Below are 57,671 nucleotides of genomic sequence, written 5' to 3' on the forward strand. Positions count from 1 at the left end.
GATCGTTAGCCATGGTGCAATTTTACGCAGTAGCCTTAGAAGACTACTTCCAGAACTGGACGGCACAGTATTATTGAACAATACGTCAATTACGCGAATAACAAAATCCGAATCGGATGGCTCCTGGAACTGCGAGTTATATAATTGTGCGCGGCATTTGGAGAAAGAGTAAGTGTTCAGATAATGTTCAGAGCTTTTTTATATATTGGTATCGCAGTACAGTAAGCTAATTATTTGTAGTTCAGAAGGATGTGCGAATTAAAGGTGGTAGAGGTTCAGATTTATTTACAAACGTTAATGTCCATTATCATCGCAGGGGTTGTAGGTTATTTAGTATTGAGATTTTACCGGGATGTTGCTAGTAAGGAACCAAAACAAAGAGCGGTTTATACGGGCCTTTCCATTATAACTATCGTCGTTGGATTGTGGGCAATGCATCAGCTAGGCAAAAAAACCTTAGAAGAAACTATAGAGGTCAATGGGGGGATTTTCACTCCGTTATTGATATACGCGCTTACGATAGCTGTTTTAATGTTTTTGCTTACACGGCTGAACCTTGTTTTGGCGGAAAGAGAGCAGCTTAAGGAACTTGCCTATAAGGATGGCTTGACGGGGCTCTTAAACAAGAATGGAATGGATCACTTTTGGGATCGCTGCAAAGTAAATGAGCAACTAGCCGTATTGTTTATGGATTTGAACCGGTTCAAATCAATCAATGACAGCTTAGGACATCATGTGGGCGATTTACTGCTGCAAGAGGTGGGAGGAAGGTTAAGTCAATTCTCCAGCAAAAGAAAACGCCATATTTTCCGCATAGGCGGCGATGAATTTGTGATTGTAGCTAAAGGCTGCAATCAGAAGGAAGCGGAGCAGTTAGCGGTGCAGATTCTGGAGAAGACGACCAGACATTATCAGCTGGGAGAGCATAACCTCTTTGTATCTGCGAGCATAGGCATCAGCATTAGTCATGGCAAGGTGGATCATTTCAGGCTGCTGCACGAAGCAGATACAGCGATGTACACCGCCAAACAGCTGGGTACAGGTCGTTATTCAGTTTATAAAAATTAGTTTGTTAAGTATAAAATATAAGCGTCAGCCTTGGACATAAATGGATGTCTAAGGCTGACGCTTTTTTTTAGGCTCCCGGTGTGTGAAACTTGTGGGGGACTTGCTTGCGTCCCTTCATCAAGAAGAGGCAGAGCAGGGCAACCGCCATACTAATCGCTGCTACATAAAACAGGATGGAGTAATCAAAAATATCAATCATTAGCCCCAGCAAAGGTGGCGAGCTGATCGCTGCCAGTGAAGAGACCAAATAATACATCCCTGTTCGAGTACCGATACTCTCCTCAGTTCCCGTTGCAACAACATAAGGATAAGAGTTGATGTTGATACAAGCCCAGAAGATTCCTCCTGTCAGGAGTAACGCTCGAAGCACCAGCAGGTCCTGTGCAAACCCAACAAGCGCAAAGACCGTCATCAGGCCACATACGCCGACGATAATGATCTTCTTTTTCCCGAATCGCCCACCCAGCCAACCGCTCGGAATAGCGAACAGCACAAAGGCAAGGGAGAAGAAGGTAAGGGAGAAGGAGGCTGCTTGTTCACTGAGGCCCAGATGGTTTTTGCCATACAAGGTAAACAAGGTTTCGACCCCTTGATAAGCTACAAACCAGAAGAAAATCGCTGCCAGTAGAAAGACTGTAGTACGATCCAGCTGGCCGCGAAAGGAGACTCTGGAAGGCTTAACTATCGTCGTATAAGGGCTCCCCGCTGTATCGGATAGAAGCGTAGGGCTTATATTCACACCATCCCGTTTTTCTTTGATGAAGCGCGATACGATAAACAGACATAACAGGGTAATCAGTCCAGCAACGAGAAATGGCAGCGCAGGATTTGATTTATAGAGGATCGAACCCACGCCGAAAGCCAGAATTGATCCGAATCCACCCATGAAATTAATTAATCCGTTAGCCTTTGTACGCTGCTCTTCAGGTGTTATGTCGGGCATGAGAGCGACGGTAGGGGAACGGTATAAACTCATGGCTAAATTCATCAGCATCATAAATAAAAGCAGTGTAAATAGTCCGGTATGAAACGGAATCAGCATAGTCAGCACGGCAGCGAAGGGCATACCGATCATAAGATAAGGCATTCTGCGTCCAAAACGCGAGGTCGTGCGGTCACTCCGATTGCCGATCCAAGGCTGCAAGAATAAGGCGAAGTAATTATCAATCGTCATCATGAAGCTGATTAGGGCCACGCTATGTACATATTTTTCGAGGAAAAAAGGTACAAATGCGTTATACAGACTCCATGTAATGCTGATGCTGAAAAAGCCGAATCCGAGCAGCCAGACTTTTTTCACACCATCACACTCCCTTGTCAGCCAGAAGTCCAGCGAGTAGGTCTGGATGATCGGTAATAATGCCTGATACACCAGCTTCAATTAAATATTTCATCCGCTCGGGATCGTTAACGGTCCAAGGATGGTAGGCGACGCCATGCTTCGCCGCTTCTTCGACGAATTCAGGCAGTACCGCAAAATGATACGCATGCAACGCAGTCGCTCCAAGTGTAGCTGCATAGTCCCAAGGACGATACAAGCCTTCCCCGTATAGAATTCCTGTTCTGATCTCCGGTGCCAGCGACTGACAGTAAGCTAGTGAATAATGGTTGAAGCTCGAAAAAATGACGCGATCGCTCATCTTGAAATCACGTACGGCCGCGATCACTTTTTCCTCCATACCCGGATATAAAAAAGTGCCATTTTTAAGCTCGATATTTAGGATGGTATCTCTACCTTGCAGCAGATCTAATAAATCTTCCAGCAATGGAAGGCGCTCATCTTTGAATTCAGGTCCGAACCATGAGCCTGCGTCCACTTCCAGTAGTTCTGCGAGTGTATGATCCTTCACATAGCCGGTTCCGCTTGTTGTGCGGTTTAGAGTTTCATCATGAATGAGGACTAGGCCGCCATCCTTGGTCATTTGTACATCAGTTTCTATTCCGGTTGCACCCAGCTCAAGACCTTTGCGAAATGCTGCCATAGTATTTTCTGGACACACTGCCGACGCTCCACGATGCGCAAAATTAATGATGTTGTTCATAAGTTATTGTCCCTCCAACTTTAGTGTTTGCTATGCCCCTATAGATGGGGGCTACTTGTCATATTCCACAGAGAGTAAAGAAACCCTGTCTGGAATTTTAAATCAGTTATTCATAGCGCCATACGGGATTCGTTCCAAAAGTCCAGCTTCATAGATGCTCCGCAGCTTCAGCTCGGGCATATGAATATAACCGATATAACAATCGCATACCTTCATTCGGCAGCTTCTAACCGCAGAGAGACCCTCTAGCCCATCACGGTAAAGATTGCCTATGACCCCTCTGTCCTTATAGCAGCGTTTCACAAGCCCAGCGCCCTGTACGTAAAAAACATCTTTTCCTGCATTGCAGGCTTGGCCAAGGCTTTCATAATCCATAGCATTCACAGAAAAATGTGGATCAATCTCGCTAAGGAAGACAAAATCCTCAGCTGTATAATAATCAGGTTTATCTTTGTAAGCATTGACCCATAAGTACACGTTCTCTGGTAACGCAGAACGAAGTGAAGCTATAGCTGAAAAAGCGCTGCGTATTCCAACGCTTCCCACACTAAATGGAACGTCGTTCTCATATAAAGTCAAACATTGCGCCAGAAATTTATCCTCCCGCACTTGTCCGGGGTGGTAGGTGGCCCAAAAGGCCACTTTTTTACGATTCAGCTGGGAGATGAAATCCAGGTTGGCAGATAGGTTGGTCTGAATCGCTACCTTCTCTACATGGTCCATATTGGAGAGGGCAATCATTGCTTCTTTGTACCAGCGATGAATTAGCCCTTCGCCATAGGGATTAAAAAATATAGAAAGCCGATGACCTGCCGCACCTTGCTCAGAGGCCCACGCCACAAAGGCTTCCAGCCCCTGGCGGTCCTTGGCGAGCGTAGCTGCGCTGTCTCTTGTTTTGCCAAAAGGACAATAGGGGCAATCATAGTTGCAGGACGTGAGGGAACCGCGGTAGTAGAGGACCGCATTCATGGCAATACGAACCTTTCCATCTGCTCTCGGATCTCCCCAGAAATAAACCAATCCCCAATCGAATCAGAGTAACCCATCCCTTCGGTGGTAAGGCGCAGGATGCCATCTTCCTCCTGCCCAAGACCGGAATGAAGCAGGTTGGACAGCTCAGGATAATCGCTCCAGAGCGATTGACCGAAACGCTGGCTGTAATCTTCAAGCTTCAGCCCTTCGCTATGTAGAATCGCCTTCAGAATAAAGCGGCGTTTCTGTTCTTCAAGACTCAGCACAATCCCGTAATCCGCAGTATCGTAACGATCCGTCGCAACGTAATCAGCAATAATGCTCTCGGTTGCTTTACGGCTTACCCCATAACGGGAAGCGTAATGCACATGGCGGGTGTAGGATCTTGCTCCGCAGCCCAATCCGACCATTCCTTCTTCTTGGCAGCTATAATCGAGAATGGGTTTAGCTGTTCCTGCGTCTTCCTTGGCGAAACGACGCATGGAGTATTGGCGATATCCTCTCGCTCTAAGCAGCTGCCCAGCGGCTTTGTAGCAATCTAGGCGAATATCGTCCTGACGCTGGATATCACCAGGCTTCACAATCGTATGCTCACGGGTGTAGAGCGGATAGATGAAAATTTCCTCTGGCTCAAAGCTGATCGCTTGATTGAGCGAATATAGCCAAGAGTCGACCGTCTGCCCCGGAAGCCCGTAGATCAGATCTAAATTCAGTATGGGAAAATCATATTTCCCCAGCAGCTCTAGTGCCCGATATACCTCATCCGGATTTTGTGGGCGATAGATGGCCGCCGATTCAGCAGCGACAAAACTTTGGATGCCCATGCTGACCCGATCCACCGTATACTCTTTTAGAATATTCAGCTTCTCTTCGGTAATCGTCTCCGGTGAAGTTTCCACTGAGATGGAGGCTGTATTTGTGTCCAGTCCCATCGTATCAACGGCAATGTGGAACAAGCGGCGGAGCTGATCTGCTGCCAGCAGGGTGGGAGTTCCACCGCCGATCGCAAAACGCGCATAAGGTTTATGTCTGGTGAATTCCGCCCATTGCTTTGCTTGGCGTTCCAGGGCATCCACGTATGTGGCATGAACATTTGCGCGTTTATCAGGCAGGGTAAATAGGTTGCAGAATCCGCAGCGTGCGCCACAAAACGGAATATGCATATATAGAAAGAAAGATTCCGCAGGCTCATCACGCCAGAGTGTTTCTAGCGGCATCGGAGGCTGCAAATCCCTGTAAGCCGTTTTATGTGGATAGGAATACAGATAAGAACGGTAAGGGTGAGCAGTAATGCTGTCTTTCCACTTGTGAAGCTCTTCTAAAGAGAAGGACGATAACGTCATATCAGTTCTCCATCCTTTCCTTGTTATAAATATTATAAAATAAACTCCCGATAAGGGACGTTCCATACCGTCTCGTGGGCAAGGCGATGCCCCTGATAGCCATCTTCCCCATAAGCGGTTCCATGATCTGAAAAAGCCAGGCAGAAGACAGGATTGCCGCGTTCCCGGAACGCATCGAACAACCGGCCCAGTTCACCGTCCACATAACGAAGAGCGGCGCGCTGGCTGTCTACGGAGTCTTTTTTAGCACCAGGTACAAAATAATGATTTGGTCCGTGAATGGCAGAGACGTTGAGGAACATAAACAATCTTTGCTCGCTAGGAGTATCCTTTAGCAGCTTCAAGGCATGGTTCACCTGATGCTCTGTGGAACGCGGATTGGTCACACCGAAGGTCATCCGCCAGTAGCTTTGCTGGAAATAGCTTGGCAACACACGAGCGAGTGGATTTTTTTTGGTGAAAAAAATAACACCTCCAATACAAACCGTGCGATAGCCCTCGGCAGCAAGTCCTGACACGATATCCGGCGTATCGAACAGCCATGTATGAGGATGCGTCTTCATTCCGGTATTTCGGGAATGGAACATACGGATATGCTCAGTCTTATCCGTTGTAGCTGGAGTAGGCAAGAAGCCGCCGAAAAAAGCGTGATGGGCCGCATAAGTAAAGCTGCCGGGAGTATGTCTTTTCTCCCAGGATCCCGTTCCGCACAGGTTCGGGCAGTTCGCTTCCTCCATAGTAGCTGCATCGTATCGAAGGGTATCAAGCGTGATCATTAGAATGTCATGGGTGCCAACGATAGTGTTCATATCCATTAAGAGGATCCTTCCTTTATAAGCGGTGTTGAGGGATGAGTAATATAGTCTCTGGCGGTCAATACCTTCATTTCCCATTCGTAGGTGCTGCAGCCACGGTATTTTACATCGTACAGCAAATCGCCAAATGGATTAACGTCGGCGACAAAACACTGTTGCGATCCTCCAGATATCAGCACGTCTATCCCGGCAACTCCAGAACGGGGAAATGCCGCCAGCGCTTGCAACGCGGTATTTCGTACCTGCTCCTGTATGAATTCTGATAAACCGGCTTCTGAAGGAGACATCCGCTGGCTACGTAAATGCAGATTCGTAATTGGGGTGGAACTTACACGAGCAATTGCATGACAGGCCTCGCGGAGAACCACGAGCTGGCGGATATCGAAGGCTTTGCCGTTATGGCCGATCTTAGGGATCCATTGCTCGGCATAACCACCATGCCGATAAATCCAGTTAATAATGCCGGAGATCGTGGCGGTATCTGTGTATCGCCGCAGTTTACCGGAATTATAGTAAATGGGCGGTCGGGTGATGTAATTCTCGACCCCCACTGTAGTTAAGGCAACTTCGGCACCTGTAACGGGATGGAGCTGATAGGCGATCACCCCGGAAGCGGCAGAGCCGAAGGCTAGCTTAATGAATACCCGGTGCATTCGCCGGGAGATCATCATCTCACGGAGAGAGGCATAGTCGGTAGGCTGTTGTTCCTCGCCTAATGGACGAGGAATAGTGATGCCTGCCTCACTCAGAATCTGTTGTGCCCGCCGTTTATCGGTCATGGCCGCAATGTCAGCGGGGTCATTTAACCATAGCGAGCCTGGACAAACCTCTTTGGCTTCGCGCTGTAGTCTAGCCAGCATGCGGCAATAACCGCGGAACCATTGCGAAGGATGATGCAGGACACCCTGCATCTCCTTCAATTGATGGGCTACCTTCACACGGAGTGGGCGCGGATCAGGTCTTTCAGCGTAGGGATGCAACGAATCGTCAACATCAACGGCATCAGGTGCGCCAAGAGCGATTAAGGCACGTTCTACTTCAAAGCTGCTGCCAGGCGATTCCAATCTCAGCAGCGGGGGAGCCGCACTGAGATCTATTCCGTTATAAACAGCCGGCTGGCTGGATAACTGCTGCTTCTGCACTTCCAGCAGATCACCTAACGATTGGCCTTGCAGAAATTCAGCGTACGATAAAATGATGGCAGGTGGCATTCCGAGATCGGAACGTGCTTGCTGAATGCCGCTAGTCCGTTTATCCCCAGGAATACCGATAACGATCATCGGCCGCATAGGGGGCTCACTCTGTGATGGAAGGATAACGCCAGTCTTCCTCATCATCGCTTTCCTGTTTGTCGCTGACATCGACAGGTAATCCACTCTGCTGCCACCGGCTGATCATCTCGTCGGACATAAAATGATGGCTTAGATTCAATGCTTTTAGTCCCTTGATTCTCTCGCTGGCAAGAAGCAATTCAGCACCTTCGTCGCTGAGGGTACCCAGAGATAGATCTAGCGTATCCAGCTGATCTAAGATAGGCGCATTTGCTACTGCACCGGCGATTTCATCTTGTATTTCGCTATTTTTTAATCCCAGATAGGTAAGTTTAGGGAACTTTCCTACTTCTATAAGAGGTAGAATATCTGCGAGGCTTCCGTCAAAGCCGTAGTTATCTACGCCAAGATATAGTTCCAGCTTGCGTAAATTCGGCAATTGGCTGGCTGCAATATTTTCAAGTACGGCTTTACTTAAGCCGCCGCTAATAATTATCAGTTCCTCCAGCTTGTCATGCTTTAGCTCTGAGAGGCTCAGCTCATTCCCGCCTTGAATCGTGAGTGATTGTAATTCTGGAAAAGCAGGGAGCAGCGGTGATAGATCGCTTTGGGTAATCCATGAAATCTCGCATTCCTCATAGCCCATCTCACCAATAAAAAGCTTGCGTAAAGCAGGGAAGCTGGCGCTATGCGTAACCAGTGCCTCTACAACCTCTTCCGAGCTATTCTCGTAGGCTTGCCCCCAATCACCGATAATTAGGCTGGTCAGCGACGCACCTTCAGGGCTGCTGCTTAACTTCTCAATTGCTTCGCCAATTCTTTGACCTTCTTCGAATTCGTCGTATCCAATACTAAGCTTTACTTCCGTCATGGGTGTTCCCTCCCGGAAAAATTTAACTTCGAAAATACCCTATCATCTGTAGCCGAGGGAGTCAAATAGCTGAATATAACTATAGTTAAACTCTCCATATTATTGAGGTGAAATTTTGTGGTAGGTTTATACTAGAGGCAATTTTATTTTTTTGGAAGGAGTTATTCGTATGAAGAATAAACTTCAGGAATGGATTATTGAGACGGATATAATTAAAATGCAAGAGGCTCTGGAAGCAGGTTTAATTACCTCAGAGGATATAGTTCAAGTATATTTGGAGCGGATCCATAAATACGATATAGACATAAACTCTATTTTAGAAATAAATCCAGAGGTTATACAAATCGCGCGAGCACTCGATAAAGAACGAGCAGAAAAAGGGAGCCGCGGGAGCCTGCACGGTATTCCTATTGTATTGAAGGATAATATAGACACCGCGGATAAGATGCATACGAGTGCCGGTTCTGTAGCTTTAGCTGGATCAATTGCGGCAAAAGATTCATTTGTAGCGGCCAAGCTTCGATTGGCGGGGGCTATTTTACTTGGGAAGGCGAATATGTCGGAGTGGTCTAATTTTATGTCTAGTACAATGCCTGCGGGATATAGCTCGCGGGGCGGGCTTGTACTGAATTCGTATGGACCTGGGACGGTATTTGTCAGTGGTTCCAGCTCTGGGCCTGCGGCAGCCGTAGCAGCGAATCTGGCAGCAGCAGCGATCGGAACGGAAACCGCAGGATCTATTGTCGGTCCAGCCAGCCAACATGCTCTTGTCGGAATCAAACCTACGGTGGGATTAGTGAGCCGTTCTGGAGTCATTCCCATTTCAGTAAGCCAGGATACCCCTGGGCCTATAGCTAGAACGGTTACAGATGCGGCAATTATTTTAGGGGCGTTAACCGGAGTGGACGCCAACGATTCAGCAACATTTTCAAGCGAAAAATACGCTTATACAGACTATACTTCAAGTTTAGATAAAAGCTTTATACGACAAGCAAGAATAGGTATTCCACGGCATTATTATAAGCATTTAGACGCTGAGAGGCTTGCAATTATGGAAGCAGCTATCTTGACCTTGAAGAATGAAGGGGCTACCCTTATAGATCCTGTCACAGTACATGTTGAACAACAGAATTGGAATAATGATGTGATTTGTTATGAATTTAAAAAAGGGCTCAACCAGTATTTAGCACAAGTAGATGATTCCGTTCCGATTCACTCTTTGCAAGAATTGATAGCCTATAATGAAAGACATGCTGAGATTGCTTTGCAATATGGGCAAGACACCCTGACAAGATCAGAAGAAGTAACATTAACTGAAGAGGCCTATGAAGAGAAGAGACAAGAATACAAGGAATTAGCGCTTGAGCAAGGAATAGATTATGTGTTGGAGCAATATAGTTTAGACGCGTTATTGCTGCCTGGTGATGTAGATGGCATGTATATTGCGGCACGCTTAGGTTATCCATTAGTTACCGTTCCGGCGGGATATGTATCTCAAGGCATTATTGATGCGGATGGGGATTCGACCAGGGGACCTTTTGGTGTTGTTTTTTCCGGAAAAGCTTATAGCGAGCCTACGCTCATAGCCTTAGCATACGGGTTTGAACAAGCTACGTATCACCGGATTCCACCTCAATTGGAGTAGAATTAGGCTAACTTAGAATAGAAGGAAGCGATCAGTTTGAAGTATTGCCTGGAATGTGGGACAGAGTTAGTAATGAAAGAAAGTGAAGGGGAAGGGCAGGTACCTTATTGTAATGCGTGTGAAATGTTCCGATTCCCTATTTTCAGCACGGCGATTAGTACAGCAGTATTAAACAGGGAGAAAAACAAGATTTTATTAATTCAGCAATATAATCGGCCAGACTACATATTACTCGCAGGATACGTGAACAAAGGTGAAGATGCGGAAACGACTCTCGTACGTGAGGTAAAAGAAGAGGTAGGACTTGATATTGTCGCTTATGAATATATGCGCAGCTTGTACTTCGCACCATCCAATACGCTAATGCTGAATTTTATAGGTGTTGCAGATTCGGAGGACTTGAGCCAGGTGAGTACTGAGGTTGATCATGCTGAATGGTTTACTTTGGAAGAAGCCGCCAGAGCGATTAAAAAGAACAGCCTAGCCGAAACCTTCTTACTGGCGATTATTGAGAAATTGAACGCGGGACAGGTACAGGTCAATCCGGTAGCTGTTGGAGGAAAGTAAAAAGGAGCCGTGAGGCTCCTTTTTATTGTTTCATGTAGGGGGTCTAGTTTATTTAAGCTTATACACACGAGCTTCATAAGGACGAAGCTGAATTGTGTTTAGTTCTTCTTCTGGATTTACTTCGTAATTGGCAATAAGCAATGCCTTCGCTTGGAACTTCACAGTAGAAGGAAGTTCGAAGGTCGCAGGCTCTCCGAAGAAATTCAATACAACCAGTAGCTGTTCTTCTCCAAGAGTACGCAGATAAGCATATACCTGTTCATTCTCCTCAGCCAGAATTGTATAATTTCCGTATACGATAATTTCATGCTGCTTGCGCAGCTCAATAAGTCTCTTATAATAGTAAAAAATAGAATCAGGATCAGCCAGCGCCTGCTCCACATTAATTTCCTTGTAATTAGGATTTACGGCTAGCCAAGGAGAGCCCGTCGTGAAGCCTGCCTGCGGCTCGGCGTTCCATTGCATCGGCGTACGGCCATTGTCCCGGCCTTTAATGTAAATGGAGTTCATGATTGCTTCTTCCGAATGTCCGGCAGCCAAGTATTCTTTATACATATTCAAGATTTCAATGTCTTTGTAATCGTTGATGGAATCAAACTGTACATTCGTCATGCCGATTTCTTCGCCTTGATAGATGTAAGGTGTGCCTTGGAGCGTGTGCAGCAGTGTTGCCAGCATCTTGGCAGACTCTTTCGGATATAACTTATCATCTCCGAAGCGGGATAACATACGCGGCTGATCGTGGTTGTTCATATACAGACTGTTCCAACCTTTACCGTCCAGCGCGATTTGCCATTTGGAAATGATGGACTTGATGTCCGCCAGCTTCCAAGGCTGCACATTCCATTTGCCTCCAGGTCCGGAATCGACGTCCATGAGCTCGAAATGGAATACCATGTTCAGCTCGTTGCGATCCTCGGAAACGTACAACGAAGCCTCCTCGGGAGTGACATTAACGGCTTCGCCCACTGTCATGATATCGTACTTGGACAGGACCTCACGGTTCATTTCCTGCATATACTCATGTACGCGTGGTCCGTTAACGAAATAGTCTCCTCCGAAGTGGTACGTAGGCTGTTCTCCGTTATTTTCTGGGGCAACGCTAGGTAATTCCGGTACTTTGGAGATCAAGTTGATTACATCCATACGGAATCCGTCAATGCCCTTGTCCAGCCACCAGGTCATCATATCGTAGACTTCCTGGCGCAGCTTAGGATTATCCCAATTCAGATCGGGTTGCTTTCTCGAGAAGAGATGGAGGTAATATTCCTCCGACTTCTCATCGAATTCCCAAGCCGAACCGCTGAAGAAGGAACCCCAGTCGTTAGGCTTCTGTCCGTCCTGGCCCGGCCGCCAGATATAATAATCACGATAAGGATTATCCTGCGATTTGCGGGACTCCACGAACCAAGCGTGCTCATCAGAGGAGTGGTTGACCACAAGATCCATAATCAGCTTCATGCCGCGGCTGTGAAGTCCAGCTAGCAGTTCCTCCCAATCAGAGAGTGTTCCGAAATCATCCATAATACTTTGATAGTTACTGATATCATAGCCGTTATCGTCGTTTGGCGACTCGTATACCGGGCATAACCAGACTACGTCGACGCCAAGCTGATTTAAATAATCGAGTTTCGAGATAATGCCCTGCAGATCACCGATGCCGTCCCCGTTACTGTCTTTGAAGCTGCGGGGGTAGATTTGATAAACTACGCTTTCTTTCCACCATTTCTTATCCATGTATAACTCTCCTATCTCTCTATATAAATCTTAGTTATTTAATGGACCCTGATGTTAGTCCACTGATAATCCATTTTTGCGCGAACAAATAAACCACGAGCATCGGGGATAAAGCAAGCAGATACGAAGCAAAGGCTAAGTTGAAATCTGTGCTGAATTGACCTTGGAAGACATACTGTACAAGCGGAAGTGTGTATGAATCCTGATCACCTAGCAGAATCAACGGCAGCATAAAGTCATTCCAAGTCGACAGACAGGAGAGGATACCAATTGTTGCACTGACCGGAGCAAGAAGTGGGAAAATAATCTTCCAGAACGTTCCGAATGTCGTTGCACCATCTACTGTGGCAGCTTCCTCTAGCTCATAAGGAATAGAGCGGATATAACCAGTGTATACAAACACGTTAAAAGCCAAGCCATAAACAATGTATAGAATAATAAGACCCAGAATGTTGTTCATATGCAGATCCGTTGTCACTTTGACCACAGGCAGCATAATAATCTGGAAAGGAATAAACATTGCGCTGATAAAATAAAAGTAGAGCGCTTTGAAGAATTTTCGGTTCATATTGCGGGCAATCGCGTAGGCTACCATGGAGTTGGTAAGCAAGATGAACACTACTGATGTTATTGTGATCGTGGCGCTATTTCCTAAGGCGTTGAAGAAATTGGTTGCCTTAATGGCATTGGCGAAGTTCTCAAAATGCAGGCCAGTCGGCAGTGAAAAGATGGATTGAGCCATTTCCTCTGGATTCTTTAGCGCGATAGCAATAGTCATGTACAGCGGAAAAAGGATCAGTAGTGAGCCTAGCGCGATAAGAATCGTTGCAGGCCAGTTGCTTGATTTTTTGATCATAAGTCCATCTCCCGTTTCTGCAGAAATTTAAGCTGAAGGGCGGAGATCACAACGATCACGATAAAATAAATCACGGCGTTCGCCGATTGATAGGCAAATTCTCCGCCTTGGAAGCCGCCTGTATAGATTAAGTGGGCAATGGATTGTGTTGAACGTCCAGGTCCCCCACCTGTCAAGGCTACGATTTGGTCGAATACCATTAAGCCGCCCTTCATCGCCAGCACCATGTTGATCGTGAAGAAGGAAGCAAGCATTGGAAAAGTAATACTCCAGAATTCTCTCCAGCGGCTAGCGCCGTCCAGATTGGAGGCTTCGTAAAGATCTTGCGGAATCGTCTGTAGACCTGCCAGATAGAGAATCGTGTTATAAGCAATTCCCTGCCAAACGGCTACAATGACGATACCGATCCAGGCCCAATCGGAGTTGCCGAGAATGTTCTGCGAAAGGAATTCGCTGCCAAGCTTCTCGCCCCAGATAGGGAATACATTTGCGAACAAATAGTTGAAAATAAAGCCGACAATCAGCACGCTGAGGATATTTGGCAGGAAATATACACCGCGGAAAAAGTTTTTGGCTTTAATCTTGGCGTTAAGCCCAAGCGCAATCAACAAACTGATGATGTTGATGAGAATAGTCGTTAAGATGGCATATTTAAAAGTGAACACATATGAATTCAGCACATTTTCATCTTGAAAAATGTTAATGAAGTTCTTAAATCCTACGTAATCAAAGCTGTCACTGAAGCCGTCCCAGTTAGTGAACGAATAATAAATACCCTGCAGTGCAGGAAAGGTGTGAAAGGCAAAGAAAAGAAGCAATGCCGGTATAGTCATTAGATAAAAGGCGACTCGGCGTTTGGCCATCATGTAATCCTCCTTGGAAAAGAGAAAGAGAAGGGGGAGTCCCGTTCTCTTTCTCGGCTCTTATTTGTCAGGTCTCGTTATTTCCGGTCAGCTACCTTATCCCATTCTTTATCAAGCTGTTTCAGGTACGCATCAACATCTTTCTTTTGCAGGAAGGCTTGATTGATGGTATCCACTTTCATTGCACTTGGGATGTAGTGGTCCGCAAAGTCGGCCAAGTTACCTGAGGTAAATGCTGCTTTGAAGCCGTCCATTGTTGGATCATCTTGAGTTACACCTTGCACAGCTGGGAATGCTTTTTGCTCGTTAATGTAGAGGCTGACATTCTCAGGCTGGAGCAGGAATTCAACGAATTTTTTAGCTTCTTCTTTATGTTTAGTGCTCTTAGAGATAGTCAACAATGTGTCTACGCCAGAAATGACCTTATTGTTAGCAGCATCATTTGTCGCTGGGAAAGGGAATACACCAAGCTCAATGGATGGATTAGCCTTCACGATTTCTGGGATCGCCCATACCCCTTGCAGATACATTGCAGATTCACCTTTAGCGAAAGCTGTGTTGCCGTCATTGTAGCCTTTTCCAAAAATATCTTTTTGACCGAATTCCGTCAGCTTAAGCAGCTTTTCAGCAATTTCGGTGAAGCTGTCTGCGAAAGTCACAGTACCTTCAGTACGTTGCTTGAAGAAATCATTGCCTTTAATGATTGTAGAGAGGGAGTTGAACGGCGTAAGGGTTGTCCAGGAATCCTTAAGGGTCAGGTAAAAAGCATTTTTACCGCTGTCCTTGAACTTTTGAGCGACGGCAATGAACTCATCCCAAGTGGTTGGCACGGTAACGCCGGCTTCAGTGAACATCGCTTTATTGTAAATGACACCACTTGCGTTCGAAGAGAATGGAAGACCATTCAGCTCGCTCGAACCTGTCAGGTCTTTCAGCATTTGAACATAAGCAGGCTGGATATTTTCAGCAAGTGGATCACTTGAGAAGTCTTCAAACAGACCACTTCCGGATAATGTTTTGTAGGTGTCAGTGGCTCCTATACCCACTACGTCAGGGATGTCTTTTTTAGCTGCACGAGTCTTCAGCACTGTTTCGGCATCCGGTGGGTTCACTTGAGTGACTACGATGTTCGGATTGGCTTCATTAAATTTCGCAACCAGCTTGTCGAAGGTGGCTTTGGCTTCGGTCTTATTTTGGAAAAACTCGATTTTTACCTTGTCACCGGAGGAGTTCCCGCCGCTAGATGTGTTGTCAGCCGCATTGTTACCACTATTGCTACCGCAGGCGCTAAGCACGGACATAGCCAGTAGACTAACCATTACGGGTTTAATTGTTTTTTTCATGATAAATCCTCCTAATAATGTGTTGGTATTATGGTGAATTTGATAAGAGTAAACGTTTACGTTGACGGCAAACTTAAATGATGTTCGTGTTCTTCTAAGCGACGGGTATGCAATAGTGAACAGTAAACGTTTACGTAATATTGATAAAAAGACTTAGGTAAGCGATCTTACCGTTTGTCTTTCCACAATTGTGTGATCGACAATCTGGCTGTTGACAGACTCGCCTGTTTCAATCATCTGAATGAGCTTCTCCACGGCGATCTTTCCAATATCGTACAGCGGTTGGCGTACTGTTGTTAAAGGCGGAATAACCATTTTGGCTAATCCAAGATCGTCATATCCCATAATGGAGATATCCTCGGGCACGCTTAGACCATTTTTGATAACGGTGGAGAGGGCACCAATCGCCATTTCATCACTAGCAGCAAAAACGGCAGTCACATCAGGCGCTTGCTCCAAAAGAGTCTCCATAGCTATACTTCCGCTCTCATACAAAAAATCTCCGTAAGCAAGATAGCGGCTGTCAAAAGGAATACCATTTGCTTCAAGCGCATGCTTATAACCTTCTGCTCTTGGCGCACCAGCGATAAGATCGCTAGGGTTTCCACTAATCATGGCTATTTTGCGGTGACCTTTTGAAATTAAGTAGAGGATAGCGTCAAAAGCTGCTCGATAATCATCTACTTTCACATAAGGGACCTTGGCGAATTCTGTTTGGGAAGAGACCAATACAACGGGGATCCTCATGGTTTCGAGCACATCGTAATATTCTTTCTTAAGGACTTCACTAGAAAAAATAATGCCATCAACCTGTTTCTCTCTCAGGAGCTGTAAGTACTTCAACGTTCTTTTACCGTCCTGATCGGTATTGCATACCATCACACTGTAGTTCCGGTCATTGGCCAATTCTTCAATACCTTTGAGCAGATCGGAAGAGAAAGCACCAGAAACACTAGGGAACATAACACCAATGGTTTGTGTACGCTTATTGATTAGACCCCGGGCAATCGCATTGGGTTGATAACCAATTTCTTTGATCGCCTCATTTACCTTTTGTTTCGTTTTGTCCGAATACCCACTTAAATTGTTTAGCACGCGAGAGACTGTGGCAATGGAAACGTTCGCTTTCTGTGCAACATCTTTAATCGTTGGGTTCATTCCTATGAGCTCCTTAAACTACGGTTATCCTTGAATTAAACGCTTACGCTGATGAGAGTAAGTTATGAAAGAAGAGAACGTAAACGCTTACCCCGAATATAAATGCTGGTAGGCGCTTTTGTCAACTGTACCTAAAAAATAAAAAAATGATCAAAACTACGCAAGAGCAGTAATCTTTAAATAGGAATGAAACCAATGAATATACCAAAAATTTACTTAGAAATATCGGAATTGACAAAAGAATATTGGAGGTCTAACATTTAGAGAGTAAACGCTTACGTAAAATTTTAAAATATGGCATGCAAGCCCTGGTTATAATGATTTACTCGGATAAGGAGTTGCATTTATGAATATTTATCTCGAGATTCCGGATGTGGATAAGCACTTTCCTTACCGCAGTTTACTCTGCAATGGTGATACGTTGTGTTATCCGCATTGGCATAAAGAAATTGAAATTATCTATGTTACCAAAGGAAGCCTGAATCTGGGAATTAATGATACCCCTATTCACATGGAACAGGGCGAGGTTCAGTTTATCAATGGTGGGGATGTGCATTATTTTCTCTCTTCACCTGAGAGTGAACGGGTAGTGATTCAATTTGACCTGAATTTGTTTCAAGAAGTAGCCGCTTTGAACGGTAATGACTACTCACTTCGTGAGGTCTTTACGCTTATGGAGTATTCCAGTTCTAGATGGCCCGTGGCAACTGCCGCGAAGGTCAAAGGGCTGATTGAGAGTATTTACGAGGAAGATGTACAGCGAAGAGAAGGATATGTTTTTCTAATCAAGGCTAGATTGTTTGAACTGCTGACCGTTATTCTACGGGAGGTACCGAAGAGTCCGATCAAGAAACAGCCTAAGTTCTCGGAAGATACACTGAATCAATCCAGAGAAACACTGGAGAGACTAGAGCGGATTTTTATCTATGTGGAGCAGCATTACCAGGAGGCTATTACGCTGAATGAGGTAGCTAATTATATGGGGTTTAGTCCTTATTATTTTACCAAATTGTTCAAGAAAAACACGGGCATGACCTTTATCGCGTTCTTAAACGAATACCGGCTTAACAAAGCCAAATGGATCTTGATCAATGAAGATCTGCCGATGTCTGCCGTGGCGGAGGCAGCCGGGTTTGGCAGCGTGAAGACCTTCCATCATTTTTTCAAGGAAGCAACGGGGATATCCCCGCTGAAATACCACAAGACAATATTCGGGAATAATACAGCAAGATTACAGGAAGAAAGCCCTTCCTCAGCTTTGTATGATAGAGATATCAAAACAGGAATAAGTGGAGGTTAGACCAGAATGACTTTAACAGTAGGAATTATCGGCTGCGGAGGTATTGCGAACGGCAAGCACATGCCCGCGTTAAAAAAAGTAGAAGGTGCGCGTATGGTTGCTTTTTGTGATATCGTCGCTGAACGTGCCGAGAAGGCAAAAGCGGAGTTTGGAGATGAGCAGTCCGTAGTTTACACAGATTATAAAGAGCTTCTTAACGATGCAAGTATAGATGTGATACATGTATGTACGCCGAATATTTCCCATGCGGAGATTTCCATTGCGGCTATGGAAGCAGGCAAACACGTAATGTGTGAGAAGCCGATGGCTAAAACCACGGCAGAAGCACAAGCGATGATCGAGGCCTCAGAGCGAACTGGGAAAAAGCTGACCATCGGTTATCAGAACCGTTTCAGACCAGATTCAGCTTATCTGCATGCGGTATGTGAGAATAATGAGCTTGGTGAGATCTATTACGCCAGAGCTAAGGCTATCCGTCGTCGCGCGGTCCCAACTTGGGGTGTGTTTTTGGATGAAGAAGCGCAAGGCGGCGGTCCGTTGATTGATATCGGCACCCATGCGCTCGATTTGACCCTGTGGATGATGGATAATTACAAACCTAAATATGTCGTGGGCAACGCTTATCATAAGCTGTCCGGTCGTAAAAATGCTGCAAATGCTTGGGGCCCGTGGGATCCTGAGAAGTTTACAGTGGAGGATTCCGCCATTGGATTCATCACTATGGAGAATGGGGCTACCATCGTCTTAGAAGCAAGCTGGGCACTGAATACACTCGATGTCGGTGAGGCCAAAACGGTACTTTGTGGGACTGAAGGCGGAGCAGATATGGAGAAGGGTCTGCGCATTAACGGAGAAGCCTACGGTAAAACCTTTGAAAAGCATATCGGTCTGGATGCCGGTGGCGTCGACTTTTATGATGGTGCAGGAGATGATCCTGCGGTGATAGAGGCAGCTCAGTGGATTGACAGCATTGTAAATGACACCGAGCCTGTAGTGAAGCCGGAGCAGGCGTTGGTTGTGACTCGCATCTTGGAGGCTATTTATAAATCCTCTGAAACTGGTATGCCTGTGTTTTTTGAATAATCAAGCAAATTCGATGGTCATAGATAAATATGAACTAGGAGCGTGTCTCAAGTGACAAGAGTAACCGTATGGAATGAATTCCGTCATGAACGTCAGGAAGAAAGAATTCTTAAGGTCTATCCGCAAGGTATTCATGGACAACTGGCAAGTTTTCTGCAAGAGGCAGGACTGGACACTCAGACAGCTACGCTGGATGAACCAGAGCACGGACTGACGCAAGAGGTATTGGATAACACGGATGTACTGATCTGGTGGGGACATATCGCCCATCATGAAGTAAGTGATGAGATTGTAAACCGTGTACATGCGCGAGTGCTGCAAGGTATGGGACTTGTAGTGCTTCATTCGGGCCATATGTCCAAAATCTTTATGAAATTAATGGGCACCAGCTGCGATCTGAAATGGCGTGAAGCTGAGGAGAAGGAGCGTCTGTGGGTCATGGACCCAAGTCACCCGATTGCTGAGGGCATTGGTGAATACATCGACTTGGAGCAAGAGGAAATGTACGGTGCGCATTTTGATGTGCCAGCACCAGAGAGTCTTGTATTTGTCGGCTGGTTCGAAGGCGGCAACGTCTTCCCAAGCGGATCGACCTACCGTAGAGGCAGCGGGAAGATCTTTTATTTCCAGCCTGGTCATGAATCTTATCCAACTTATTACAACAAGGATATTCAAAAAGTTATCATCAATGGCGTGAACTGGTGTGCACCAACGAAACGTGACTATCCGGTTTACGGACATTCTGAAGCCTTAGAGCCTATCAAAGAAAAGGTGGTCGTATAAATGAAATTAGGCGTATTTGATCCTGTATTTGGAAGCTTGAGTCTTGACGAGATGTTAGATAAAATCGCCGCCGCAGGTTTGAATGCGGTAGAAATCGGCTCGGGCGGTAATCCCGGCAATGCTCACTGTCCGACAGATGAGCTGCTTGCGAGCGAGTCAGCACGACAAGAATATTTGGAAAAGTTCACGAAACGTGGCATTATGATCAGTGCCTTCAGTTGCCATAATAACCCGATTTCACCAGATAAAGAAGAAGCCCGCGCCGGGGATGAAATTCTCCGTAAATCGATCAAGCTGGCTTCACTCATGGGTGTTAAGGTCGTGAACACTTTTTCGGGAACGGCTGGGGACAGCGATGAGGCAAAAGCACCGAACTGGCCAGTCACACCTTGGCCTACCGTGTACAGCGACATCAAAACCTGGCAGTGGGAACATAAGCTGATCCCTTACTGGAAGGAAATCGGCAAGCTGGCCGAGGAGCATGGCGTTAAGATCGGTATCGAGCTGCATGGCGGCTTCCTGTGCCATACCCCTTATACGATTTTGAAGCTTAGAGAAGCAACCTGCGATGCTATCGGAGCTAATCTGGATCCGAGCCATCTGTGGTGGCAAGGCATTGATCCTGTAGGTGCTATCAAGATTCTCGGTAAAGCTGGCGCGATTCACCATTTCCATGCCAAGGATACTTACTTGGATCAGGACAACATCAATATGTATGGTCTGACCGATATGCAACCTTATGGTGATGTGCAGACCCGCGCATGGACCTTCCGCTCCGTTGGTTGCGGTCACAGCATATCTGAGTGGTCAGATATCATGAGCGCGCTGCGCACTTACGGTTATGATTACGTGGTGAGTATCGAGCACGAAGACCCTCTTATGACGGTTGACGAAGGCTTCCAACGTGCAGTAACCAATTTGCAATCCATTCTTATTCATGACCAGCCTCAGGGTATGTGGTGGGTGTAAGGTCGAATTAGAAAGCCTTGATTCTCTATTTAGAGAATCAAGGCTTTTTTTTGCGTGTAATGGGGACGTAGGGAGAGCGGGAGAGCGGGAGAACGGGAGAACGGGAGGGGAGAACGGAAGAGCGGAAGGAAGAACGGAAGGGAGTAGAAACGAGCTGACAAAGAGATAGGGAGGAGGTAGGGACGAGTAGTAGCTAATAAGAAACGAACTAGAAACTAATCAGAAATGTACTGGAAACCAACTAAAAACCAACTAAAAACCAACTAAAAACCAACTAAAAACCAACTAAAAACCAACTAAAAACCAACCTGAAACTAACTGGTTTGCCAAAGGACTCAGATGCAGCTATTCGCGTGTTTTAGGCCTTTTTGAGCAAGTTTCGGACCCCAGAGACCTTATTGGTCCTGAAAAGCAAGAAATTCGAGGTGTTTTGAGCAAATAACTGCGCTGGAGTCCGATAGCATCTCAAAACAGCGGATTTGTTGCAAATAGGGTCTCTGGAGTCCGCAACTAATACGCTAGCTGATCTGCGATGGTAAAACCGTAGTTAGTTTGGGGGCTGGTGCGTTGAGCTTCGGGAGAATGGGATACGGGCAAATGTGCAGCGCAGTTAGTTTGGGGCTGGAGCGTCAGGAGCATGGTGGAGATGTGGTAGAGATGTGGTAGAGATGTGGTAGGTAACTGTGCTAACGGACTCAGATGCAGCTATTCGCGTGTTTTAGGGTTTTTGGAGCGAGTTTCGGACCCGAGAGATCTTATTGGTCCCGAAGAGCAAGGAATTCGAGGGTTTTTGAGCAAATAACTGCGCTGGAGTCCGATAGCATCTCAAAACAGCGAATTTGCTGCAAATAGGGTCTCTGGAGTCCGCGACTTATGCGCTGATGCGCTAGCTAATCTTCGATGGTGTAAAACCGTAGTTAGTTTGGGGGCTGGTGCGTGGAGCTTCGGGAGAATGGGATACGGGCAAATGTGCAGCGCAGTTAGTTTGGGGCTGGAGCGGAGCGTGGTGGAGATGTGGTAGGTAACTGTGCTAACGGTAACGGGCAAATGAGCAGACGCAGTAATGTATGAGACATAGGGCGGAAATGTATGAGACGTAGGAAAGAACAAGGTAGAACTGTGCTAACGGACTCAGATGCAGCTATTCGCGTGTTTTAGGGTTTATGGAGCGAGTTTCGGACCCGAGAGACGTTATTGGTCGTGAAGAGCAAGGAATTCGAGGTGTTTTGAGCAAATAACTGCGCTGGAGTCCGATAGCATCTCAAAACAGCGAATTTGCTGCAAATAGGGTCTCTGGAGTCCGCGACTTATGCGCTGATGCGCTAGCTAATCTTCGATGGTGTAAAACCGTAGTTAGTTTGGGGGCTGGTGCGTGGAGCTTCGGGAGAATGGGATACGGGCAAATGTGCAGCGCAGTTAGTTTGGGGCTGGAGCGTCAGGAGCGTGGTGGAGATGTGGTAGAGATGTGGTAGGTAACTGTGCTAACGGACTTAGATGCAGCTATTCGCGTGTTTTAGGGTTTTTGGAACGAGTTTCGGACCCGAGAGACCTTATTGGTCCCGAAGAGCAAGGAATTCGAGGGTATTTGAGCAAATAACTGCGCTGGAGTCCCATAGCATCCCGAAACAGCGAAATAGATGCAAATAGGGTCTCTGGGGTCCGCGACTAATGCGCTGATGCGTTAGCTATTTTCAACGGTAAATCGTAGTTAGTTTGGGGCTGGAGCGGAGCGTGGTGGAGATGTGGTAGGTAACTGTGCTAAGGACTCAGATGCAGCTATTCGCGTGTTTTAGGGTTTATGGGGCGAGTTTCGGACCCGAGAGACGTTATTGGTCGTGAAGAGCAAGGAATTCGAGGTGTTTTGAGCAAATAACTGCGCTGGAGTCCGAAAACATCCCAAAACAGCGCAATAGTTGCAAATAGGGGCCCTGGAGTCCGCAACTTATGTGTTTATGCGCATGCTGATCTTTGCGTATTCAAAGTTCGGCTTTTTTGTCGTGCATTCACTGGTTACAGTATTGCAATCTCTGCGTCAAGCGGGAGTGGACGAGTTGAAAAGAATAGGTACAGGCTGGTACGCAACATATTTGAAATGATTTCGTCTTTATATAACGGAGGTGGAGCAAGATGAATTTATGCTTTTCGGGAGGCCGGTTTCAAACTTTTTTACAGCGGAACATTAAACTGATGCTTGTATTTGGACTTTTGTTCGCTGCTTGCTTTACAGGAGTTGGAAGGGTGGAAGCTGCTGGCTCAGATCTGATCATCGTGAACAAAAAAACAAACAAACTCGCGTATTTCAGTGACGGCAAGCTGGTGAAGACTTTTCCGGTTGCCACAGGAAAGTCGAAGGAACTGACGCCAGAAGGTAGCTTCAAAATGGTGGTTAAGGTAAAAAACAGACCCTACTACAAAGAGAAAATTCCCGGTGGGGACCCGGCCAATCCGCTTGGCGACCGCTGGCTGGGGCTGGAAGTGAACGGGACCTATGGCACGACGTATGCGATTCACGGCAATAATAATGAGTCATCGATAGGGAAGTATGTTAGCGCCGGTTGTATTCGAATGCATAATGATGATATTCATTGGCTGTATCCAAAAGTAGCCAAGAATACTCGAGTTATCATTACAACGAGCACACTGGCTATGGAGAATATTGCAACTAAAAACGGGTACTCTGTGGGAAGTAATAAGTTTGCGGGGACTTTTGAGATCAATGGGACGACAACAAAGCTGAAGGATCCTTTTATATTGGAAAATTCCCGTGTGTTTGTTCCGCTGAGAGAATCCGTGGCCTTACTGGGTGGTACTTTGCAGAGTGAAGCGGGGACAGGAGCACTGATAATTACGATCGGCAATCGTACGGTGACACATAAGCCATTATCTAATAAGGCTATTGTGAATGGGAAATCCATTACGATTTTACCGTCACGCAATGAAAATAACCGATTACTAATTCCGCTGAGTATCCTGCCTGATTTATTTGCTGCTCAGGTGCAGTGGAATGCGCAGACTCAGGTGGTAAAGATTAAGTTATAATTGTTCTTGGCCTTTTATTTCTGATTTAAATTGTTATATACTGTACTTATTCTAAAATACGGACAATTACGGAGGGCCACCGACTGATGAATAACTAACACGTTTCCTGAAACAGACCATAAAGTTTGTGAAGTGCATATGCACAAGTCACGGAGCACCCGCGCAGGGTGATAACGGTCAGGGATACGTGTGTCGGTCGGGGGTCTTACGATGCTTTTATATGGATAGTTCTATCTATTGTGTTGGTTTACTCTGCATCCAGCAGGTGAACACGGCCGTAGTCTATCCATGTCTGGGCACATTCCCCCTTCATACGCTATTCGACCGCAGACCGTTGGCTGCGGTTTTTTATTTGCAATGAAATCGGAGGAATGAAAGATGACTATAATTAAAGTGAAGAGTTTACGTAAGGAATGGAATGGGATCCCTTTATTTAAGGAGGTATCCTTTGAGATAGCAGAGGGAGAGCGCGTGCTTTTATTCGGACGAAACGGGATTGGCAAAACCACACTGCTTAAGGGGCTGATCGGTCGGCTTACTTTTGAAGAGGGAAGTATCTATCATGGTTTGCCATCTGAAGAATGGGGTGTGCTCGATCAACAGCTTGAGGTACCGGGGGAAGTAACCGCATTGGACTACGTTCTTTCAGGGTCAGCACAGCTGCCTGAATTAAAACGCCAGCTGGAAGCCCTCAGTCAGAGACTGCAGGAGCAGAAAGCTGATAACGAAGCTGAATTGGCTGAATATGCAGAGGTGTACGATCGTTACTTGCAGCTTGATGGATATGGCTGGGAGGTCAAAGCGGAAAAAAGTCTAAAGCAGCTCAAGCTTGAACATGCAGTCTGGGATTTGCCATACGCCTCACTTAGTGGAGGGCAAAAGACACGGGTGCAATTAGCAGCATTATTAGCCCGGCAGCCCAAGCTATTGATTCTGGATGAACCGACCAATCACATAGATGGAGAATCGATGGAGTGGTTGGAGCATTGGGTGTGCAACTACCCTGGAACCGTGTTTTATGTATCACATGATCGTACATTTATTGATCGAACTGCGACGTCTGTGCTGGAGCTTAGTCCGGAGGGATGCCGGCGTTATTCGGGTGGATATACACAGTACCGGGAGCAGAAGACTATAGAGCTGAGAACATTGGAGGGACAATATAAAAAGCAGGAGCAAGAAAAGGAGAAGCTGCTGGAGAGCATTAGGCGGTATGCAGAATGGTTCCAGCAAGCGCATCGTGCTGCCGGACAAAATGATTTTCTGCGTTCGAAATCCAAGAAAAATGTGTCTCGTTTCCATGCCAAGGAAGCTGCGCTGGAACGGTTAAATAAGAACCGTGTAGAATTGCCCCATGAGACTGGCAAGCTGAAGATGAAGCTGGTAAGCGAAGAGTTTCTGGCAGATTCTTTACTGACACTCCGTGAGATAGAGTTTGCCTATCAGGGGAGTGCGCCTTTTCTTAGGGATTTCAGTTTGTCGCTAAACCGGGGAGACCGACTGTCTATTCTGGGTCCTAATGGTGTTGGAAAGTCTACACTGCTGAAATTGATTGCAGGGATCAATAAGCCTACAAAAGGTGAAGTGCGGCTGCATCCACGGACGACAATCGGTTATTTTGCACAAGAGCTAGATAACTTAGAAATGAACTCTACGATTCTGGATAGCCTGCTTGAACTGCCGGGAATGACCCAGACGGAGGCGCGGACAATTCTGGGTTGCTTTTTATTTACGCGGGACGATGTATTTAAACGGATTGGGGATTTGAGTCTGGGGGAGAAATGCCGTGTGGCTTTCCTCAAGTTGTATTTTGGAAAAGCGAATTTATTGGTTTTAGATGAACCCACTAATTATCTGGATATTGACACTAGGGAACGAGTAGAAGAGGCACTTATGGTGTATCCCGGCGGGTTAGTAATGGTCTCGCATGACCGTTATCTTCACTCTAAAGTGGCTAATCGCTTGGTGATTTTAGAGCCGTCTCAGGCACCAAAGTTTTTTCAAGGAACGTATGCTGAATACTTCGCAAAAGACAGAACCCGTCTGCTTACTGGTATAGAACAGGCTCGGGAGGATAACCTTGCCCTCCTGCAGCTGCGTCTGAATCAGCTGATTCAGAGTAGCAGTGTGGATTCTGAGGCGGAGAATGCAGCGCTAGTGGCGGAAATCGTTAATTTGCAGCGACAAATACAGGAACTAAGGGGCGAGGGGAAACCCTTATCCTCCTAAGCTGATAAAAAACACAACCTTGCTCAGGATAAATTTATCTTGGGCAGGTTGTGTTTTTAGGTAGGAGTCGTAAGGTGTAAGGTGTATAATTTGGAGGAATGTGGATTTTTTGGCGATAAAGAAACCTTGAGAGGATGGTTGCAGAATTGCTGAAATTGGGCTCTTTTATATTGGAATTACTTCGCTTGTGTATATTGCTTGTGCTGACTTTGTTAGTTTTGGGTTGGGCAGAAAGATTGATCTATCAATTGATATTTGGTCAGCCCGTGTATAACTGGAGTATGGGACTCGGGAATTTATTTGTATTTTTTATGCTGTACCGGAATCATTTTCAGTTTAAGGGCTGGTATAAATCAGAGAAAAATAAAAAGCTAACGCTCCTCACCACAAGAATAATCACCGTAATTTCTATAGGACTAATAATCCTGCCGATAGGGCTAGGCTGAGCTTATGAAGATTAGAATCATTGGAGCTTGCGGCAGCGGCAAATCCTATATCGCCCGGGAGTTATCTAGAAAATACGGTGTAGAGTATTACGAGACTGACAACTTGGTATGGGACAGAAGTGCCGAGAATTTGCGCTTTTCAGTTGAAGCAAGGGATGCTCAGTTGGAGGAAATCCTTGATAAACCCTCATGGATTCTGGAAGGCGCACATTACAAATGGGGACAAGAGAGTTTTAAAGCTGCTGACTTAATCGTTATTTTGAATCCTAATAAAGTGATCAGGGATTTGAGAGTGTTTACAAGGTTTATAAAAACAAGACTGGGTTTAGAGCAAGCAAATTACAAGCAGTCATTTAAGAATCTCTATGTGATGATTTTTGAATGGAACCGTGGATATGATCATGAGGCCGCACATAGGATTATAGAGTTAACGGATACTCTGTCTGATAAACGGGTAATTGTGAAAAATAACAAAGAGCTGGAGTCCATTATCCAAGAGCATCTGAGGAAGGGATTGTTAAATAGGGATTGAGCGACAAAGTAAATGATAGAGAGAGGAGTGCTTGCATGGATAACATTCTACCCGAGCATTTGGATCAGGAGAATTTTATAGGCTTTTGGAAAAGAGTGCTGGCTTCCATTCTTGATTTCCTGGTCATTGGAATACCTGGGGTTATCGTATACTTGATACTTAATTCATTAGCTGTTTCATTACACTCGGAGATACCTATTATCCTGGAGTACATTTTGTTTATCGCATTTGATATCTTTATGATCGTTAGATTTGGCGGAACTCCAGGGAAGCTGATCTTAAAAATAAAAATTGTCAATGAGCAAGGGAATTACCCTACAGTGAAGGAAGCTCTGATTCGAAATGTTTTCCGAATGATTAGTATGATTCTTTCAATGGTAATTGCGGTCAGCAGCTATGACTTTACCGTTATTTCCGCCAAATTATCCTTATGGTCGGATTTGGCTTTTGACCTCACTCAAATCCTGGGTCCAATCATGCTGGTGGATTACTTGTTGGTTGGATTACATCGCCGTAAACGTGCGATTCACGATTTGCTGGCTGGCACTTATGTTGTTGAGAAATCCGCAATTTGAAGAATGCTTTTCACCAAGCATTCTTTTTTTTAATATTAGGTATTTTACTATTAAATATTTTAGTGTTAAAATACTTTTATAAGCAGCCGATCATCATGAATGCCAAAGGAGAACCTCTTGGAAAATCCAGATATTTTTAAGCTAATACATGCAGTTGAATTATTTACGAATGAAGTTATTGTCCGATGGATGAACGCATTTGATCACAATATTGGGATATCTCCAGTTCTAGTCTTGGGCGAATTGAATAAAAAAGGCCCCTTGAAGCAGACTATTTTGGCTAAGAGACTAGGATATACGCCGGGAGCAATGACTAACATTGCTAATCGCCTGATTAAGCAGGAGATGGCCGAGCGAAAATATAACGAAGATGATCGACGGAATGTACTTCTATCTATCACGGACAAAGGAAAAGACGTTCTGAAGGAAGCACAGCTTAAGGGACAGGAGCTAAGAGCTGAAATGTTCCAAAAGCTCAATGAGGAGGAACTGCAGCAATTCTTGAAAATCTATGAGAAGTTGTTAACGAGCTTTGATAGCTCTGAAACATAAACCAAGTCATCTTAGAAGCACAATAACATTATAAAGGGGTATGAACATGGGAAGAGTTCAAGGTAAAGTTGCATTAGTAACTGGAGGCGCTTCAGGTATTGGCTTATCAGCTGCCACTCTATTAGCTAGAGAAGGAGCAAAGGTTGTTATTGCCGATTTTAATGTGGAAGCAGCCAAAGAAGCAGCATCTAAGATTAAAAATGAAGGCGGAGAAGCTGAAGGTCTTTTCTTAGATGCCTCCCAAGCGGATTCGATCAAGGAAGCTGTTGACTTCACAGTTGCTCAGTATGGCACCATCACAATATTGTTTAATAATGTAGGTCTAACTAATCTGCAAAAAGACCTTGATGTGGTCAATATAGATTTGGAAGAGTGGGATCGCCTGATGAACGTAAATACCAAAAGTGTTCTGTTAGGCAGCCGGTTTGCTATTCCTCATATGATTAAAGCGGGCGGAGGCTCGATCATTAACACAGCTTCGATGTCAGCATTCGCAGGGGATTCATTGCGTACTGCTTATGGCTCCTCTAAGGCAGCTGTTGTGAACCTTACTCGTTACATCGCTACACAATATGGTAAAGACAAAATCCGTTGTAACGGGGTGGCACCAGGGCTGATCCTGACACCTGCGGCAGCAAGAAATATGCCGCCAGCGGTATTGGATATTTTCCAAAAATTCAACGCGCTTCCTTATCACGGTGAAGCTGATGATATCGGCAATACGGTTTTGTTCCTGGCATCGGATGAATCCAAATTCATCACAGGCCAAACGATTGAAGTAGAGGGTGGCCACTATATGTCTAACCCAAGTATCACGGATTTCCAGAATTATATGATGGAAGCTAAATCTAAATAAAAGACTACGCGTAATTAAAAATCCGGTCCATGCTCGAATTTGTCGAGCGGGACCGGATTTTTGTTTATTTTAATGAATTAGCGTACCTCTAAAACCTCCTGCATAAAGGTCTTCAGAGCAGAGGGTTTGGCACTTGCAATCCATTGCTTCAGCACATCGGTCTGACCGTTCACGTACCATTCAAGCTTCTCTTTTAACTCTTGGTCAAAGACTTTAGGTTGATTCTTTTGTTCCGCTAACAGTTGTTTAATCATTCGTGGCCAGCGATACCCACTATGACCAAAGCTGAGTTCAGGATAACGCTCAGCAAGTGTCATTACCGAAGAGAGTGATTCACCAGCGTATAATTCTGCCGCCAAAAAGCTGCCAATAAAACGATGGCTATCATCATACTTTAGGGCGATCGCGAATTGTTTACGAGCTTCTTCCAGCTTCCCTTGTTGCATGAGTGCTGTGGCGTTAATAGAAAGTACATAACCGTTAGTATTGGATCGGTTTAGTTCGTTGTAGTAGGAATAATATTCGTTATACGACTTCCAGTCCGCATGGTCAAAATAGTACTGCGATAATGTGAAGGCGTAATTAGTTGAAGGCTGTAGTTGTATTAGCTTTTCGAGTAAAGGAATCGCCTTATCTTCTAATGTTGTATCCTTTGTGAGGGATGATTTTGCCAGCATCAACTTTACTAGCATGTGCAGGGCATGAACATCCTGTGGGTCATCGGCAATATTTTTTTGGTACATTTCTAGTGCCTGATCCGTTTTTTTATCCAGTAGTAGTTGGTCAGCCGTAGTAAGCTCTCTTTCCTTGAGATAAAAGAACGGCAGATTGCCGACGGTGTCTTCGTTCAATCTGTAGCCATTACTGCGGGTAATCAGGCGTCCATCTGCATCTAAGGCTTCAATATTCCAAGAAAAGCGCACTTCGGGATTCATAAATCCGAGAAGGGAGAGGGGATCAATAGATTCCCAGCCATCTCCACTGCTGCCATAGGAAAAACCGCCGCCATCGTAAAGTTCTTCTACAGGAATGGAGATATGGTTATCTACAATACGATCCCGAATTTGTACGCCCAACACGGCCCCCTCCCCGCCACCGCTTAAACGATAGTAAGCTGCTCCTTCAACAGCTTTCCAGCTGAAATCTATGGTCTTGCCTGTTAGGGTTTCCTGATTAATGGGAGACTGCAGCTCAAGCAGAGGTTGTAGAACTATGCTCTCATTCAACCTGTCATCTGGTTTAACTTCAATCCAATCGTCATATTGTACAGGCCAAGTCCAGCCGTCGATCTGATCATAGCCAAGTCCAAGCTGTAACTGATAAAAGCCCGGAATCACACCGTGAAATTCGAAACGTCCTTCAGTATCTGTGACGATTCGGTAGGGTTCAGCAGAAGTGATGCTATGGTTAACTTCGCTTTCAGCGCGGAGAAAAATACCTGCCCGCGGAACTGGGGTGCCATTGCTTCTTGTAAGGGTACCGGAGACGACAGCAGTTGAAGTATTTCCCATATCTATAGCAGACTGAATTGCGGTTCGAAGCGATTCCAGCTGTCTTTCAGTATCCGAAGTCCCAGCTTCTGGTGCTGCTGCTGATCCTGTATTGTCTCTGGAGCCTTCGTTCGAACTGCTGGTGGCAGCGTTCATTTGTTTATGAATATCCTGCCAGAATTTTTTGTAGCTCTCCAAGCCATCGTTTACTACGGTAAGTGCTTCCTGCGCTTCGCCTTTTGTAAAGAGTAAACGCCCGGTAAGCCATGCCTTTTGTGCGTTTAGCTCTTCCTGAGACTCGGATGGAAAGGGGGTTTGTTCAAGAATTGTTTCAGCGGTTGTTATATCGCCACTATTTAGGGCTCGCTCCGCTCGAAGGAGCTCCAGCTGTTTAGCTACAGAGGAGCTGCTGTTTAACTGTTTCGCTGCGGTGATTAGCGCTTGATCTCCATCTTCCTTTCGGCCAAGAGCATCATATTCATAAGCTAACTGCTTAGCCGCAAATATACGTGTATTATCCGAAGGCCCCTCAAGGATATATTCCTCAAGTAAAGGTACTATGTCCTCCGGTAATAAACCGGAACGCTGGGTTTCATCATTACTCCACTGGCTCATCGAAGGACTGACATTAACGTCATATCTGTAGGGATCATAGCTGTGATCCTTATCAAGGATGTTTGTGCGGATTAGCTCCATACGTTTACTCCCGGTTGTGGATGCCAGCTTTTGCAGAAGATCAGTTCTAGCTATGTTAGATTGAATAGCTGTGCTCTGATCTATCTGCCTCTGTGAAGGTAAGAAGTTAAACAGAAGAATAAGCAGGGAGGCAGGGAGCAACACGAATAACACCAGATGTTTGATTTTTATCTTAATTCTCATGTTTTTTCACCGCCTGCTCGTAGATATCCTTCCAATACGTATTGCCTCCAGCTTCGATTAGTTCTCGGTTTACACGCTGCGGGGTATTTTGTTGTGGCTGCTGTTTAATCTCTGGCTGATGCAGGGTCAGCGAAACGATTAGAATTATGGCACCGATCGCACCTATAGGTTTGACAGGGATCTCAATTTCTTTATTCCACAGCGCCAATAAACGGGCTCCAAAGGTTGGAGGGTGAGTCTGCTTAATGACCCGGTCGTGTCCAGTGAACTGGAGGTTCTTTAATTCTTCATCCAGCTGCTTTTTGACCGTATCGCGTTCTGTATTCATAAGAAATGTCCCTCCTTCACCAAAATCTTTTTTAAGAGCGTCCGGCCTCTGGCGAGTCTGGATTTGATCGTATTTTCAGATGTATTTAATTGCTCGGAAATTTCCCGGATGCTCATCTCATGAAAGTAATATAAAGTCAGACATTCCCGGTATAGATAATCGAGATTTTTCAGGGACTCGGTGAGCCTGACATTATGCCATTCCACCATAAAAAGCTCTTCTGCTCCGGCTGTGAAGTCAGCATCCCCGTTGGTTTGCAGCTCTGACCCTCCCGCCGGGAAAATATTACGCCAGCTCCAAGTCCGTTGCCTCATGCGGCAGCGATTGACCACTATCCGTATCAGCCATGCCTTCAGCCGATCCGGCTCCTGTAACTGACTCATTTTGGTATAGGCTTGAATAAAAGTATCTTGTACCGCTTCTTCGGCACTTTGTCTATCTTTAAGCAGTAAAGAAGCGGTTCGCAGCAGCATAGCTCCATATTCGTCCATTAACAGGCGGAGAGCTGACTCATCTTTTGCCACAATTCTCTCTATAATATTCAGATGCAGCTCCCCTCCCTTTACTAATAAGATGCGGCTTGGAGGATTAAGGTTGCGTTTGAATGGAAAATTCTTCAACAAATGTCGCGATTACAGTTCGTGTACTCAGAAGGACGCAGGAACGCCGGATATGGGTTTACTGTTGGAATCTATTGCACAGAATGCAATGGATTGCTTTTTAAGCAGGATTATCTCCTTTCTATTGTACGTTCTGCAATGAAACCTTCGAGGCTGGGAATGACGTCTAAGGTCATATGGTTCATTAGTTTATGAGCTTATGAGTTCACGAGTTTATAGTTAAATGGAGTTATGTGGAGATTTTAAAAGAGAAACTTACTTGAGTTAGGTGTCGGAAAAAAGGGTTTTATGTAGAAAAATAGAGTGTGTGAGAATTTATATTTGTAGATATGGGTAAAAGAGGGTTAGCCAGAAGAATTGCCGCTATCCTGCAACTATTTGATTTTCACCTCGTCTGTATGTTCAGTTTCATTTTTTGCAAGTCGACTTTAAGGTAATCCACTAAGGAGATGACATCATGTCAGTACAGATAAAATTAATAGCAGGCTCTATCCTGCTCACAGGAATGATTGGGCTTGCTGGATGCAGCTCGAATAATGAGGCGGGGAATTCAGAATCCCAGGCAACGGCGCCAACAGAAACGGCTGTAACAGCAACCTCTGAGCCGGAAGTGAGCCCAGCAAGCACCCCAGCAGCAACTGCACCAGAAACTGCACCAGAAACTGCACCAGAAACTGCACCAGCAGCGACTTCCTCCCCTACGGAGACTGATAAAGATTCAACCAGCTCAAATTCACAAAATAGCGACAAACAGCTTAAAGAGTTACTCGAGCTTGCCAAAAAAGGGAAGGTGCCTGGTGTAAAATATGCCGCTCATACCGGACTCATTGATGAGGTCGAAGCGGATTGGGGCAAACCTGATCAACAGGAGTCAGCGGGAAAAGGTATTTATGCAACCTATACTGACAAACATGTCGTGTTTGGATTTAATAAAGGAAGTTTAATCTTCGATGTTCGTTCAAGTGATTCCGCGCTGCAAAAGCTGACGCTGAAGCAAATTGAGGCAACACTCGGTAAGTCTGACGATACCAAAGTGAACGGAGAGGATAAGATTTACACCTATCAAGCCAATGACCAATACCAGCTGAAATTTATTATTCCAAGCTCGACCGGTACAGTAGATCACATATCCGTATTTAGTGAACAGGATTCTTTTAACAATATGGCTGGGTAAGTGGCATGGGTTAGAAGAGGAGAGAGCAATCATGCAGAGGAATCTGTGGGTTGCTCTTTTTGTATGTTCTTTTTTGAGGTGGAGTAGGCCTTGGACGGACTGTTATAATGAAACCAATGAGCGGGTTCGGGGAAAGTGAGGTTCTATCATGCAGCTGGAATTAAATGAAAGTGAATATAAAGTGACCGCAGAAGGGATAACGATAGAATTATTCCCAAAAGAATTTACGCTTTTTCAGTTCTTGTACAAAAATAGAGGGCGTACATTCAGTCGAGAACAACTATTGGATAAAGTATGGCCGCTTGAATATCCGGTAGAGCGAACGGTAGATGATCATATTTATCGGCTTCGTAAAAAGCTAGGCAAGCTTCAAGACTTAGATATTAAGACTGTTCGGGGATTTGGTTATAGTCTGACTATGCAGGAGCCCTCAGCTGCTATGGCCAATCCGACTACATATGACTTAGAGATGCAAAAGACGATGCGGGAAGTATTCAAGAAATATCACCTATATGGCCAAGGTCGCTCGATGTTAATCCTCGCACGCCAACAGGATGTTTTGGGGTATGCGATGGATCCGTTTTATTCGATCTATATTCATTTTGTACAGGGAGATTTGGATTGGCTGCTGAACACAACCGAGGTGGGGATAGAGGAACGGTTTTATTCCTTATTAATCTGTTATGTTCTATTGGGTGATCCTAAGAAAAAACTAGAGTTCTGCGAGTTAGTCCTTGAGAAAAAGATTCTTTTGCCGCCTCAGCATCGAGAAGTGGAGATCCTTAATATTCTGGATTTGTACATACTGGCTGGGCAACCGGAAAAAGCATTGGAACGACTAAAGCTAACATATGAAGTGATTAAAGAGCCGGGGTATGAGAGTTTCATTCCTATTACGGCGACCTCAGAAATGCTTGCACACTTGTGGATGGGAACAGAAGATCACGTAATAGAACGGATGGCAACAGACATTGAAGCGCTTTTGCTGGAGAAACCTTATTTGCGTGAGATCGGCAGTTATAAAGTTGCAAGGGGCTTGTGGTTTCTGCGGCGCCAGTCTTGGCGTGAAGCCGAGCAACTGTTGGATGAGGCACTTCAGGTGCTTGAGATGTCAGGGTTCGTGCCGATGCGGATATATGCATTATACCGAATTGTTCACTATTGTAACCAATTTCCACCCAAGCCAGCTTTGTATCGCAAATATGTGAATTTATTTGAACGAGAGAAGGAAGAGCGGGGGTTCCATCGGTTAGAACAATCCTTGGATACCGTGCTTACGAACCTTGTGACCGCCCCCTGACCGCCCCCTGACCGCCCCCTGATAATTCTCTGACAATTCTCCATTACATTAAGGTCATGCTAATAAGTTCTTAATTGTAATTTGGAGGAATGTTTAATGAATGCTTCAACACAAGCAGGCACGAGCCTGCTTAAGAACAAGGTGTATATGCGTGTGTACAGCGCATTTGCGACAGCGACCTTTGGGGATTGGTTCGATGCCTTGGCGATTCAGGTACTCGTAGGGTACCGCTGGCAGGCCAGCCCGCTAATGCTGGCTTTGATTCCGGTCTCCATAGCTTTGCCGGGGATTTTGCTGGGCTCGTTCGCAGGGGTAGTGGCTGACCGACTGAACAAGCTGAAGCTGATGCGAATGTGTGATCTGCTTACGGCATTGTTAACCGTATTCGTATTATTTGCTCCCAGTATGGTGTGGTTGCTCCCGTTATTGATGTTGCGTGCTGCCATTTCTACGTTAAACGTGCCTGCTCAGCAGTCGATGACCCGTAGTATGGTTAGAGAAGACCAGCTGCTCCAAGCTACCTCGCTTAATGGGCTTGTAAATCAAGGCTCGAAAATCGCAGGACCTTTACTGGGCGGCTTCGCGTTGTCTGTTCTTACGCCTCAGTGGTGTATATTGATCAATGCTTGTCTCAGAGGCTGCTCTTATTTGCTCTTACTTACCGTTAAAAACAGTGAGGCAGGACAAGTCAGCTCAGAAGGTAAAGGTGATCAAGAGGAGCGTGTTGCTCTACGCACGATGTGGAAGGAAGGCTGGAGCTTTATGCTGCGCAGCAGACTGCTTCTAAACAGCATGCTGTTTGGTTTAGTTGGTGCGTTGGCCATTCAGATGATCGATTTCCAGTTCACTAGTCTATTCAGAATTATTGCACCTTCTGAGGAATCTATGCTGGGCTGGCTTGTTGCGGCAACAGGCGTGGGGGCTGTATTCATGATCATGGTCCTGAACAAATTGAACAGGGGAACAGGCTACGGCTGGAAGCTGGGTACGGGTTACGCGCTTATTGGTATATCGGTCGGAGGGCTGGGCCTGCTTCAGCCGGGAGTCTCCATCCTTACTGTATTGCTGCTAGGATTTTTATTGGGTCTCGGGAATGGAATGTTTATGATCACCTTCAATTATTGTCTGCAAAAAGAAACACCCCCGCACATGACAGGGCGTGTGTTCGGTATTCAGAGTACCATTCTTAGCGGTGTTATGATCGGCGCGCCACTCCTTGGCGGAGTGATGGTGCAGGTTGCTGGGCCTAGCCGTATCTTTTTGAATTTTGGCATCGTAATCGCTCTGATTGGTGTGCTGGGCATCGTCTTCGGGCGCGTGCTGTGGCCTACGCAGAAAGAGAAGAGCGATAGCTCTGCGGAGAAGGCTAGGACGGTTGAGGTGATGGAGGGGGGCTAGGAGGTAGCACGCTAGTCTAGCTAGCGTGACTTCCTAGCCGATCGCTTGCGGGACTAGAAAGTTTGAGTGGGAGAGACAACCTTGGGTGACTCTCTAGCCGATCCCTAGCGGACTAGAAAGTTTGAGTGGCAGAGACAATCTTGCGTGACTTTCTAGCATTTAGTTGCAGAATGTGCAGTTAAATTCCCTTTCAGCGATCGAACTGGGATTTAGTTGTACTTTGTGCAGTTATTATTTGATTTTCTCCCTTTTAGTCTAGGAAAGATGATTTTTAGTTGCACAGAGTACACTTATTTGCTCAGGAGGCCTCTTTTACCGCTTAATAGTTGTATATAGTGCAATTAAGAGTCTCCTTAGTCATAGTCGCCTTAATATGTGACTTCTCAGTGAGCGATTTCTCAATAAGTGACTTCTCAATAAGTATCTCCTTAATAAGTGACCTCTCAATAAGTTATTACTTTGTGATCTAAAGCAACTGCTGCACGAAACGTTATAAGTTACAATATTACCTAGCCCGATAGGACAGTTTCTCGTCCGTAAGGGCTTTTTTAGTGTGTAGAGGAGATTGGCTAGAACATTAGAATTTGTAGAGGTAAAGGAGGTAAAGGATGGCTACTTTTATTTATATGGTGAGGCACGGTGAGTCGCCCAAACTGCCCGGAGGAACTGAAAGGACTCGCGGACTAACCGCGAAAGGGGAGGCAGATGCCCGCAAGATAACGGAAAAATTACGTCTGGAAGGAATTCAAGTCTTCTATTCAAGTCCATACCTTCGGGCTATACATACGATTTCTGGATTGGCGCAGGAGTTAGGAGCAGAGATTCAAAGTGTTGAAGACCTGCGGGAGATCCATTTCTCGGACGGAAGTACGATTATGACTGATCAGGAACTGTATCCATTACTGGCAAAAATGTTTGAAGAGCCGGATTTTGTCCCAGTTGGTGGGGAATCCATTCATGCGTGTCAGAAGCGTTCAGTTAGTGTACTGGCAGAAATTCTGAGTAATCACAGCGGTCAAAAGGTTGCTATTGGAACTCACGGGGCAGTCATGACGCTTATGATGAACTATTTTGATGCCAAATATGATCTGAATTTTTTACTTCAAACCACAAAGCCGGATATTTATAAAATGGAGTTCACAGGCGGAACGTTAGTGGGTGTGGAGCGGTTATGATTATTGGGGGCTGCCTACAGGCACCTCGAGTATCATCAACCTGAGACTTACGGACTCAGATGACATTATTCGCAGATTGTTAGCCTTTGGAGCAAGGTTTCAGACTCCAGCGTCGTTATACCTTAAAAAGAACACCTTATTGGGTATTTTTTATACCAATAGCGACTCTGGGGTCCGTTCTCATCCCAAAAGTGGGGAATTGCTGCATATAAGGTCAGCGGTGTCCGATAGCGGCTTCACACGCGTAAATACGTACGAGAAATGAGAAATACATACATGTAAATGGGTACGTGTAACTACGTACAGGTAAATAAGCACGTAAACTACGTACACGTAAATACGTACAGATAAATAAGTACGCGTAAACTACGTACACGTAACTATGTACAGGTAAATAAGTATGCATAAATACGTGCAGGTATAAGTACGTGTAAATACGTGCAGGTATAAGTACGTGTAAATACGTTTGTGTAAATGCGTACAGGTATAAGTACGTGTAAATACGCTTGTGTACATACGTGCATGTATAAGTACGTAACTACATACGCGTAACTACATACGCGTAACTACATACGCGTAACTACATACGCGTAACTACGTACACGTAAATGCATACGCAAAAATATGTACGCGAAAATATTACCGAATCAAACGAAAATTGGTAAGGGGATCTGGATTAAGTAAGTTGGCTTGTGAACAGTACTTCCACTATGAAAAATACGGATTCACAAGCTAAGTTGTGTTTATTCATAATGTTGGTCTGGCGTTAGGGCAGGCTCGCTAAGGAGCGGCTTTTCTATCTTCTATGAAGCTATATATCTATCTACAAGCTATAGATCTATATATAAGCTATAGAGCATCTACAAGCTATAAAATCGCTTAGTATTCGCAGTCAATAACTCTTCCGCTTCACCGGGAGTGTAACCATGGAGCGCTCCCCAAGCAGCGGCGACTTCCCGAATCATAGACGGATGGGTGACTTTCCCTGCAAAAGGTCCTTCGAACGGCCAAGGACCATCGGTTTCAGCCATGACTAGCTCTGGGGGATAACGGCGGGCAAGCGCCTGTATCTCCGGCTCATACAGGATATCCGGGGTGAAGGAGATATAGTAGCCGTTCTTCATCATGCGGGCAATGGCTTCTTCCGGACCTTTGAACCAGTGGAAGTGGGCGTGCTGTATGTTATGTTTCTCCAGGAGATCACAAGCAATAAGCGCATCTTCATAGACAGCATGCAGCACCACAGGTTTATTGAGACGGGAAGCTAACCCAAGCAACTGATCCAGCAGCTCAATATAGGGCTCCATATCAAAGGTTTCGCCACGTTCTAAGGCTTCAGCACGCGAATAGTAAGGTAGCCCGATTTCCCCCACAGCAATATAATCCTCACTAGATTGATTCTCGATCCATTTTAGTAGAGCAGCCAGCTCAGCATCCTGCGGCAAGGGTTGCTCTGGATGAAAGCCATAAGCTGGACGGACCACGCCGGGATTTATGGCTGCAAGTCTTTGGGTGCGTATACAAGAGTCCAAGTTCATAGAGACAGCGATAAGGGCTTTAACTCCCATTTCAGGCAGTTCACTCAGCATCTGTTCGGCAACTTCAGGTTCATATTGCTCTAAATGTATATGGGCATCAATCATAACTGTTCACCCTCCACGTAAGAAGCTAATTCCTCATGAACCTCAAAGCGAATAGAGTCGGGTTCCATTCCATCTTTTCCCGGTTTGTAGGCAAAAGTTAGTGTGCCAATACTCTCCAGAAATCCAATATAAACATTTGTTTCCGCCTTTAGCTTGCCCTCTTCCACTATGTAGTGAGTAACAGCACCAATGCCGGCTTCTTCGCCTAGATTGCCATCCTCAGCACGATCTGGATATCGCAAAGTCACCATGGATGGAGTTGAGCCTTTAACTTGAATTTGAATCAGGGCGTCCCCTTTTTCATTAGAAATTTTTGACGTAACCAATGCGGAGGCAGCTTTATCTGCAGAAGGGACAGTGACTTCTTCCCACTGGTTAGGCTTAATCACGTGAAGCTCTTGCATGGACATGCCCGTACCTGTTCCAAGCCACAGAATGACAACGATTTCTTCCTGCCCATCCTGATCGACGTCGGCATAATGAATCTCAGGAGGGTAACTCAGCAATCTGGGTGCTTCCCAATCAAATGTATGCTTGTTACCGTTCACCTCTACAACAAATCCCTCATAGGTACCGCCATCTTTGAGGGCAGCATACAGCTTCACTTGGTCATTTTCTGTAGCAATAGCAAGAGGTTCGCTGGGTGTTCTGACGGTAGTACTAACATCCCCTGATGTTATTAATACTTCAGTTCCAGCTGCATTCAGCTGCGCAGTGGCACCAGACAGAGAGTTTAAGGAATCGGCTGGAATATATAAAATACCGTTTCGTAGAATAGCTGGTCCTTCAAGCGAGGTTTGATATCCGTCAGCTTGCATATACTCATTGTCCGGCGTCAGAACATAACTGCTGCTTCCGTCAGAGATGGTTAAGGTCTTTAAGTTATTATCCCATTTTTGTTCTGAGGTGTAGTATTCCATTAATACTTTTGCAGGTACATAGACCTTATCATCTAGGAAAAAAGGGGAGAGAGTAGGAAGAACGGCTTCGCCGTCGACGATTAGTTTCAGTGGTGCTGAAGTAGCTTGTGTTTGGTTAATAGCCATTGTTGTATCCATATCTATGGTTGCCGATGCTCCGCATCCGGCCAAAAAGAGCGTGATAGCTCCGATAGCGATGATTTTATTCATAATTACCTCCAGGATAAAGTCCAGTCCCCTTAAGTATAGAATAAAACAGCGCGTTGTAGGTCACTTTCTATTAACAAAGAGAATACAAGCTTGTTACAGTTCGCTAGTTTTTAATAAAATGCAGGCATCCACGCAATAAACGACGAGTGTAATAGAAAGAAATGAACAAAAGTAAGGAGAGGCAGAGACCGATTGGAAGGCTGAGAATGTTCGGTAAATCATAATCTGGAAAGGCATTTAGTCCTATTCCTTGGATGCCAACAATACCTAGTACACCACCGATAGGTGCAATGATTGCACAGACAACACTCCCCACGGCCCAGACACTAAGGATTGGTACACAGAATAAGATGATGGCTCCTTTGGCGATGTTTTTGAGCACAGTGGCTCCTGACAAATGAGTGCTTTTTTCCATGAAACTCTCCTTTATGGGTTTAAAAATACAGTTCGGTCAACTTGCGACTTAAGATCCACCGTCAGACTTTTGCTATAGCGGATTTCCCCAATGGTACAACCTGGTCCGACGATGATTTCTTCACCGCACACAAGGTCAGCTGTCGTCCGGTATAACGCTATGTTAGTTCCTTCAATTGTTGTGCAGGTAAGTTTTCGAAAAGGGTGCATCAGCGCATTAATCAACTTGGAAGAGGGTTTAACGATAATGTTACCGTCAGCTGTCATAACCTCGACAGTGCTTCTATTGCCTAAACGGATCTCAATCGATGAATCTGCAGTTAGTCTGTTTATCTTCACAGCACCTTCAGCATAAAAAGTCCCCGCTGCAGCATTTTCTGCTACGGACATGTATCCAGAAGAGCGGAGATTATCTGCTTGGATATTTTGAACGCGCAGACTCCCTAGATTGTTTACCTGATTGGCCTTACAATTGCCCCCAATTGTACAGTCACCAGATACTTTGAGTTTAGAAGTCGAGACGCTCCCTTTGGTACTTAAGTGGCCAAACACATCAACCGTGACCGCATTAATATTCTCTCGAACAAACTGCGAACCTCTTACCTTCAATGGTGGATCGATCATGTCAGTACGTTCATAAGTATTGTTATTATTGGACATTTACAGTACCGTCCTTCGAAATATATTTTAATTATTAAAATATATATTCATTATAATATATAGTCAATATAATAATTTGGGAGTTAAAGCTAAAAAAACACTGCCGTCAGTTTCCTGACAGACAGTGTTTATAGAAAAGAGTATAGCTGATAAGGAGCAAAATGAAGGCTGTTAGTGCATCATTTGTTCCATCAATTTATTTATTTGTTCTAAAGTTCCGGAGATTTTATTCAGATCAGGGGTAGGAAATGCTTCAAATATTGTATGGATACGCTGATCACCTTGTTCTGTAAGGACAATATTGACAACTCTGCGGTCTTCTTTAGTCCGCACCCGTTCAATAAGTCCAGCTTCCTCAAGCTTATCGCACATGGAAGAAGCAGCTCCGGGTGTAACCACGAAGCGTTCAGAGATGTCAGTAATGTTCAAGCTTCCGGTAAGCCGGAGTTGAAACAGCAGCATGATCTGATTGTGAGTCAGGGTTTCCTTTTTAGTGATCATATCAATGAAAAACTGGGATTTCTGCTGCACATTTGCCATAGATTCCATGACCTTATGGATAGCATTTTGTTTCTCTTCCTTTGTGCTCATAACATTGCCTCGCTCCAATTTACTTTAGTTACTAAAATATATAGAAGCTATAATAAGCTTGTCAAGTTGCCGGGTTACTGTAGCTTGGTTAGAAAGACTGAAATTAGCGCTGGAACTCTTCTTTTTTTATATCTTGTAATGAAATTGAAAATGTATCGTATTAACTGATGATTTTACTTAGCTAAGTGAAAATTTGGTGGGAAAGGAGAGTTAGATTGATGCATGAGCGCGCATTGCTTCATCCTTTTGTAAAAGAGAATATACAGGAAAATGCTGACATAGATGTTTTGTTCACAACGATTTTTGAAACCTACTATAAAAGAATATTCAACTACATCGCTTACCGGGTTAGTTCTCTCTATACGGCTGAGGATCTGACAAGCCTCGTTTTTGAGAAAACGTTGGCGAAACTATCGACCTATTCTCAGGAAAAAGCTCCTTTAGAGGTATGGCTATTCGCCATTGCCAGAAATGTGGTCAATGATCATTACCGGAGTTTTAAAAGGAAGAGTTTCTTTTCGCTGGATGCCGTCAAGGAACTGGTTTCTAGCAGGAAAGATCCGGAAAGTTTGATCCTCCAGGGAGAACGTAGTGGAAGGCTTAACGAAGCCTTGAATACATTGAGCTCAAAGGAGCGGAATATTTGGCTCTAAAATTTGGTGCTAATCTGAGAAATAGAGAGATTGCCCAGGTTACGGGAATTTCGGAGAGCAATATCGGTGTGATACTCTACCGGACTATGAAAAAGCTGAAGACTGAAATAGGGAGCGTGGAGCAGCTATGAACAGTAAAGACATACAGCAGAAGTTCTCAGCAGATTTAGATGAAAGTATATATGGAGCGGCAAATGATCTAAAGGGTGCTGGGGAGTACAAGGAGCTGCTGGAGCTAGGCAGAGTTCTGGCCCATCAAGATTTCAGCGAGGGCTCTGACAAAACAGCCATTCTGAATAAGGCACGGAGAAAGTATGCCGGCCAAAAAGAGGAGATAGGATTGCGTACAAAACATAGATTCAGACGTCCTGCTGTTATGCTGGCAACTTTGCTAGTGGTTAGCGTATTAAGTGTAACTTTTGTGCAGCCGTCATTTGCGCAGGAGCTGTTAATGAAAGTATTGCAAACGATAAACTTAGGCCATATTGTAGCCCATGAAGTAGAATTTTCTGCGGATTCCAACGTGATTCCGGATGACTTTAAGGGGAAGATTTTTGATAGTAAAGGAAATGCGCTTGTGACCCTCGACGCTGCTCAAAAGGCAGGTGATATCTACAATGCTGACGGGGAAAAAATCGTCGGAGTGGAAGACAGCAGACTGGTTACGCAATCTGAGAGGGATCAAGAGAAAGCGGAATTGCTGATCGAGAGGGATTCTAGCAAGCTAAACGAATATACGATTTTTGATGTGGGCTTACCGGCGTATTTACCAGAGGGTTATACCTTTGATCGTGCAGAGTTTTATAAGGATAGCAATGGTGATGTGATCCATAGCAAATATATTAATTTATATTTTGTTAATGAAGCTACCGATGAGATCATCTCGATGCAGCAGCGGCACGCGGATTCCGAAACGGCTTATGAGATGTCGACGGATGGCACCATCGAAAAAGTGAAGATTAACGGAGTTGATGCTGTATTGGTTAATGGAAAAGGGTTGGATTGGGAAGCCAATGAAGTGTTATACGGTGTAACATCAGCTAGCTTGGACAAGAATGATTTGATCAAAGTTGCTGAGTCTATCCGCTGACTGATTTTTTAGAAAGATAGGCGGTTACTATTCGAGTATATACGGGTAAGGGGATGATCCATATGGATCTCCCCTTTTTCGTTTTATTGAGGGCACATGCAAACAACGATTGGGAGGATATAGCTGTACTTTGTACAACTATATTTCTGCGAAACAACGCTTCGATGGATATAATTGTATTTCGTACACTTATTTTCACGATTTATACCACTATAGGAAGTTTCTCTGCTTTTTAATTGTATAGAATACACTTAAAATCAGAGTAAACCCTTTTACATTCGGAATAAGTGTACAAAATGCAGTTATCTCATAGATTTCGGCAGGGTCCGGCCAAAGCGGGTGTGAAAAGGAAGATCAGCTTCCACCTGCGCATAATTTGCTCAAGCAAAGCTGAAGATCAGCTTCCACCGCGCATAATTTGCTCAAGCAAAGCTGAAGATCAGCCTCCGCCGCCCATAATCTGCTCAAGCAAAGCTGAAGATCAACCTCCGCCGACTTCATCTACTCCAATAAGCCGCTGCAGAGTAAAAACACCAGGCAGCGATTCTCCAATAACCGGAAAATCGCTGCCTGGTTGTTTTTTTAAAATAAATCGAACGATTTATTCTCTATTTACCAATACATAGTGTAAGACCGAAGGAGGGTTTGAGAGGGATGAAACATCCAAATGAATATTCTCAGCTCATTGCGCTAACGGTAGCCGGCAGCCGTGAAGCGTACAGTGAACTATATGAAGCAACGATTCGGGATGTGTATCAGACCGTTCATTTTCTCGTTCGCGAAACCTCCGATGTGGATGATGTTGTTCAGGAGATTTATATTCAGATGCACCGGTCGCTTGAGCAATTTGACGTCAATCGTCCTTTTAGGCCTTGGCTTATGGGGCTGGTTATGCGGCAAATTCATGCCTATCGAAGAAAGAGATGGACGCATCTCCGAATGGTCAAAAAAGTAGAGCAGACTGATCTAAGGATGGAACCTGATTTCACTAGTGATGTTGTGGACAGGTTAGCTAACCGCCGTTTACTAGCAAGTGTTGATCGTCTTCCATTTAAGCTGAAGCAGGTGATTATTCTGCACTATTTAAATGAATATTCACAGGAAGAAAGTGCCGCGATACTGGGTATCCCTCTGGGTACGGTGAAATCCCGTATTCATGCTGCACTGCATAAGCTTCGTCAGAAGCCAGAAAATCATACTCTTTTTAAGGGAAAGGTGGAGGACCTGCATGAATTTCAATGAAGAGTTACGGACAGTTCTGCAGGAAGAGGCGAGAAATCTAAGTGCCCCACCGGAACTGAAGGAGCAAATACTAAATCAGACCGAGACTAGGTTAGGGGGAAGAAGAATGAAAAAATGGCTTGTAGCAAGCATTTTGGCGGCTGCATTATTAATTCCTACTGGAGCATATGCCGGATATAATTATTTGGCGGATACCCTGTATGGCTCACAAGCAACTGCTGCTACGATTGGAGTAACCCAGCAACAATATGACAGGCTTGAAGCCAAACTGCAGAGCGCAAAGCAAAGTTTTAACGAAGAGGAATTCACAAAATTGATGTCATTACTAGAGGAATTGGGAGCTTACAATCTGCAAATGGCCGATGCTGAAGGAGTCTTTCACCTGGAACAGTTAAGTGCGAAGGATCAAAAGGCATATAACGATTTACAGGTTGAGCTTAAACCTTATTTTGAGAAAATGAATGAAACGGAAATCCCTAAGGCAAAGTCGGCTGTCGTTGATCGTGATACTTTCTGGGATGGCTTGCTGGAAAAAGCAGAACAGAGGCTTACTAAAGAAGAGTTTGCGGAGATCGAACAATTAATAAATGAGTTGCAAAGCTATGATGCCAAGGTATTTGATGCAGATGGAAGTGTTCATATGGATCGGCTTTCGAAAGAGGAGATACAAAACCAAGAGAAGTTAATTGAAGCGCTCGGCCCTTATATAAATAAGCTGGACATGATGATTAAACCTAGTTCTTAGTTGAATTTAAATGCATGTATTGAATAACGATGGATAGAAGTAGCATTAGAAAAGCCACCAGAAAAGGTCTAATACACCTTGTGTTCTGGTGGTTTTTTACATTCGGCTAATTTGTATTTTATACATCACTAATTGAATAAATGTATAATCAATTGAGTCAAAAAAAGTATTTGACCACTGGAATAATTAGACATATTATTATTTAAATACTATTGATCTATATATGAATCATGATGGCGAAAGGTGGCTTTGATCATGAAGCAGATGACCATTCGTGCAGAACTGGCGGACTACCTCAAGAAGAATGGAATAACAATTAATCAATTCGCAGAGGTATCTAAAGTAAATTCAGGCACGATTAGCAACATTATGAATGGGAATCGTCCTATAGCCATGCAGCAATTAGATCGGATTACAAAAGGTATGGGATTAGAGGAAGGCTGCTTTTACGATATGTATGTGGAGGAGTGTTTTATACATTCCAATCCCAATTGGAGACGTCTTCGACCTTTTCTATATCGCTGTGCTGAACTAGATAAGCTGGAATGTATAAGCCGGGTGATTGGAATCATGATGGACAGCCTATCTTATACACACCCGTTGTTTGATACAGCAGAAGATTTCTTTGCACAAGGAAAATATGAAGCTGCAGCGTTGTTATACCGGAGTGTGGCGGAGAGTGAGAAGTATCAGCATTCAGAGCGGCTGGCTTTTTGCCAATACAGATTGTTTACGATTGCTCTAGGGGGCGATCAGGATGTGAATTTGCGGGCAGCGGTGCAGTTTGAGGGCTTTGTAAATCGGCTTGATGAAGTTGATCAGCTTGACGCACTGAAGGTTCTGGCGAATACATATAGCGCTTTGAGGCATTGGGATAAGGTAATGGTAATGACTAAGGAATTGGGCAAAAAAGCATCCATTCAATATAATTATAATAATGAGCGAGCCAGAAAAAACGGGGTACAAAAGGAACCTGCAATGCCCTTATTTTCATATATTTTATATTCTTATGTGTTACGTTCAGTAGTTTACAGAGAGCTTGGAGATTATGATAGAGCATTGCATTATATCAACCTTTACATGGACATGAGCTGGATTCGTGAGGATACGGAGGAAGCTTTGCAACTTATGAATCAATGTATGGGTTGGGCGCAGGCTAATATTTTTTTGCTGAAAATTTTAAAAGGTGATGCAGCAATGCTTCCGGAATATGTGACCTATATTGAAGATAGAAAAGAAGAATTTCTTCCAGGCCTGTTCAAAATCCTTCAGGCAGCCAATCACTATGATTTTAATGTGGATGATATTCTTCAGCGGTTTGAGCCAGAAATATCAGATTTTAGAGATCAGCAGCGAAATCTTAAATGTTATAATCGACAAATTATCGAAGACAGATACACTTTTTTTATGGCTGAAATAGCATTGTATTATATAAGAAGAGGAAAATATGAGCTTAGTATAAAATATATAATGGATAGTTTAGAGAATTCTGTAAGGATTAATAACGAATCATGTATAATTAAGTGTGTCGGAATGTTTGAGCAGCTTCGGCATATTGCATCTTTAGAAACGCAGAAAGAGTACCAGAATCTGCTTAGAATCAATGAAAAGAAAAATTGCTTTGTTATTGACAGTGCTTAGTAGTGATAGTTTCATAGAAGATATCAATCAAGAGAGTTCTCAATTAAATCTGGTATCGCTTTTTTTTTTGAATTCTAGTAATGCACTTCAATGTAAAATTAAGAATTTGACATATACCTCTAGAATATTTCATTAGGGAGGTAGTGTTAATGAATGATCAGGAAATTATCCAAAAGAGAATAGAGGGTGCTAGAAACAAACTTTATTTGATGGAGAGGCAACATGGAGGGCTTTCGCATCCAAATGTGATCAGACAGTCCATGAGATTAGATGAATTAATTAATCAGTACAATAAAGCAGTACATAGTGATAACGAGAATTGAAGAGAATGGTTAAAACACCCTACATATGATATTGCAACTTCTGATGAAGTATAGAGCCAGCGCTGTGCGCGGGCTTTTTGGCTTGTTGGAGCCCATAAAATAAATCAATGCTGCACGCTTGTCATGCCCGTCTGCATATTGCGGCCAAGTCCCTCATAGACATGTACTAATCAATGCATTCAAAACAGGTTAAGGGGATGATGTCATGCGCCGGATAACATGGGTACTCGCGATCATTATGAGCGTGGCCCTGGTGATGACGGGGTGCGGGAAGAAGGATGCCGCTTCCGTAGTCAAGGATTTGAACAATGTGGCTGACAAGTTGGAAAGTAAGCAGGGAACGTACCAAGGTTCTGGCACAATGACCCTGTATACCGGGGAACAGCCGCAGGAGTATAAGGTAGAGGTATGGTACAAGAATCCTTCCTACTACCGGATCAGCTTGGCAAATGTTCAGAAGGATATTACGCAGATCGTACTTCGTAATGATGAGGGAGTATTCGTACTCACACCAAGTATGAATAAGAGCTTCCGCTTCCAAAGCGATTGGCCGGATGATCAAGGGCAGGTCTATCTGTATCAGACGTTGGTTCGTGGCATAGTTTCGGATAATAATCGCCAATTTGTGGAAGATGGGGATAACTATGTGTTCGAGGTAGCCGCGAATTATCAAAGCAATGCCCTTGTACGACAAAAGATTTGGCTTGATAAAAAGACTTATGAACCTAAACAGGTTCAAGTCTCGGATTCTGAAGCGAAGGTAGTTGTAAACGTGAAGTTTGACACCTTCAAATTCGATACGGATTTCACCAAGGATTCTTTTGATATGGAAAAGAACATGGCCTCGGGTAAGTCCGCAGAGAGCACAGTAGCTGAGGTTGATGAGAATGGTAATCCAATTACAGCTCCTGAAGGCCAAGAACCGGCTGAGCAACCAGTGGCTGCAGAGCTTGGAGACTTTGGGATCATTGAACCTGATTATATTCCAGCTGGTGTAGAGTTTAAGGACTCGCATAAATTGGAGGGGAACAAAGACCATGCTGTTCTCATCCGATATGATGGGATTTATCAGTACACTATTATGGAATCCCGTCCACTGGACCGTGCGGTAGCACTGGCGCCTGGAACCCTGAAAGACCTTGGTTTTACATGGGGAGTTCTGAGTGGGGATGAGCAGCAGACATTGACTTGGATGTCTGAGGGAGTAGAGTACCGAATTACAAGTGCCAATCTTCCTGCTAATGAAATGATGCAAATTGCCGCTTCTATGGAGGCACAATCGGGTAAATAATAAAAAGTAGGCGGATACTGCGTTTTGTGGGATTCTTTCCTCTACAACGTAGTATCCGCTTTTCTTTATTTGCCGGGGCTCCAGCACACATTGACAGCCACCTTCTGTAGCATTACCATTGGTACTAAGACAATGATTAATGCAATGCAGCAATGACGTTTTACTACAACGTAAGAAGGTGACTTGAAGTGCAAGCAAGCTATCGACCGACAGTAGCCGAAATTAATCTGGATGATTTGCGTGCCAATTACGAAGCCTTTCGCCGCTACTTGCCGGCAGAGACAAAGTTTATGGGATGCGTCAAAGGAAATGCGTACGGCCATGGAGCAGTGGAAGTGACACGGGAGCTGGAAAGACTCGGAGCAGATTATGTTAGTGTGGCTTTTTTGGATGAAGCATTGGAGCTGCGTCAGGCGGGAATACTGATTCCTATACTGGTGCTTGGCTACACTTCCCCAGAAGGAATAGCCGTTGCCTGGGAGAACCATGTAACTGTAACACTGTTCACACCGGAGGTACTGGAGGCTATAAGACAGCTTCCTATAGATCCGGAACATCGGCTGAAGGTGCATATCAAGATTGATAGCGGGATGGGACGACTGGGTCTTTTACCAGCTGACGCACCTGCATTTATCTCTGAAGTGCAGTCTGTTGCGCAGGCGGAGCTGGAGGGTATGTTTACCCATTTTGCCAAGGCAGACGAACAAGACAAAAGCTATACACTGGAACAGCATCGACGGTTCATGAGCGTGGCGGAAACGCTGCGGGAGCAGAACATTCAGATCCCGATCATACATACGGGCAATAGCGCTACGGCCATTGATTCACCTTATTTATCCAGCAACATGGTGCGTGTAGGCATCAGCTTGTACGGATTTTATCCCTCCACAGAGGTGAACCGTCAACTGGTAGAACTACGTCCGGTATTGACGCTGAAGACGCAGGTTGTATATGTCAAAAGCCTGCCTGCCGATTGGGGCGTCAGTTACGGCACTAGGTACATCACAGAGAGCGAGGAGATTATTGCAACGCTACCTGTGGGGTACGCAGATGGATATTCCCGCATGCTAACTGGCAAAGCGGAGGTGCTAATACGTGGACGCCGCGTTCCTGTCGTCGGAACAATCTGCATGGATCAGTGTATGGTATCACTCAAATCTTTCGCTGCAGAAGCGGAACAAATTAAAGCAGGCGAAGAAGTTGTTCTCATCGGCCGTCAAGCTGACGTGATGATCACGGCAGACGAGTTGGCTCTCCAGCTTGGAACAATTCACTACGAGGTTATCTGCATGTTGGCTCATCGGGTGCCCCGCGTTTATATAAGTGAAGGCACACTTCCTAAATTAGTAAATGCTCTGCTCACAAACTGAAAGTTCTTGACAGTGATGTTATACAAGGGAGAAAATAGAAGGAATTGTATCGTATTAGGAGATGTGACTAAAAGCCTATACGAACCACCATTTCTAGTTTATAATGGGATGCAGCATACTTGATATACTGGCGGCATATATTCCTTGTATAAAATTCCTTGTATATTGTAACACTGGAACACAAGGGCAGAAGGTTTGTGGGGGTGGAAGAGAAGGTGGCTAATTTGCAGAACACCAAAAGAATCATGATCAGCTTGCCCGATCATCTCTTGCAGGAAGTGGACGGAATTGTTCAATTGGAGAATTCCAACCGGAGTGAATTGATTAGGCAGGCCATGAAGCTGTACTTGAGCGAACGGAGGAAACGTTCCATCCGGGAGTCCATGCAGCGCGGCTACATGGAAATGGCTAAGATCAACTTGACCATGGCATGCGAGGCTTTCCTCGCGGAGGAAGATGCAGACAGCACTCTTGGCCGCTTAGTAAGCGGGGTGTAGACATTGATCGTTAAACGTGGCGATGTTTTTTTTGCTGATCTTTCGCCGGTTGTAGGTTCTGAACAAGGCGGAGTAAGGCCAGTTCTGGTCATCCAGAACGATATTGGCAATCGCTTTAGCCCGACGGTAATTGTGGCTGCAATCACAGCCCAAATCCAGAAGGCTAAGTTACCTACACATGTGGAAATTGACGCAGCTGCTCATGGCTTTGACAGAGATTCTGTTATTTTGCTGGAACAGGTTAGGACGATTGACAAACAACGCTTAACTGACAAGATCACCCACCTTGATGATGAAACGATGAAAAAGGTGGATGAATCGCTGCAAATCAGCCTTGGTCTGATTGATTTTTAATCACCCTAGGTTATAGATAACTCATGAGATTGGCGCTCGGGTACGAATCCGGGCGTCTTTTAATGTGCGTTTTTGCGTATAGTAAATAAAGAATCGTTAGGTCTTCACTTTTTGAAAATGATCTGATATTATTAGACCGTACGGTCGGTTTAGGAGGTGCTTAGAATCAAAGGACGCTCAGACGGAGAAGAAACTAAAAAAAGAATTGTGCGCAAGGCCACGCAGTTGTTTGTACAAAAGGGTTATGCTGCCGTAACTATGAATGAAGTTTGTGTAGCCTCGAATGTCAGTAAAGGCAGTCTGTATCACCATTTTCCGAGCAAGGATGAGCTTTTTCTATTTGTAGTGGAAGTGGATACGTTAGAGTGGCTGCAAGCGTGGGATGATAAGAAACAGGAAATTGTAGGGATCGAAGAACGATTTTATGCGTTAACCGAACACTACGCAAATGATTTTCAGAATCCATTGATTCATGCGCTCGAGGAATTCTCCAGAAGCAGATGCCACCCGGAAGAGATTAGCAAGCGGCTTTCACTTCTTTATGAAGCAGCCTCACATGCTTGTCGTGATCTTTTGAAGGAAGGTATTGAAACGGGATATTTGGTAAAGGGCGACTTAGAGAACTATGTAATCATCGTGAGTGGCATGCTTGAAGGGATTGGAAGAGTTTCTGAATTCTCGATTCATGAGAAGACCCAGGAGGATATAAAAAAATATTACCGGGAAGCAGTAAATTTATTATTACAAGGGATCCGTACGGGGTAAGATAACGAGGGGCATGAAAAGAAGCTTTACATTCAGGAACATGAAGGCTGAAGCTTCTCAAAGGCACCGGAATAGGAAGGGTTATTTTTTTAATATTATTTAGACCGGATGGTCGGTCTTAACATGCATAATATTCGAAGTTTTGGCTTTAAACACACGGAGGGTTAATACAATGTCATTGTTACTTAGAAACAGAGGCGCTATGCTGCTTGTTATGCTTAATATTTTTCTGGCTTTTACTGGAATTGGGCTAGTAGTCCCAATAATGCCAACCTACATGAATGAGCTTGGGATCAGCGGAAGTACTGTCGGGCTCTTGGTCGCCTCCTTCTCGCTTGCCCAATTATTAATATCGCCATTTGCCGGCAGATTATCCGACAGAATCGGTAGAAAAAAGGTGATTGTAGCAGGTTTGATCGTGTTTGCGATATCGGAGCTGATTTTTGGTCTGGCCAATGTACCCTGGCTCTTGTTCGTTTCGAGATTGCTTGGTGGTGCAGGAGCTGCTTTAATTATGCCGGCAGTTATGGCTTATGTAGCGGACACGACTTCTTTTGAAGAGAGAGCTAAAGGAATGGGGCTAATTAATGCAGCCATAACCACCGGCTTTATTATTGGTCCTGGGATTGGAGGTTATCTTGCTGAGCTTGGAATGCGGGTACCCTTTTTCTGTGCAGCGGGTGCAGCTGGAGTTGCAGCTCTAATTACAGTTTTAATTTTGCCTGAGTCTCTATCTGAAGAGAAACGTAAGGAAGCGACGTTATCAAAAAATAATCAGGAAAGCTTCTTGACGCAGCTGATGCGTTCTTATCGCGAACCGTATTTTTTCGGCTTAATTATTGTATTTGTTATGGCTTTTGGGCTGGCTAATTATGAAACGGTGTTCGGATTGTTCGTGGACCATAAATTTGGCTTTACGCCTAAGGATATCGCTTTTGTAATTACCTTTGGTTCTATTGCAGGTGCGGTGGTGCAGGTGTCCGCGTTTGGCTGGATCTTGAATAAATTCGGGGAGAACAAGGTGATCTCCACTTGTCTTATAGTCTCATCATTGTTTATTCTGCTGACCTTGTTTGTAAGCGGCTTTTGGGCGATTATTACGGTTACCTTTATTGTGTTCTTTGCAATGGATATTCTGCGTCCAGCAGTAGGCACACAGCTTTCCAAGATGGCCGGAGAATCGCAGCAAGGTTTCGTAGCGGGAATGAACTCAGCTTATACAAGTCTCGGAAATATTGCTGGGCCTATCGTCGCAGGGTATTTGTTTGATCTTAGTATTAACTTCCCATATGGGGCAGCCGCGCTCGTTCTGGCTTTGTGTTTTGTATTGTCACTGAGTTCCGGAAAACGGGGAATGGGACAGCGGGCGTAATCGCCGAATCCGGGCTCTGACCACTCTACCATGCCTCGCTTTATCGCACAGCGGTTCAGTACAAAGCGCGCTATTCGGGCTGGTCTTTGGTGCAGAGCCGAATCTGTGATACTATTTTAATTATGAGATCAAGATATGTATAAGCAGATTGTGTACGGGAAGAGGGATACTAATGGCGGTAGATAACAGCAATACGGAAGTCATTACGGATGAGGCAAACGCACAGCGGGAGCAGGAATTGATAACCGTAGCGATTGCCAAGGAATTGAACATTAGTCTGAAACAGGTACGCACTACGGTAGGACTGCTGGATGAGGGAAATACCATTCCGTTCATCGCCAGATATCGGAAGGAAATGACGGGTGAGCTGGACGAGAATGCGCTTCGTGATATTGAAGAACGGTTGGGTTATCTTCGCAATCTAGGCGAACGTAAAAAAGACGTTATACGCAATATTGAGGAGCAGGGCAAGCTGACCAAGGAGCTTCATGAGCAAATTATCAATGCGGTCAAGCTTCAGGAAGTAGAGGACTTGTATCGTCCCTTCAAGCAAAAGCGTAAGACGCGGGCTAGTGTTGCGAAGGAAAAAGGACTTGAGCCGCTTGCTAACTGGATCTTGGAGCAGCAAAGACAAGGGGATCCACAGACTGAAGCATCGAAATATATTGATGTGGAAAAGGGAGTAGAGAGCGCAGACCAAGCGCTGCAAGGCGCACTGGATATCATTGCCGAGAACATAGCAGATGATCCTGCGATCCGCTCTTGGGTTCGCCAGTATACAGCAAGTCAAGGTATTCTTGTGTCTGAAGCAAAGGATGCAGAACAAGAATCTGTATACGAAAATTACTATAGTTACCGTGAACCTGTACACAAAATGCCACCTCACCGCATCCTAGCAATTAACCGTGGTGAGCGTGAAAATATATTAAAGGTAGGCATTGAGGTCGTCACTGATAAAATTCATGCCTATATCGCACGGAAGATCATTAAAGGGCCATCCCCGGTGAAGGAACTGCTGGAAGCAGTGACTGAGGATGCCTACAAACGTTTGATTGCTCCTTCTGTAGAGCGTGAAGTTCGTGGAGAGATGACCGAACGTGGGGAGAACCAGGCGATTTCGATCTTCTCTGGCAATCTACGTAGCCTGCTGCTGCAACCGCCAGTAAAGGGACGTTGTGTGCTGGGTGTTGACCCTGCATACCGTACTGGCTGTAAGCTGGCTGTTGTAGACGATACAGGTAAGCTGCTAGAGGTAGCTGTGACCTATCCGACGCCGCCGAACAACAAGAAGCTCGAAGCTGCTGCTAAGTTCAAAGAGTTGATTGCTAAGTACGGCATTCAGCTCATCGTAATCGGCAATGGTACAGGCTCGCGTGAAACGGAGCAGTTTACAGCAGAAGTGATTGCCGAGATTGGCAATCCAGAGCTGGCGTACCTGATCGTTAATGAAGCGGGAGCGAGTGTCTATTCGGCTTCCAAGCTGGCGCAGGAGGAATTCCCGGATCTGGATGTAGCGGAGCGCAGCGCGGCTTCTATCGCCCGTCGTGTGCAAGACCCGCTGGCGGAGCTGGTGAAAATCGATCCGAAAGCTATTGGTGTGGGACAGTACCAGCATGACGTCTCCCAAAAGCATCTGGAGGAGAGTCTTAAAGCCGTCGTGGAATCAGCGGTAAACCATGTTGGCGTGGATGTGAACACGGCATCTCCTGCCTTGCTTTCTTATGTGGCAGGAGTTAATGGAACAATTGCTAAGAATATCGTTAAATTCCGGGAAGAGAACGGCAAGTTCACGACTCGGAAGCAGCTGCAAAAGGTACCTCGTCTAGGTGCCAAGTCCTATGAGCAATGTATCGGCTTCCTGCGGATTCCAGGTGGAGACAACACCTTGGACCGCACGCCTATTCACCCCGAGTCCTATCCGGTGGTGGATCGTTTGTTCCGTGAGCTAAGCCTCGATGTGAATAAGCTTGGCAGCAAAGAAGTGGCCTCACAGCTTGAGGTGCAAAATGCCGAGGAGCTGGCTGTGAAGCTGGATGTCGGCGTACCTACGCTGCGCGACATCCTGGAGAGCTTGCAGCGTCCGGGCCGCGATCCGCGCGAGGAGCTGCCGTTGCCGATCTTCCGCACTGATGTGCTGAAGATCGAGGACCTGGTTCCTGGCATGGAAATGCAGGGAACCGTCCGCAATGTTATCGATTTCGGCGCATTCGTCGATATCGGCATCAAAAACGATGGGCTGGTGCATATTTCCCAGCTCAGCGGCAGCTTTGTGAAGCACCCGATGGACGTTGTCTCCGTAGGAGACAATGTTACCGTCTGGGTGATGGGGGTTGACCTGAAGAAGGGCCGGGTCAGCTTGACGATGCGTCCGCCGCGTGTTGAGGCGGGAAGCGTAAAGTAGACAGATCGCAGTGATCCTCAAAGAACGACAACAAGAAGCCAGTCTCCATTATTGGGGACTGGCTTCTTGTTGATTATTTTCAGCTGGAACCCTTTTTGTCATTATAGAAGTGAAGGACGTGCACTCTTTGGGTAAGTTTAGAGTAACAGTTGAACTAATGGCTTATTACTAGGAGGAGATAGATGTGGGAAATCCATTGAAAGAATTAAAAAATAGTGTGAATGGCCTGAAGCAATCCCTTGACGGAGTTAAGCAATCAGTAGAGGGGTTGAAAGAACCTATAGATGAGATGAAGGGAAACATTCAGATCACGTTGGAGCAGGCGAAGGACAGATCTGAGGGATTCAAATCGGAGATCAATCGTATGAAGGAATGTGTGGAGGAAACTAAGCTGGTTGTTAATGAGGCGAAGGAAACGGTAATGGAGGCGGGTGAGGTGCTTTACACTCAGAAACGCTATAAAAGATTGTTGAAGAAGCAAAACCGAAAAACGAAGCCTGCAAAGGCAGGCCGCCGTTTACTATAATCAGCTGGAAGTCCAAACATTTACCGCAGTTACGAAATCTTTTTAATTATAGGAATGAGAAGGAACCGCATTTAAAAAAATCTGCAACAGCTCATTTACCGAAGCCTCCATATTGGAACGTTGCTCAGCTGCAAGCCAATCCTCTTGAATGATGATGTAGCTGCAGGAGCTGCTTTTTAAATAGCTGTATATTATTTGTGCTTCGTCAATTTCATGGCGGCCGATCGCTGCCGGGGTCTGATTGGGTTCACTGTGAAAAGTGGTCATAATCGCTGACTTTATTGCCGCTTGCAGGTGGGTGATATCCGGTTGATCATATTGTAGCTTGGTATGGGACAGGATACGGTTGCCCTTGAGCAGAATGAGTTTAAGCGTCTGTTCATTCATGGCCTCAAGAACTGCAATATTCTGATTCTCTTGAGCGAATTCGATGACCTTCTCTTTGTGAATCAGGAAGCTGACAGCTCCAATATAATCCCTGTATTTGGCGGCGGTTTCGAAGTCATAGTGCTCCGCGGCCACTGCCATCCGCTGCTCCATTTCCTCGAGGATGCTGGAATCTGAGCCGTTTAGTAAGCCAATGACCCGATCAATAATTTTATTATATTGAACAGCGGCATCTCCGCCTGCACACATCCCAATGCATAGGCCAAGCGAATGGTTTAGGCATAGGGAATTTTTAAAGCTAGGGTTGCTGCAAAGGATTTTTGAGCTTTCTTTAATGCCTTGTACTGCCCGTTCAACCGTGCTTCTGCTTGTATAGGGACCCAAAACCTGAGTGCCTTCTTTGACCGCAGGATCATACGTAATCTCTAACGAACGTATTTTTTCATTCGCTCCTATTACGATATAGGTATAAGCCTGCGGATTTTTCATTTTTTTATTGTACATGGGTTTGATCTCTTTAATTAATTGGCATTCCAGCATAAAGGCTTCGAATTCGGTATCCGTAAGGATGATTTCCAGATCTTTAATATTCCTTACAAGCTGCTTAACCTTTGGGGAATGAGATTTTGAGTTTTGAAAATAAGATTGGACTCTCCGTTTTAACTGTTTTGCCTTGCCAACATATATAATATGACCGAGATTATCCTTCATGAGATAAACGCCGGGAGTTAGGGGAAGGCTTTTAAGTTTTTCTGTTAAATGAATGGTAACCCCGCCCTCTCATAAGAGTTGTATGATTGATAGTTTTAGTATAAGCTTGCAACCTTCATTTGTTCAAATCAGTCTAAAGAGTGAAGGATCGAAGCTAAGGAGGAATATTATGTACTTCGCAAAAAAAATCGGTGGGCTGGCGCTGATAGCAGCAATGTTATGGCTTACAGCATGTAGCGGAACGCCAGAAGCAGGGACGGAGCCGAAGCAGACACAAGAGCAGACACAAGAGCAGACACAAGAGCAGACACAAGAGCAGACACAAGAGCAGACACAAGAGCAGACACAAGAGCAGACACCAGTGCAGACGGAAAAGCAGACGCCAGAGCAGACATCAACTGCACAGTCAGCGGTTACTACGGAATCACCACAGGAGACTGAGACATCAAGTACGGGGCAGCCGCAGGATCTAGAGGGATTACCGCCATCAGTTGAGGAAGCAGCGACGACGGTTATAAGGTCAATTAAAAACAAGGATATGAAACAATTAGCGGCATGGGTACATCGGGATAAAGGGCTACGTTTC

At 45.1% G+C, this 57,671-nt stretch carries 56 protein-coding genes (2 of these 56 cut by a window edge); 35 read left to right on the forward strand and 21 right to left on the reverse strand.

Going from position 1 to position 57,671, the window contains the following annotated elements; translation table 11 throughout:
• Together MHH50_RS05545 and MHH50_RS05550 are read left to right on the forward strand one after the other, a co-directional pair.
• Positions 1 to 172, forward strand: the 3' portion of a protein-coding gene (locus tag MHH50_RS05545; protein ID WP_076282062.1) for a histidine phosphatase family protein. It extends 416 nt beyond the left edge of the window; the window shows 172 of its 588 coding nt (coding positions 417-588); its start codon lies beyond the left edge, outside the window; it ends in the stop codon at positions 170 to 172.
• Positions 173 to 249: 77 nt separating this feature from the next.
• Positions 250 to 1,068, forward strand: coding sequence for a GGDEF domain-containing protein (locus MHH50_RS05550; protein ID WP_081383526.1), 819 nt, complete (start codon positions 250 to 252; stop codon positions 1,066 to 1,068).
• A 67-nt stretch (positions 1,069 to 1,135) separates the two neighbouring features.
• Here MHH50_RS05550 and MHH50_RS05555 read toward each other — a convergent pair whose 3' ends face one another.
• From MHH50_RS05555 to MHH50_RS05585, 7 genes are all read right to left on the reverse strand, one after another.
• A complete protein-coding gene (locus tag MHH50_RS05555; RefSeq protein WP_076307458.1) occupies positions 1,136 to 2,368 on the reverse strand; it encodes an SLC45 family MFS transporter in 1,233 nt (410 codons plus the stop codon).
• Between the two features lie 4 nt (positions 2,369 to 2,372).
• Entirely contained in the window at positions 2,373 to 3,110 is a 738-nt protein-coding gene (locus tag MHH50_RS05560) for a glycerophosphodiester phosphodiesterase (RefSeq protein WP_076104695.1), read from the reverse strand.
• Between the two features lie 102 nt (positions 3,111 to 3,212).
• On the reverse strand, positions 3,213 to 4,079 hold the full coding sequence (locus tag MHH50_RS05565; protein ID WP_076195184.1) for an STM4011 family radical SAM protein: 867 nt from the start codon (positions 4,077 to 4,079) through the stop codon (positions 3,213 to 3,215).
• Positions 4,076 to 5,425: an STM4012 family radical SAM protein gene (locus tag MHH50_RS05570; protein WP_076129568.1), complete on the reverse strand. Its 1,350-nt coding sequence runs from the start codon at positions 5,423 to 5,425 to the stop codon at positions 4,076 to 4,078. Before MHH50_RS05570 ends, MHH50_RS05565 begins: the two co-directional genes overlap by 4 nt.
• Before the next feature lie 32 nt (positions 5,426 to 5,457).
• Positions 5,458 to 6,240 carry an STM4013/SEN3800 family hydrolase gene (locus tag MHH50_RS05575; protein ID WP_076129567.1) on the reverse strand — a complete coding sequence of 261 codons (783 nt, stop codon included), beginning with the start codon at positions 6,238 to 6,240 and terminating at the stop codon, positions 5,458 to 5,460.
• Entirely contained in the window at positions 6,240 to 7,529 is a 1,290-nt protein-coding gene (locus MHH50_RS05580) for an STM4014 family protein (RefSeq protein WP_076195180.1), read from the reverse strand. Before MHH50_RS05580 ends, MHH50_RS05575 begins: the two co-directional genes overlap by 1 nt.
• Positions 7,530 to 7,536: 7 nt before the next feature.
• Complete coding sequence (locus MHH50_RS05585; RefSeq protein WP_076129565.1) at positions 7,537 to 8,382, reverse strand: STM4015 family protein; 846 nt, start codon at positions 8,380 to 8,382, stop codon at positions 7,537 to 7,539.
• Between the two features lie 169 nt (positions 8,383 to 8,551).
• On the opposite strand from MHH50_RS05585, the gene MHH50_RS05590 reads away from it, so the two are divergent.
• Positions 8,552 to 10,027 (forward strand): amidase family protein, encoded by a 1,476-nt coding sequence (locus MHH50_RS05590; protein WP_340034059.1) that lies wholly within the window; start codon positions 8,552 to 8,554, stop codon positions 10,025 to 10,027.
• Positions 10,028 to 10,099: 72 nt separating this feature from the next.
• Positions 10,100 to 10,594, forward strand: coding sequence for an NUDIX domain-containing protein (locus MHH50_RS05595; protein ID WP_254847711.1), 495 nt, complete (start codon positions 10,100 to 10,102; stop codon positions 10,592 to 10,594).
• A gap of 48 nt (positions 10,595 to 10,642) precedes the next feature.
• Here the strand turns inward: MHH50_RS05595 and MHH50_RS05600 are convergent, their stop codons facing one another.
• From MHH50_RS05600 to MHH50_RS05620, 5 genes are all read right to left on the reverse strand, one after another.
• Positions 10,643 to 12,331, reverse strand: coding sequence for an alpha-glucosidase (locus tag MHH50_RS05600; RefSeq protein WP_076219686.1), 1,689 nt, complete (start codon positions 12,329 to 12,331; stop codon positions 10,643 to 10,645).
• Positions 12,332 to 12,365: 34 nt separating this feature from the next.
• Positions 12,366 to 13,184 carry a carbohydrate ABC transporter permease gene (locus MHH50_RS05605; RefSeq protein WP_038574152.1) on the reverse strand — a complete coding sequence of 273 codons (819 nt, stop codon included), beginning with the start codon at positions 13,182 to 13,184 and terminating at the stop codon, positions 12,366 to 12,368.
• Positions 13,184 to 14,050, reverse strand: coding sequence for a sugar ABC transporter permease (locus tag MHH50_RS05610; protein ID WP_038568998.1), 867 nt, complete (start codon positions 14,048 to 14,050; stop codon positions 13,184 to 13,186). Before MHH50_RS05610 ends, MHH50_RS05605 begins: the two co-directional genes overlap by 1 nt.
• 77 nt (positions 14,051 to 14,127) lie before the next feature.
• Positions 14,128 to 15,393 carry an extracellular solute-binding protein gene (locus MHH50_RS05615; protein WP_076129561.1) on the reverse strand — a complete coding sequence of 422 codons (1,266 nt, stop codon included), beginning with the start codon at positions 15,391 to 15,393 and terminating at the stop codon, positions 14,128 to 14,130.
• 153 nt (positions 15,394 to 15,546) lie between these two features.
• Positions 15,547 to 16,551: a substrate-binding domain-containing protein gene (locus MHH50_RS05620; RefSeq protein ID WP_036680403.1), complete on the reverse strand. Its 1,005-nt coding sequence runs from the start codon at positions 16,549 to 16,551 to the stop codon at positions 15,547 to 15,549.
• A 346-nt stretch (positions 16,552 to 16,897) separates the two neighbouring features.
• Between MHH50_RS05620 and MHH50_RS05625 the strand changes: the two genes are divergently transcribed.
• The 11 genes from MHH50_RS05625 (at position 16,898) to MHH50_RS05675 (ending at position 28,915) form a co-directional block, all read left to right on the forward strand.
• Positions 16,898 to 17,851 carry an AraC family transcriptional regulator gene (locus tag MHH50_RS05625; RefSeq protein ID WP_076195168.1) on the forward strand — a complete coding sequence of 318 codons (954 nt, stop codon included), beginning with the start codon at positions 16,898 to 16,900 and terminating at the stop codon, positions 17,849 to 17,851.
• 6 nt (positions 17,852 to 17,857) lie between these two features.
• Positions 17,858 to 18,934, forward strand: coding sequence for a Gfo/Idh/MocA family oxidoreductase (locus MHH50_RS05630; RefSeq protein WP_076129559.1), 1,077 nt, complete (start codon positions 17,858 to 17,860; stop codon positions 18,932 to 18,934).
• A gap of 51 nt (positions 18,935 to 18,985) precedes the next feature.
• The gene (locus MHH50_RS05635) at positions 18,986 to 19,717 is read left to right on the forward strand and encodes a ThuA domain-containing protein (protein WP_038569006.1); all 732 of its coding nucleotides are present in this window, start codon (positions 18,986 to 18,988) and stop codon (positions 19,715 to 19,717) included.
• Positions 19,718 to 20,686: a sugar phosphate isomerase/epimerase gene (locus tag MHH50_RS05640; protein ID WP_036680409.1), complete on the forward strand. Its 969-nt coding sequence runs from the start codon at positions 19,718 to 19,720 to the stop codon at positions 20,684 to 20,686.
• 2,127 nt (positions 20,687 to 22,813) lie between these two features.
• Complete coding sequence (locus MHH50_RS05645) at positions 22,814 to 23,725, forward strand: L,D-transpeptidase family protein (protein WP_340034062.1); 912 nt, start codon at positions 22,814 to 22,816, stop codon at positions 23,723 to 23,725.
• A gap of 378 nt (positions 23,726 to 24,103) precedes the next feature.
• On the forward strand, positions 24,104 to 25,954 hold the full coding sequence (locus MHH50_RS05650) for an ABC-F family ATP-binding cassette domain-containing protein (RefSeq protein WP_340034064.1): 1,851 nt from the start codon (positions 24,104 to 24,106) through the stop codon (positions 25,952 to 25,954).
• 146 nt (positions 25,955 to 26,100) lie between these two features.
• Positions 26,101 to 26,400: a hypothetical protein gene (locus MHH50_RS05655; protein ID WP_081386495.1), complete on the forward strand. Its 300-nt coding sequence runs from the start codon at positions 26,101 to 26,103 to the stop codon at positions 26,398 to 26,400.
• A 4-nt stretch (positions 26,401 to 26,404) separates the two neighbouring features.
• The gene (locus MHH50_RS05660; protein ID WP_076129554.1) at positions 26,405 to 26,932 is read left to right on the forward strand and encodes a hypothetical protein; all 528 of its coding nucleotides are present in this window, start codon (positions 26,405 to 26,407) and stop codon (positions 26,930 to 26,932) included.
• Positions 26,933 to 26,967: 35 nt separating this feature from the next.
• Positions 26,968 to 27,507: an RDD family protein gene (locus MHH50_RS05665; RefSeq protein ID WP_076145486.1), complete on the forward strand. Its 540-nt coding sequence runs from the start codon at positions 26,968 to 26,970 to the stop codon at positions 27,505 to 27,507.
• A gap of 117 nt (positions 27,508 to 27,624) precedes the next feature.
• Positions 27,625 to 28,059: a MarR family transcriptional regulator gene (locus MHH50_RS05670; protein WP_076129552.1), complete on the forward strand. Its 435-nt coding sequence runs from the start codon at positions 27,625 to 27,627 to the stop codon at positions 28,057 to 28,059.
• Between the two features lie 46 nt (positions 28,060 to 28,105).
• Positions 28,106 to 28,915 carry an SDR family oxidoreductase gene (locus MHH50_RS05675; protein WP_076129551.1) on the forward strand — a complete coding sequence of 270 codons (810 nt, stop codon included), beginning with the start codon at positions 28,106 to 28,108 and terminating at the stop codon, positions 28,913 to 28,915.
• Between the two features lie 77 nt (positions 28,916 to 28,992).
• Here MHH50_RS05675 and MHH50_RS05680 read toward each other — a convergent pair whose 3' ends face one another.
• Genes MHH50_RS05680 through MHH50_RS05690 form a run of 3 tightly spaced genes read right to left on the reverse strand, consistent with a single transcriptional unit; the run spans position 28,993 to position 32,136 of the window.
• A complete protein-coding gene (locus MHH50_RS05680; protein WP_340034065.1) occupies positions 28,993 to 31,284 on the reverse strand; it encodes a carboxypeptidase-like regulatory domain-containing protein in 2,292 nt (763 codons plus the stop codon).
• Complete coding sequence (locus MHH50_RS05685; RefSeq protein WP_076307400.1) at positions 31,274 to 31,612, reverse strand: hypothetical protein; 339 nt, start codon at positions 31,610 to 31,612, stop codon at positions 31,274 to 31,276. The genes MHH50_RS05680 and MHH50_RS05685 overlap by 11 nt, the downstream gene beginning before the upstream one ends.
• Complete coding sequence (locus MHH50_RS05690; protein WP_340034066.1) at positions 31,609 to 32,136, reverse strand: sigma-70 family RNA polymerase sigma factor; 528 nt, start codon at positions 32,134 to 32,136, stop codon at positions 31,609 to 31,611. Before MHH50_RS05690 ends, MHH50_RS05685 begins: the two co-directional genes overlap by 4 nt.
• A gap of 553 nt (positions 32,137 to 32,689) precedes the next feature.
• Between MHH50_RS05690 and MHH50_RS05695 the strand changes: the two genes are divergently transcribed.
• From MHH50_RS05695 to MHH50_RS05710, 4 genes are all read left to right on the forward strand, one after another.
• Positions 32,690 to 33,406 carry a DUF4309 domain-containing protein gene (locus MHH50_RS05695; RefSeq protein ID WP_340034067.1) on the forward strand — a complete coding sequence of 239 codons (717 nt, stop codon included), beginning with the start codon at positions 32,690 to 32,692 and terminating at the stop codon, positions 33,404 to 33,406.
• A gap of 148 nt (positions 33,407 to 33,554) precedes the next feature.
• A complete protein-coding gene (locus tag MHH50_RS05700; protein WP_076220633.1) occupies positions 33,555 to 34,706 on the forward strand; it encodes a winged helix-turn-helix domain-containing protein in 1,152 nt (383 codons plus the stop codon).
• 96 nt (positions 34,707 to 34,802) lie between these two features.
• Positions 34,803 to 36,104 carry an MFS transporter gene (locus tag MHH50_RS05705; protein ID WP_076280186.1) on the forward strand — a complete coding sequence of 434 codons (1,302 nt, stop codon included), beginning with the start codon at positions 34,803 to 34,805 and terminating at the stop codon, positions 36,102 to 36,104.
• Between the two features lie 608 nt (positions 36,105 to 36,712).
• Complete coding sequence (locus tag MHH50_RS05710; RefSeq protein WP_340012012.1) at positions 36,713 to 37,279, forward strand: histidine phosphatase family protein; 567 nt, start codon at positions 36,713 to 36,715, stop codon at positions 37,277 to 37,279.
• A gap of 860 nt (positions 37,280 to 38,139) precedes the next feature.
• On the opposite strand, the gene MHH50_RS05715 is transcribed toward MHH50_RS05710, so the two are convergent.
• The 5 genes from MHH50_RS05715 to MHH50_RS05735 form a co-directional block, all read right to left on the reverse strand.
• A complete protein-coding gene (locus MHH50_RS05715; protein WP_340034068.1) occupies positions 38,140 to 38,922 on the reverse strand; it encodes a TatD family hydrolase in 783 nt (260 codons plus the stop codon).
• A complete protein-coding gene (locus tag MHH50_RS05720; RefSeq protein WP_340034069.1) occupies positions 38,919 to 40,052 on the reverse strand; it encodes a copper amine oxidase N-terminal domain-containing protein in 1,134 nt (377 codons plus the stop codon). The genes MHH50_RS05715 and MHH50_RS05720 overlap by 4 nt, the downstream gene beginning before the upstream one ends.
• A gap of 103 nt (positions 40,053 to 40,155) precedes the next feature.
• Complete coding sequence (locus tag MHH50_RS05725) at positions 40,156 to 40,467, reverse strand: hypothetical protein (protein ID WP_076129542.1); 312 nt, start codon at positions 40,465 to 40,467, stop codon at positions 40,156 to 40,158.
• An 11-nt stretch (positions 40,468 to 40,478) separates the two neighbouring features.
• Entirely contained in the window at positions 40,479 to 41,126 is a 648-nt protein-coding gene (locus tag MHH50_RS05730; protein WP_076282051.1) for a hypothetical protein, read from the reverse strand.
• 171 nt (positions 41,127 to 41,297) lie between these two features.
• Positions 41,298 to 41,717, reverse strand: coding sequence for a MarR family transcriptional regulator (locus MHH50_RS05735; protein WP_076129540.1), 420 nt, complete (start codon positions 41,715 to 41,717; stop codon positions 41,298 to 41,300).
• A gap of 218 nt (positions 41,718 to 41,935) precedes the next feature.
• On the opposite strand from MHH50_RS05735, the gene MHH50_RS05740 reads away from it, so the two are divergent.
• The 15 genes from MHH50_RS05740 to MHH50_RS05810 all read left to right on the forward strand — a co-directional run bounded on the left by MHH50_RS05740 (position 41,936) and on the right by MHH50_RS05810 (position 55,987).
• Positions 41,936 to 42,370: a sigma-70 family RNA polymerase sigma factor gene (locus MHH50_RS05740; protein WP_340034070.1), complete on the forward strand. Its 435-nt coding sequence runs from the start codon at positions 41,936 to 41,938 to the stop codon at positions 42,368 to 42,370.
• Positions 42,361 to 42,501, forward strand: a complete 141-nt coding sequence (locus MHH50_RS05745) for a hypothetical protein (RefSeq protein WP_340034071.1) — start codon at positions 42,361 to 42,363, stop codon at positions 42,499 to 42,501. The genes MHH50_RS05740 and MHH50_RS05745 overlap by 10 nt, the downstream gene beginning before the upstream one ends.
• Positions 42,498 to 43,460 (forward strand): DUF4367 domain-containing protein, encoded by a 963-nt coding sequence (locus MHH50_RS05750; RefSeq protein WP_340034072.1) that lies wholly within the window; start codon positions 42,498 to 42,500, stop codon positions 43,458 to 43,460. The genes MHH50_RS05745 and MHH50_RS05750 overlap by 4 nt, the downstream gene beginning before the upstream one ends.
• 654 nt (positions 43,461 to 44,114) lie before the next feature.
• Positions 44,115 to 44,702, forward strand: coding sequence for a sigma-70 family RNA polymerase sigma factor (locus MHH50_RS05755; protein ID WP_076280191.1), 588 nt, complete (start codon positions 44,115 to 44,117; stop codon positions 44,700 to 44,702).
• Positions 44,689 to 45,447, forward strand: a complete 759-nt coding sequence (locus MHH50_RS05760; RefSeq protein ID WP_076129536.1) for a DUF3600 domain-containing protein — start codon at positions 44,689 to 44,691, stop codon at positions 45,445 to 45,447. The genes MHH50_RS05755 and MHH50_RS05760 overlap by 14 nt, the downstream gene beginning before the upstream one ends.
• Positions 45,448 to 45,702: 255 nt before the next feature.
• A complete protein-coding gene (locus tag MHH50_RS05765) occupies positions 45,703 to 47,088 on the forward strand; it encodes a helix-turn-helix transcriptional regulator (protein ID WP_076194858.1) in 1,386 nt (461 codons plus the stop codon).
• 149 nt (positions 47,089 to 47,237) lie between these two features.
• The gene (locus MHH50_RS05770) at positions 47,238 to 47,411 is read left to right on the forward strand and encodes an aspartyl-phosphate phosphatase Spo0E family protein (RefSeq protein WP_076129534.1); all 174 of its coding nucleotides are present in this window, start codon (positions 47,238 to 47,240) and stop codon (positions 47,409 to 47,411) included.
• Positions 47,412 to 47,616: 205 nt separating this feature from the next.
• A complete protein-coding gene (locus MHH50_RS05775) occupies positions 47,617 to 48,702 on the forward strand; it encodes an outer membrane lipoprotein carrier protein LolA (RefSeq protein ID WP_076129533.1) in 1,086 nt (361 codons plus the stop codon).
• Between the two features lie 188 nt (positions 48,703 to 48,890).
• A complete protein-coding gene (gene alr, locus MHH50_RS05780) occupies positions 48,891 to 50,072 on the forward strand; it encodes an alanine racemase (protein ID WP_036686775.1) in 1,182 nt (393 codons plus the stop codon).
• Positions 50,073 to 50,287: 215 nt separating this feature from the next.
• Entirely contained in the window at positions 50,288 to 50,569 is a 282-nt protein-coding gene (locus MHH50_RS05785) for a CopG family ribbon-helix-helix protein (RefSeq protein WP_025698676.1), read from the forward strand.
• 3 nt (positions 50,570 to 50,572) lie between these two features.
• Positions 50,573 to 50,923 (forward strand): type II toxin-antitoxin system PemK/MazF family toxin, encoded by a 351-nt coding sequence (locus MHH50_RS05790; RefSeq protein WP_036686777.1) that lies wholly within the window; start codon positions 50,573 to 50,575, stop codon positions 50,921 to 50,923.
• Positions 50,924 to 51,130: 207 nt separating this feature from the next.
• Positions 51,131 to 51,688: a TetR/AcrR family transcriptional regulator gene (locus MHH50_RS05795; RefSeq protein ID WP_340034587.1), complete on the forward strand. Its 558-nt coding sequence runs from the start codon at positions 51,131 to 51,133 to the stop codon at positions 51,686 to 51,688.
• 172 nt (positions 51,689 to 51,860) lie between these two features.
• Complete coding sequence (locus MHH50_RS05800) at positions 51,861 to 53,060, forward strand: MFS transporter (protein WP_076100052.1); 1,200 nt, start codon at positions 51,861 to 51,863, stop codon at positions 53,058 to 53,060.
• A 172-nt stretch (positions 53,061 to 53,232) separates the two neighbouring features.
• Positions 53,233 to 55,461, forward strand: a complete 2,229-nt coding sequence (locus MHH50_RS05805; protein ID WP_076129532.1) for a Tex family protein — start codon at positions 53,233 to 53,235, stop codon at positions 55,459 to 55,461.
• 184 nt (positions 55,462 to 55,645) lie between these two features.
• Complete coding sequence (locus MHH50_RS05810) at positions 55,646 to 55,987, forward strand: hypothetical protein (RefSeq protein WP_076282046.1); 342 nt, start codon at positions 55,646 to 55,648, stop codon at positions 55,985 to 55,987.
• 42 nt (positions 55,988 to 56,029) lie between these two features.
• Here the strand turns inward: MHH50_RS05810 and MHH50_RS05815 are convergent, their stop codons facing one another.
• The gene (locus MHH50_RS05815; RefSeq protein ID WP_076282045.1) at positions 56,030 to 57,085 is read right to left on the reverse strand and encodes a GIY-YIG nuclease family protein; all 1,056 of its coding nucleotides are present in this window, start codon (positions 57,083 to 57,085) and stop codon (positions 56,030 to 56,032) included.
• Between the two features lie 169 nt (positions 57,086 to 57,254).
• On the opposite strand from MHH50_RS05815, the gene MHH50_RS05820 reads away from it, so the two are divergent.
• On the forward strand, positions 57,255 to 57,671 hold the 5' portion of the coding sequence (locus tag MHH50_RS05820) for a hypothetical protein (protein ID WP_340034073.1). The gene runs 402 nt beyond the window's last position; only the first 417 of its 819 coding nucleotides appear in the window; it begins with the start codon at positions 57,255 to 57,257; its stop codon lies beyond the right edge, outside the window.

This window comes from Paenibacillus sp. FSL H3-0302, assembly GCF_037982245.1.
Taxonomy (GTDB): domain Bacteria; phylum Bacillota; class Bacilli; order Paenibacillales; family Paenibacillaceae; genus Paenibacillus_AQ; species Paenibacillus_AQ odorifer.

Excerpts from the sequence above, each read along its gene's own strand:
- MHH50_RS05550 (WP_081383526.1), top strand. The coding sequence starts at position 250 with ATGTGCGAATTAAAGGTGGTAGAGGTTCAGATTTATTTACAAACGTTA.
- MHH50_RS05560 (WP_076104695.1), bottom strand. The coding sequence starts at position 3,110 with ATGAACAACATCATTAATTTTGCGCATCGTGGAGCGTCGGCAGTGTGT.
- MHH50_RS05565 (WP_076195184.1), bottom strand. The coding sequence starts at position 4,079 with ATGAATGCGGTCCTCTACTACCGCGGTTCCCTCACGTCCTGCAACTAT.
- MHH50_RS05570 (WP_076129568.1), bottom strand. The coding sequence starts at position 5,425 with ATGACGTTATCGTCCTTCTCTTTAGAAGAGCTTCACAAGTGGAAAGAC.
- MHH50_RS05575 (WP_076129567.1), bottom strand. The coding sequence starts at position 6,240 with ATGGATATGAACACTATCGTTGGCACCCATGACATTCTAATGATCACG.
- MHH50_RS05580 (WP_076195180.1), bottom strand. The coding sequence starts at position 7,529 with ATGCGGCCGATGATCGTTATCGGTATTCCTGGGGATAAACGGACTAGC.
- MHH50_RS05585 (WP_076129565.1), bottom strand. The coding sequence starts at position 8,382 with ATGACGGAAGTAAAGCTTAGTATTGGATACGACGAATTCGAAGAAGGT.
- MHH50_RS05590 (WP_340034059.1), top strand. The coding sequence starts at position 8,552 with ATGAAGAATAAACTTCAGGAATGGATTATTGAGACGGATATAATTAAA.
- MHH50_RS05595 (WP_254847711.1), top strand. The coding sequence starts at position 10,100 with ATGAAAGAAAGTGAAGGGGAAGGGCAGGTACCTTATTGTAATGCGTGT.
- MHH50_RS05600 (WP_076219686.1), bottom strand. The coding sequence starts at position 12,331 with ATGGATAAGAAATGGTGGAAAGAAAGCGTAGTTTATCAAATCTACCCC.
- MHH50_RS05610 (WP_038568998.1), bottom strand. The coding sequence starts at position 14,050 with ATGGCCAAACGCCGAGTCGCCTTTTATCTAATGACTATACCGGCATTG.
- MHH50_RS05615 (WP_076129561.1), bottom strand. The coding sequence starts at position 15,393 with ATGAAAAAAACAATTAAACCCGTAATGGTTAGTCTACTGGCTATGTCC.
- MHH50_RS05620 (WP_036680403.1), bottom strand. The coding sequence starts at position 16,551 with ATGAACCCAACGATTAAAGATGTTGCACAGAAAGCGAACGTTTCCATT.
- MHH50_RS05625 (WP_076195168.1), top strand. The coding sequence starts at position 16,898 with ATGAATATTTATCTCGAGATTCCGGATGTGGATAAGCACTTTCCTTAC.
- MHH50_RS05630 (WP_076129559.1), top strand. The coding sequence starts at position 17,858 with ATGACTTTAACAGTAGGAATTATCGGCTGCGGAGGTATTGCGAACGGC.
- MHH50_RS05640 (WP_036680409.1), top strand. The coding sequence starts at position 19,718 with ATGAAATTAGGCGTATTTGATCCTGTATTTGGAAGCTTGAGTCTTGAC.
- MHH50_RS05645 (WP_340034062.1), top strand. The coding sequence starts at position 22,814 with ATGAATTTATGCTTTTCGGGAGGCCGGTTTCAAACTTTTTTACAGCGG.
- MHH50_RS05650 (WP_340034064.1), top strand. The coding sequence starts at position 24,104 with ATGACTATAATTAAAGTGAAGAGTTTACGTAAGGAATGGAATGGGATC.
- MHH50_RS05660 (WP_076129554.1), top strand. The coding sequence starts at position 26,405 with ATGAAGATTAGAATCATTGGAGCTTGCGGCAGCGGCAAATCCTATATC.
- MHH50_RS05665 (WP_076145486.1), top strand. The coding sequence starts at position 26,968 with ATGGATAACATTCTACCCGAGCATTTGGATCAGGAGAATTTTATAGGC.
- MHH50_RS05675 (WP_076129551.1), top strand. The coding sequence starts at position 28,106 with ATGGGAAGAGTTCAAGGTAAAGTTGCATTAGTAACTGGAGGCGCTTCA.
- MHH50_RS05680 (WP_340034065.1), bottom strand. The coding sequence starts at position 31,284 with ATGAGAATTAAGATAAAAATCAAACATCTGGTGTTATTCGTGTTGCTC.
- MHH50_RS05685 (WP_076307400.1), bottom strand. The coding sequence starts at position 31,612 with ATGAATACAGAACGCGATACGGTCAAAAAGCAGCTGGATGAAGAATTA.
- MHH50_RS05695 (WP_340034067.1), top strand. The coding sequence starts at position 32,690 with ATGTCAGTACAGATAAAATTAATAGCAGGCTCTATCCTGCTCACAGGA.
- MHH50_RS05700 (WP_076220633.1), top strand. The coding sequence starts at position 33,555 with ATGCAGCTGGAATTAAATGAAAGTGAATATAAAGTGACCGCAGAAGGG.
- MHH50_RS05705 (WP_076280186.1), top strand. The coding sequence starts at position 34,803 with ATGAATGCTTCAACACAAGCAGGCACGAGCCTGCTTAAGAACAAGGTG.
- MHH50_RS05710 (WP_340012012.1), top strand. The coding sequence starts at position 36,713 with ATGGCTACTTTTATTTATATGGTGAGGCACGGTGAGTCGCCCAAACTG.
- MHH50_RS05715 (WP_340034068.1), bottom strand. The coding sequence starts at position 38,922 with ATGATTGATGCCCATATACATTTAGAGCAATATGAACCTGAAGTTGCC.
- MHH50_RS05720 (WP_340034069.1), bottom strand. The coding sequence starts at position 40,052 with ATGAATAAAATCATCGCTATCGGAGCTATCACGCTCTTTTTGGCCGGA.
- MHH50_RS05725 (WP_076129542.1), bottom strand. The coding sequence starts at position 40,467 with ATGGAAAAAAGCACTCATTTGTCAGGAGCCACTGTGCTCAAAAACATC.
- MHH50_RS05730 (WP_076282051.1), bottom strand. The coding sequence starts at position 41,126 with ATGTCCAATAATAACAATACTTATGAACGTACTGACATGATCGATCCA.
- MHH50_RS05735 (WP_076129540.1), bottom strand. The coding sequence starts at position 41,717 with ATGAGCACAAAGGAAGAGAAACAAAATGCTATCCATAAGGTCATGGAA.
- MHH50_RS05740 (WP_340034070.1), top strand. The coding sequence starts at position 41,936 with ATGCATGAGCGCGCATTGCTTCATCCTTTTGTAAAAGAGAATATACAG.
- MHH50_RS05750 (WP_340034072.1), top strand. The coding sequence starts at position 42,498 with ATGAACAGTAAAGACATACAGCAGAAGTTCTCAGCAGATTTAGATGAA.
- MHH50_RS05755 (WP_076280191.1), top strand. The coding sequence starts at position 44,115 with ATGAAACATCCAAATGAATATTCTCAGCTCATTGCGCTAACGGTAGCC.
- MHH50_RS05760 (WP_076129536.1), top strand. The coding sequence starts at position 44,689 with ATGAATTTCAATGAAGAGTTACGGACAGTTCTGCAGGAAGAGGCGAGA.
- MHH50_RS05765 (WP_076194858.1), top strand. The coding sequence starts at position 45,703 with ATGAAGCAGATGACCATTCGTGCAGAACTGGCGGACTACCTCAAGAAG.
- MHH50_RS05770 (WP_076129534.1), top strand. The coding sequence starts at position 47,238 with ATGAATGATCAGGAAATTATCCAAAAGAGAATAGAGGGTGCTAGAAAC.
- MHH50_RS05775 (WP_076129533.1), top strand. The coding sequence starts at position 47,617 with ATGCGCCGGATAACATGGGTACTCGCGATCATTATGAGCGTGGCCCTG.
- MHH50_RS05800 (WP_076100052.1), top strand. The coding sequence starts at position 51,861 with ATGTCATTGTTACTTAGAAACAGAGGCGCTATGCTGCTTGTTATGCTT.
- MHH50_RS05805 (WP_076129532.1), top strand. The coding sequence starts at position 53,233 with ATGGCGGTAGATAACAGCAATACGGAAGTCATTACGGATGAGGCAAAC.
- MHH50_RS05815 (WP_076282045.1), bottom strand. The coding sequence starts at position 57,085 with ATGAAGGATAATCTCGGTCATATTATATATGTTGGCAAGGCAAAACAG.